This window comes from Rhizobium sp. BK275 (assembly GCF_014193555.1).
Taxonomy (GTDB): Bacteria; Pseudomonadota; Alphaproteobacteria; order Rhizobiales; family Rhizobiaceae; genus Rhizobium.
On record NZ_JACHZL010000010.1, the window covers coordinates 50,302 to 107,331 of the forward strand.

A 57,030-nucleotide genomic window follows, 5' to 3' on the forward strand; every position below is an offset into this window, starting at 1 on the left:
GCAGCGGTTCCGGCAATGGCGGCGGCAGCGGTTCCGGCAATGGCGGCGGCAGCGGTTCCGGCAATGGCGGCGGCAGCGGTTCCGGCAATGGCGGCGGCAGTGGCTCCGGCAATGGCGGCGGCAGCGATTCCGGCAATGGCGGCAGCAGCGGCTCGGACAATGGCTCCGACAAGGGCAACTCGGATAAGGGCAATTCCGACAATGGCAACTCGGACAAGGGCGGACACAACCGCGGCTGATCCGATGTCCTGATCCGGGAGAGGGGCTTCAAGAACCGAAGCCCTTCTTCAATGGCGGTATCGAAATGCGGTCCGGCGGCGGTGTCTTGTCGCCACCATCTGCCGGGCGCATTCCCTTTCCTCTCTCATTCCTGTGCCCGCGTGCTGGCGCAAAGGAAGTCACAGGAATTCAGGCGTCGGCTCTGCGGTGACGGTTCATATGTGACTGCGTAGGAGTCACCGCGGCCAAAAAGGGCGGGCGCTGAATCTCTGTGAGATAACTCGGGGCTGGGCCGGGAACACAGAGATGAGGGGGGAGAGGGATATTTGTGAGGGGCCGGGATCCGGGGAGGGGATGCCGGCTTTGGGGGGCAGAAAGGGGGTGCCGCGAGGTGCCCCTTTTTTGCGGCATCATGGAGCAAGTGCCACAAGATTTCGATGAGGGCTGATGCTACTGCATAATTCCTTAAATCGGAATCGATTTAAGGACAAAATTATGCAGAAACTCAAAGTGTTACAGCGTCCTTTGCGCGTCTTAAAAGACGCGCGGCGCTGTAGAGCCTTTCCTGGTTAGATTGAAGCATTCTGCCGGAGCAGGTTTTCGTCAGGGCAAAGGCTGATGGAGAAGGGCATACTCCAAGGTACGTCCGAGCCGATCGCCTTTGATCCTGGCGGAAAGATGCCCGGCCTAGCTGGTTTGCAAGCAAACCACCGGGGTTGGCTGAAACGGGCCGTCTGATCAGGCGATCGCACCGCCATCCGCAGTCAGTATCGCGCCGGTTATAATGCTCGCCGCGGGACTGGCCAGAAAGACAACCGCGTTCGCAACTTCGCGGGCCTCGGCGAAGCGTCCCAAGGATGTCATGCCTCGCTGGAATTCGGCGGCGGGACCGCTCGCTGGATTCGAGTCCGTGTCGGTCGAACCAGGTTGCACGAGGTTGACGGTGATTGCACTAGGCCCCAGCTCTCGCGAAAGGCCGCGCGTGAAGGAGGTAAGAGCCGCTTTGGACATCGCATAGGCCGTTACGCCTGCGAAGGGTACACGTTCACCGAGACCCGACCCGATGGAAATGATGCGTCCACCTGCCTTCAGATACGGAATTGCCGCCTTTGCAAACAGCACAGGCGCACGAACGTTGATATCCATCATCTTCTGATAGGCTTCGACATCGAGGTCTGCGATCGTGCCATTCATCCCGACCGCAGCCGAGTTGACGAGAATATCGAGCCCACCAAGCTTATCGAGCGCTTCATTCACAGACCGCTGAATGGCCTTCGGATCGGCGCTGTCGGCTTGGATCGCAAAGGCACGTCGCCCCGCGCGCTGGATGGATTCGGTGACATTTTTGGCTCTCTCCTCCGAGTTCTGATATGTGAGTGCGACATCAGCGCCGTTCTCTGCCAGAGCGAGCGCGATTGCCGCTCCGATCCCGCGCGAGCCGCCTGTGACAAAAGCGAGTTTGCCCTCAAGATTGATCATGTGTTCCTCGTTCGGTTGTTGGATTTGTCGAGCTCGGGGATGAATCCCATAGGCTCGGCAGACAATATCTGAGAGCGCTGGGTCGCCTCTCGTAGTGCCAACTAGCGGAACGCTGTGTCGCGCAAGGAGGAACAGTTGCCCGCAGGGTGAACGGTTTTTCGCCGCTCGCCTGTTCCAACACATTAGGTGCTTTACTGGTTCGATGACCGCTGTTGGCGCAAAGCTGCCATGAACGCCACAGCCTTGACCGGTGGCACCTGCTACCGAATTCCGCTCTTTTGTTGTGCGGAGTCCCCGAAGGGGTATCCTCACTGCCGCGATCTGATCTTGGAACGTGATCAGCCGGTCAGATCGGGCGCGCCGACCCTCTGTCCATACGTCAGCCTCACCCTTTCGATGCCTTCGCCAGCATCTCGCTCAGCGTTGCCGCCGAGAGCATGGCTTCGGCCAGGAGCTTCTTGAGCTTCTGGTTCTCTTCCTCCAGTGCTCTCATCCTTTTGGCATCGAAACCGACATTTCGCACCTGCAGGGATTGCCATCGATAGAAGGTCGGCTCGCTGATGCCGTACCTGTGGCAGACATCGGCCACCGTCACACCGGCTTTGTGCTCCCTAAGAATGCCCGTAATCTGGTCGTCGTCGAATTTTCTCTTGCCCATCACCGCTTCAGTCCTCGCGAAATGCTCTGTTGAAACTGTCGAGCAATGGCCTGACCGCGTAGAGCGCCACGCTGCTTTGGCCCGTTTCGATCAGTGTCTGTGCGGGCATGCCCGCGACCAGTTCGACATCCCTCATTTTCGCCAGCCGCTCGTCGGTCACACGGATCGTCGCGGCAAAATAGGGCTGGCCGGTCTGCTGATCGATGAGACGGTCGGCCGATACGTATTCGACGCGACCTTTCAGGAGCGGAACGCGCCGCTGATTGTAGGGGAGGAGGTGAACCTGCGCCTCGAGCCCCGCTCGCACGAGATTCATGTCTTCGGGTCTGACGTGGACGGACACGACGAGGCGATCGGAACGCGGCAGGAGATCGACGAGCGGTTCGCCCGCGCCGACCACCCCGCCTGCCGTGTGGATGCGCAGGTTCATGATCGTCCCATCCTCGGGGGCACGGATATCGGTCCTCAGGAGCTGGTCGTCGATCGCCCGTAGGCGCTCGCGCAGCTGCATGATCCGGCTTTCCGTATCGCGCATGCCCTGGGCGACTTCGCTCAACCGGTCGCTCTCGAGCTTTGCGAGATCGGCCTGTGTCTCGCTGATCCCCTGGTAGGCGCGCGAGATCTGCGCCTCGACCTGACCCTGCTGGCCATCAAGATCTGCTTTTTCCCGCTGGAGGTTGAGAAGCCTGCTCTTTTTTTCCAGTCCCTTGGCGTTGAGGGACTTCACCTGATCCAGTTCCTGGGTCGAGATCGCGGCTCTGTCTGCCAGTGCCGCCTTCTGCGCGCCCAGTCCGACGATTTCCTGCCGCACCTGCGCGATCTTTTCATTGGCGATCTGGATTTCGGCCTGCATCACCCGGCGACGGGCCTCGAAGATTTTCTGTTGCCCGGTCAGGATCGCGCCGACCGAAGGATATCTGTCCATCGCTGCCCGGAGATCTTGCGGATAGATGACACGGTCGCCGCCCGTCTGCTCCGCAAACAGGCGGGCGCGGCTTCCTTCGGCGTCCCAAAGCTGCCCTTGAATGCTGTCGCGCTCCGCGCGGAACTTCGTATCGTCGAGTTCGATCACGATCTGTCCGCCCATGACCCTGTCGCCGTTCTTGACGAGGATCCGCCTGATAATGCCGCCTTCCAGATGCTGGATGGTCTTGCGGCTGGTTTCCGGCTCGATGACGCCAGATGCGATCGCAGCGCTTTTCAGCGGCGCCAGAACCGACCAGCCGCCCAATCCGACGATGAAGACGAGGATCAACAGGTTACCCGTCCAGACAACGCCTCTGAGCCCCGGCATGGGGGAAGGGGGGGCGAACCCGTGCTGGCTCTGTTCGATCACTGGCGAAAGGGCCGTCCGCCGCCTGGCTGCCGCTGTCGATCGTCGCGCGAACTGCCGGCACGCCCTTGTCCAGTTTGAAATTCTCGCCGGCATTGCGTCCAGTTGAACAAGGGTCATGGCGGCGTCCCTCCCTATGTTCCGGTTCGAGACGGCGGTTGAAGATAGGTTTCATAGATCCGCTCGCTGTCGCCGAAGGCCGCCACCGTTCCGTTGCGCATGATGGCGATCTTGTTGGTGACCGGCAGGATCCCCATCCGGTGCGTTATGATAACGACGGTCATCCCACGGGATTTCATGCGCTCGATCGCATTGAACAGCATGCGTTCGCCGTCATAATCCAGGCTCGAATTCGGATCGTCGAGAACGATCAGGGACGGATTTCCATAGGCCGCCCGCGCCAGCCCCAGCTGCTGGCGCTGAGCGCGAAGGAGCAGGTTTCCGCCTTCACCGATATCGGTCTCATAGCCCCGGGGCAGGCGCATGATCGCTTCGTGCAATCCAACCAGCTTTGCGGCGTCGATCGCCTTGCCGGGATCTCCTCCGTCCAGCCGGCCGATCACGTCCTTGATTGCGCCGCCGAAGAGTTCGATGTCCTGCGGCAGGTAGCCGACATGGCGGGTCCCGCCGCAAAGGCGCAGCGCCGAGATATCGACCCCGCCGAGAAGGGCACATCCGCTCGTTGCCTCCACGACGCCTGCCATGACGCGTCCGAGTGTCGATTTCCCCGATCCTGAGGGACCGATGAGCGCGACGCAATCGCCAGGTGCCAGGCGCAAGGTGACATCGGTCAATATCGGCTGATTGGCTGATGGCCTGATATAGCTGACATTGTCGAGAACGAGGCCACCGGGTTCCGGCACCGGCACCATTCGGGGGTCGGATCCCGATGCAACTGATATCAGCATGTTGTTCAGGCGATTGAAGGCATTGCGCGCATAGGTAAAGGCGCGCCATGCCCCGATCGCGCCCTCGATCGGTGCGAGCCCGCGCCCGAGCAGCAGGCTGGCAACGAAGATGATTCCGGGGCTGCCGTTGTTTTCGAGCACCAGCCATGTCGCGGATCCCATCATGAGGATCTGCGCGAGCGTGCGGATCGATTTGGAGAAACCGAGAATGATCTCCGTGCGATGCATCGCGATGTCCTGCGACCGTCTTGCCATTTCCGCATCGCGATAGACGATCTGCGCTGCGCCATCCTGCATGCCCATTGCCCTGATCACCTCGAGGTTCTTGAGGGCGGTCGCAAATCTGAGATAGCTTCTCGAAAGGGCAAGATTGGCCTGGCCGAGCGGCTCCTGCGTCGCCAGTTCCGTCAGGAACGCAAACAGCAGAAGCGCACATGCGCTCAGAAGACCGATGGCCCCGAGCAGCGGATGAACGAGAAAGAGCAGGAGCAGGAACAGCGGCGCCCAGGGAACGTCGAAGAACAGCGAGCTGGCCGGTGAATCGAGGAACTGGCGCAGTGCGGCGAGGTCCCTGTAGCACTCCGTGGCGGCTCCCGTATCGGCGCGGGCGGCATATTCGAACGATGCCGTCAGCACCATGGGCCGCAGCCTGTGGTCCAACCAGCTGCCGATGCGCGAAAGAGCCGCCCTGCGCACGATATCGAGCACGGACCCGACCAGCACGGCGACGGCGATGATCAAGGTCAGCATCAGGAGCGTGTCGACGCTTCGGCTCGACAGGACCCTGTCATAGATCTGCAGGAGATAGATGGAAGGCGCCAGAAGAAAGAGATTGTAGCCGCAGCTGTAAAGGAAGACCAAGCCGAAGGCTCCGGCACAGGCTCGGAGCGCGACAACGAGGTGTGTCTGCGGGCGCGATAGCTTTGTAGACATCGTTGCCATTATCAGATCTCGCTGCATTTGATACTGACAAGGAGAAGCTGCCTGCCGGTTCGGCAGAAGATCAGGGTCGCCAGCCGAAACCGGCGACCCTCAGGGCTTGAAATCATGAGCCGAGATGGCTGACGTCGATATGGCCGAAGGCGTTGATGAAATGATCGAGTGAATTGTTCACCGTCGTCGTTTCGGGATCGGTGTGAACCAGAGCCGAAGCGATATCGCCGCCCAGAGCGTTGTTTCCGTTGCCGCCGTTGCCGCCGACGCCTGCGAGGATGGTGGCATGCTGGTCAGCCACGAGCTGCGTATATTGTGTCGCGGTCGTCGCCGCATTCACCGTAGCCGTGTCTCCGCCGCTCGTATTGCCTTGATCGCCGTTGGAGTGTGCTTCTCCTCCCGCGCCGCCGGCGCCGCTGGTGAGCGATGCCAGGAAGCCGTTCTGGGCCTGGCTGAAGCCGCCGGGGCCGCCGCCGCCGGCGTCCCAGTCTGCCGTCTGCCAGACGTGATCGCCGTTGTGCAGATGGGTCTCTGCCCCGTAGACCGTTTGTGAGGGGTCCACATAGGCAACCGGATTGTAGTTGATGTTGCCGTGGTTATTGCCATCACCGCCGTTGCCGGCATTGGCGTCGCCCGCATCCGGGTTGTTGAGATAAATCGTGTCAGACATTTGTGGAATAGGCATTGATCTCACTCCTTCTACTTCGTTTCGTCCGTGAATCTTTTACGGCGTCCCCCTTACGGCGTGGGTATTCGATGTCACCGCCAGCCAATACAACCGCGGGCGAATATTGCCTTCGATTTAAACTTCTAACTATCTAGATATTCGGCGACGTTCCTTTGGGTGTATACTTCGATATGACGGAGCGTTGCTTTGGATTGGTGCCGGGCGATCCGGCGTTGACCGAAAAACGTTCATGTCCCGCCGCGAGAAAGGGGATGCAGGCTGTTGGAACCTCTCGTCCGGAGGCGGATCTGGTGCTGTCGAACCCGGACAAGGGGAGGCTGCGGCCATGACGGCCAAATGGCTACGTCCTAGCCGAGGGGATGTAGACGAATTGCAGGCTCTGCTTTTCTGACGTTCGGAGGCACAATGCCCTGATAATTCGGGCTAGATGGGCTGGACGCGCGCTGGCCGCGCAACGGAGACGGTAATGACGGAAACTCGTCCCTTGTCGGAAGACGTGCCCAAAACGGGCACCGATCAAAACCCCGCCTCCAATGTGGCCGCGGGGCATCTGGCGCTGGTGCCGACCTGGCTTCCGTTGGATGTCGCTTCCGGTCCGAGTTACACGTCAGCCGGCAGCGGCGGTAACGGGATCAGCGAGGGCGTGATCAGCAGCAACGCATTGGCCGTCTTCATGCCGTCCAATGCCGCGATTGCGGGACCTCATTCAAGTGTCGACGCCGTTCAGGGCAACGATGCGCTCATCAATCAGCATGCCACCGAGATGGCCGGCATCGGCGGGAATGGTGGAAACGGCAATGTTGCCATCGGCGGCGGCGACGGCGGCAGTCATGCCGGCAGCGGCGGCAATGGGGTCTTCTACGGCGGCCTCGTCAGCACCGAAACCGCGCTGTTTGTCCCTGTCAATACTGCCGTGGCTGCAGGCCCTGGTGCGGTGGCTCACGCCGACCAATCGAACAACGCGCTGTTCCTGCAGGGCGCAACCCAGATCGGCGGCATGGGCGGCTCGGGGGGAGACCATAATGTCGCGGGCCATGACTCGCTGAGCCCGGGAACATCGCTGACATTGACCGGCGACTTTTATGCGGGCCACGGCGGCAATGGATATTTCGTCGGCAGCATGGTCGACGTGAGTATTGCCATCTTCTCGCCGATCAACATCGCCATCGGCGCCGCAGGCGGCTCGGCAACGGCGCATCAGACAAACAATGTCATTTTCGATCAGGGGACCGTGCAGATCGCCGGCATCGGCGGCAATGGCGGCAGCTTCAACCTGTCGTCGGACACGATTTTCACCGGCAGCCAGACGGGCGGCGGCGGCGGGGTCGGCTCCTCGACCGGCAGCATGGTCGACGTCAATTTCGGCTATTTCCATCCCATCAACATTGCCGTTCCCGCCGGCGGTACGGCAGACGCCCAACAGATCGATCATGTTCTCTATGATCAGGACGCGCTCCAGATGGCCGGCATCGGGGGCCACGGCGGAGTGGGCAACCTCACGGACGCCCATTCGGCTCTCGTGGACGATATCATGGGCTTCCTGCACGGCTAGCGCATTTCCGTTCTTCTTCGAATTTTGGCGTCATCCTCGGGCTTGTCCCTGATATCTGCCACATTTGCGACTATTTGACAGCCATCCAAGGCGCGCAATGCAGGAAGTGGCGGGCCGGCTTTGCTGGAATTGCCCCCTGACGCGCCGCCTTCAATCTTGCGCTATGTCGTCGCCGTAGCAGATATCAGGGACAAGCCCGAGGATGACGGTCGAGGGGCGACCCTACTGGCCGTTGCCTCCGGCCGGCATCTGTCTGTGCCAGCGCAGTGCTGCCTGCGTGAAAACGATGAGAGCCGGCATTAACACCCAATGGCCCCCAGTTATTCAGTAATCATAAAGGGTTACCAGCGATCTCAGGCTTTTGCCGCTTTTCGCGTTGGAGGTTTCGGCGTCGAGGTCTGCGGCTGCTTTGAAATGAGATATGGGAACAAAACCGAACGGATCACCAGCGCGTTCCATCCAACGTCTCATTCCCCAATGGATCTGAAGCAGATCGCCTGCCTTTTCAGTGCCTTTGAAAGCTTTGTTGAGGCGCTTTCCATACGTGAATTCTGCAAAGACTGGACAGTTTGCGGCGACAAGTCGAACCGGTAAGTCCTCGCAGATACGCTTTCCAAAGTGCTCTACAGGCCCAGTTGTCTCTCACCTGAATCTTATAGACTATAAGAATTATCATGAGAGATCAGACTATTGAGGCTGGCAATACACTCGTTTTTTCTCATGACATGAAGCGAGAACAGGAATAATGTGAATAGCTGTTGGGTTGCAAATCTTGTGGGGAGCACGCAAGTGTCCGACAGTGCTAAATCTAAGCGCCGTACGGGGCGCAATGCACCAACTGTGATCATAATTGAGCATTCTACACTGGCTCGCACTACCGTCGTGAAGCTTCTTCAGCATGAGCTCGCGGGGTGGAACTTTATCGACCTGATCTCGACCGAGAGCCTCGATCGGGCTCTTGGAGCCGAGGTGCGTTTGATCGCACTGGATCTGGCAGGCAGAGGTGTCGAGAGCCCCAGCCTGCGAGATGATCTCGCGGCAATTGCTGCACGTTTTCCTGAGGCGCCTATCACGTTGCTCTCAGGGACCGACGACGTCGACATAGCCCGTCAGGCGCTCAAGATGGGTATCCGCGGCTTTTTCTCGACGTCGGTTCCGATCGACATCGCGCTTGCCGGCCTTCGTCTCGTCCTGGCGGGAGGAACGTTCTTCCCGCAGCTGTTGGGCGCGGTGACGAACGGCCCGAACGAGCATGTTCCGGCCAGAAGCGAGGCCGAAAGAAGCCTGGATGACAGGACGCAGTACCTGGCGATGGCCGAATTCACGCCGCGGGAAGCGGATGTGCTGGCAGCGTTGCAGAGCGGCTGCTCGAACAAGGTGATTGCCGGAAAACTCAATCTGTCGGGGCATACGGTGAAGATGCATCTGCAGCACATCATGCGCAAGCTGCAGGCGCAGAACCGCACTGAAGTGGTCGCCCGGCTTGTTCAAAGAGCCGCCGGCGGGCCTGACGTCTCGCCGGGTTAGGCGAGGTCTCAGGGTAGGGCGCTGGCGCACCGTTTTCGTCGGGTTTCGGGCAGGATTTGATGCCGCCTTACTAGGGATCCTCACATGGACAAAGCGACGACCATCATTGGAATAGACTGCAGCCCACGCGCGTCCAGTAACTCAGGGCGGATGCTTGGCGAGGTTCTTCGCTCGCTCGAGAGAGAGCGGCGGGTGAAGGTCGCAGAACAGGTGCGTCTGGCCGATGAGCGTATCGACTGTCTCGGGTGCGAGCAGTGTTATCAAACGTTCGGATACCACGGCGACGGGATCGATCGTGTTCTGTCACGCATGAAAGAGGCGGACGTGGTTCTGATGGCTACTCCCACCTGCTTCGGAATACCGCCGGCCCTGGGCGTCGTCTTGCTCGACAGATCAGATCCCCTGTGGCGCGACGGACAACAGCTCAAAGGAAAACTCGGAGCGGTCATCGTCAACGGCGCCACCGATCCCGCTGATGATCCGAGTGTGCGCCAATGCGCGGACAACATGATCAATTTTTTCGAACAGCACGAGATGCCCTGTGTCCAGCCGGTCCATCTGGGGGGAACGCTCGCGTATCCCGAGCAACGGTTTCCGGACCCGCTCCCCGCCGGGACGACAGGCGTTCTCGAGCAATTGGCTGACGAGATCCGGCAGTGGGTCGGGAGCAGGTGATACCGGCACATCTCTTGCCTCCTCGCGTGGTGATGGTCTGCTCCCTGAAAAGTGGTCCTCCCTGATGTATGGCTTTCGAGCCGATGGAGGATTTAAGAATGCCGAGAAGACACAGCGCGGAAGAGATCATCACGAAGCTTCGGCAGGTTGATGTGCTGAGTGGGCAGGGCAAATCGGTCGCCGAGGCGGTGCGGTCGATAGGTGTGAGTTCTACCGATCGGCCTCGTTAAGAACGGGGGGATTACCCCGGCGCCTCTCAATCCCCGTTACCATTTCGCAGGAATTGCCACTCGATACCGGTAATCCGCGTCGGCTTGACGATGTGCATGCGCGCCTGCAGCAGCCGCAGGGTTGGAACGAGTTTTTGGGGATCGGCAATCTCCGCAGGGACGGGTCTGCCCATCTCTTGATAGTGCAGCTCCATCTCCTCCCGGAAGTCTCTGATATCGAAGGTGTCCACTCCTGCGTTGAACCAGTCTACCAGGATGACATCGCATACAATATCAAGGCTGTTGGGGTCGTCGGCATCGAGCAACGGCGGCATTGGCGGACCTGCTGAAGATGGCGTTCATCCTTAAGTGTCCCCCGAGGCAGTCTTTTCGTCAGGTGGCTGGCGAAGACATCGGGGCTCGCCACCCAGCACAAAGACGAGCCCCAGCCCCGGTGCTTGTCTCATCTGTGCCCTGCACCGCGACATCACGATTAGAACCCCGCGCCTGAAGCGCAGCAATTCGACCAGTTGGATTAGCTCGGCTGGTCGCTGCAGAAAATCCAGCTTCTGCGGGATTTTTACGCCCGGAGTCCACAAATAAACCTGTGGATAAAATCGGCGCGATGCATTGTGATTAGCCTGCTGCGGCCGCTGATCTAATCCTCTCCCGGTACTGCCGCACTACCCATAGACATCATAATCCACCGCCGCCTTCACCCCGGTCCCCGCCCGGTGATGCGGCTTCTGCGCTGATGTCAGCGCCCGCGTATCGCCCTCATTCGGCGAGGGCAGGCCGCGATCCTTCATGTCTTCCTTGCTTTCGAGCTGGATCTTGCCGGCCAGTCGCGCAGGAGCGTAATTCCAAACTTCGGCGCTGCTGCCTTCAATCGCTCGATATCGGCAGGAGTCGGCGGCCCGGCCACGTCCCCCTCCCGGAGTTCATGGCCACCCTCGGCGAGAAACTGCTCGAACATGCTCGGCGAGCCTATGAGGATGTAGCGAACGGGCCGATCGCCGGGGTTCATGAGCTGGTGCGGGACACCGCGCCGCAAGAAGATGCTTTCGCCCGACGAGAGCGTTCGGGCTTCGCCATCCACAATTGCGGTCAACTGTCCTTCGATGACGTAGACCGTCTCATCGTCATCCGCATGAACATGGATGGGTGTCTTCGTCTGTCCGCCGCTTCTGTTTTCGAAAAGACAGAACAAGCCGTCCGTCTGTTTTCCGGAAACCAGCCGTTTCATGACGACGCCGGCGAGCACGAATTCCTTCGGTTCAGAATCTGTCATGTTTGACCAGGCCTCCGGGGAAGGGTTGTTGTCGCGTCTGGGGATTCTCTGGGGGCGTGCGGACGTCTGAATCTCCTCAAGACCCCGCCCCAAACCCCTCCCCACAAGGGGGAGGGGCTTAACTTGGCGCACCCGCTTTCCAAATCCTCGACGTTTCTGGAAGAGTGAGCCGATGCCCCCGGGTTTGTCCCTCCCCCTTGTGGGGAGGGGTTGGGGAGGGGTTTTCAGCTACACACGCCGCCGCCAATCTGCCATTCTCCACGCTACCCATACACATCATAGTCCACCGCTGCCTTCACCCCAGTCCCCGCCCGGTGACGAACCTTCTTCGCCACCGGCTGCGCGAATGTCAGCGCCAGCGCATCGCCTTCATTGGGCGATGGCAGGCCGCGGTCCTTCATGTCTTCCTTGCTTTCGAGCTGGATCTTGCCGTCCAGCCGCGCCACGGTCTCCGGCCCCACCAGATCCTGATAGAGAGCCTCATTGGCGGGGTCGATCGCGCCGCCGGCTTTCAGCCAGCGTTTCATCTGCCCCCAGATATAGGCGCGCATATTGTAGTAACCAGGGTCCAGCACCCTGGTGGAGCCGAACCAGACGAGCTGCCAGGAGCGGCCCATGACCGTGCCGGCGCTGACGATGCCCGTTCCATAGCCGGCATCGACGAAGACCGCATCCGCCTCATATTCATCCTCCAGCCGGGCAATGAGATTGGCGACCTCGATATCGTTGTCGTTGCGGGCAATGGTCGCCAGCCGCTTCGAATAGAGGCCCTGGCGCAGCATGATGACAGTCGGGTCATCGCCCGTCCAAGCGGGGTCGACGCCGATAATGACCGGCGCGAAGCCATATTGCTCGGATCGAAGATGGACGCTGCGCGCCCGGTCGGCATCATCTGCGGAGATGAACTGCATGGCGGACTGGCTCGGAAACTGGCCGCGCACGCGCACCTTGACGATATCGCTATCCTCGCCGTGATCGTCCACGAGACGTTGCAGGAACTGCTTGTTGGTGCCAGGCACCGAGCGGCTGTCGATCTGCCTTCCGGTCCAACGGTGACGGAAGCGGCGGAAACACTCGCGGAAACGGCCGCTGTTCCGCGTCGGGTTGCCGAAGACGATCCAGATGATGACGGTGTCCTCATCCGTCAGCGCGCCCTCGGCCACTTCCCAGACCTTGTCGTGGATCTTCGAGGCTTCGTCGAAGAGCAACAGGATGATCCTGCCCTTGTTGTGCAGTCCGGCAAAGGCTTCCGTATTGTGCTCGCTCCAGGAGATGAAATCCTGCCGCCAGCTTTCGCTGCGCTCGGGATCGCGCGACTTGATGGACATGGCCTGCACATCGAACCAGTGCGCGGTGATGGAGAGGCGGAACCATTTGCCGATCTCGGGCGCCGTCTTGGTGCGCAGCTGGCCCTCGGTATTGGCTGTTGTGACCACCTTGCAATCGGCAAAACAGGACATCGCCCAGTTGGAGAGCATGCCCATTTCAGCCGATTTGCCGATGCCGTGGCCAGAGGCGACCGCGATCTGCAGCGGCTGATAGCGGGTGGCGGGATCGGCCAGATGGGCGCCGATCAGATCGTTGATCTCGTCCTGCCAGGGGCGGGGGCCGTCATAGCCGGCGAGTTCGCCGATACCCCAGTCCCAGGCGAGCCGGCTCCAGCGTTTCGGGCTGAAACGGCAGGACGCGGCAAGCGCGATGATCTCGTCGTTGGGATCGCGGCTTTCGCCTGAGACGGCGGGCAGGGGTTTTTGAGGCGTCATGCTTATTGGGCCTCACCATCATTGCGCTTTTGTGCCCGCTCCAGCCGCTCGGCCAGCGCGGTGAGGCCCTTGTGCTCGACGATCTCCTTGAAGGCGTTGATGCGGATATGCTTGCCGATCAGTTCCAGCCGGCGCAGCCGCTCGGCGAATTTCACCTTCTTCACATGGCCGACCTGCGTGCGTTCCTTGCCGGTGCCTTCGAAGAGGGCGGTGATTTCGACATCCGTCACCAGCCCCTGCCGCCAGATGGAGGGCCATTCCCTGATCGGCTTGAAATCGCCGTTCTCGTCATAGAGATCGCCGAGGTCGGCTTCCGCTTCGGCCGCAAGCCGCGTCAGCAGCCAGTCCGCATCGATTTTCGTACGCTCCGAGCGCTCCGCCTTCGCCGTTTCGATGGCGGCGGCGATGGCCGGTTTCTGCAGGAGCAGCCAGGCTCTCTTCTTGGCGCCGCGCGGCGAATAGCCGGCCCTGATCGCCGCGTGCGCGCCCACAGTATCGACGAGATATTCTTCCACGAAGCGCTGCTGGCGCGCCGTCAGTTCCGTCATGCGATCGGCTCCCGGTTTGCCGGAGAGAGTGCAGGCCAATGGTTGTCGAGGCGATATCGGACCAAAGTCCTATGCAGGAACTTTTTCGGACACGTGGCGTTTTGCGCTTCTGCCAGACCTCGTTCCCTGCGTTCCTGGCGCTGGAGAGGAAAGAGCCCGTGGGCATGTCCTGAACGGACGATGCCTGCACCCGGTGTGGACCGGATCGCGGCCACGGGGATTAACCACCGCTATTAACCGAAGGAAAAGCTCTTCGTTGCTGAGAAAATCAATTTGATAATACTGCGGCAGAGAGGAGAGGGAGCTTTACGATGCTTGAAAAACTGATAAAATCTCTTGGTGTTTCCAAGAAGAAGCGCCGGGAGAGAGAAATAAACTGGATCGGCTACAGCGAAAAAACTTCCCGGCTGGTGATCGAATTCACCGATGGCACCAAGCGCACCCATCTCAATGTCATGCCGGGCTACATCGTCGGCCTGCGGGTGGCGGCCGATAAGCTGGATTACTACGAATCCCAGATCGTGCCCGCAAATGTCGCCCTCGAAGTATCGGGCGCAAGGGCAATTGCCAATACGAGCACGAGAGCAAGCATCCATATCAGGCCAGGTGTAAACATGGGAGCCCAGAGCATGAGAGCCCAAAACATGGGAGCAAGAGCGGCGGCGGCGCCAAGAAAGCGCGAGGCATAGTCCTGAGATCTCGCCTCAGATCCGCTTCCGGATAGCGACGATGGAACTCTCATCACGACTGATCAAAGAGATCACCTATGATGCGGCGACGCAGACCCTCGACGTCAAGCTTCGCCTGAAAGGCCGTCGCCGCTATTTCAACGTGCCTCCCGCCGTCGTCAAAAACCTGCTCACCGCGCCGTCGCCCGGCTGGTATTACACGCAGCACATCCACCATGCCTTTGCCCGCACCGACGACGAACCTCCTCCACGTTTCTCCTTTTTCCGGCTTCGCTTGCGCCGCCATCCCGCGGCGGGCGGAATTTTGAAGGCCGAGACGCCGCGCCATCAGGGCACAATGCTGCCGGCATGGCTGCAAAAACTGTCTAAGTCCTTGAAAATGAATAAGTGACGCACCAGGGGCGAAAAAACTTTCAAATTTTTCTCGTCATCCGGCACTCTCTTCTGAATTGAATTTCTTTACGCGTATTTTCAGGGAAAGTGGATCACTTATTCAGAATCAATGACTTAGCAGGATTTTGGGGCATTTTTGCTGCACTAATCCGATTTCTTATTCATTTTCAGGTGGTTAGCGGGGATGGAAGAGGAAATGGGGCTGATATTGGTTGTTCCGGGGGTGAGGGATGGCTGGTGTTGTGCCGCGGGACACACCCCTTGCCCGGCAGGGCAGAGGGGGGTAGCCAGGGAATTCAAGGCAGCATGCGACGGCAAGCTCAATCCGGCATCTGAACAAGGTGCCTGTCCGTCAGGTAGCTTCCGCGCGCCACCGCATCCCTCACCACCAATGGACGCAGGTCGACGTTCGCGAGCGTTTCCAGCGGCAGCCAATATTGCTTCAGGTGCTTCTCGTTGCTGACAACGTCATGCCGATCGAGTGACACCAGGAAATAATGCTCGGCCTGCTGGATCAACTGACCGCGATAGCGAAAATGGTTCTCGACGCAGAAGAGATACTGCGCCTGCCTCACCCTGGCATTCGTCTCTTCCTCGAACTCTTTGCGCAGCCGGCTCTCGAACGTATCGCCGATTTCATATTCGCCGCCGATGAAGGCATAACAGGACGATGGATCGTCGGCGGGCTGCTGAACCAGCACCTTTCCATCCTCGACCACGATGCCTGCAACCCTGACCCTCGGAATCCGCCTGGTAGCTACGGCCTGAAAGAACCGGTCCTGACTGGATTCCACGATGCTTCCTCCGGGTGAATGACGAACTCCGGCACAGTTATTGGGCAATCCCCGGACAGGTCAAGACTGCGCACATGGAAGCCTGCGCCACCGCATCTTCCACCACCGACGGACGCAGGCCAAAGGTTTCAGCTTTTCCGGCCTCGGATGCTATTCATGCGCAGCTCTGGCGTAAGCCACACCCAGAACCGCACCGTAGACCAGGTGAAGAACAAGGGTGGCCACGACCGCCCGAAGGCCGAGCGACAGTGCGAACAGGCCATGGCCGGCCATGGGCATGAAGACGATCATCATCGCGAGCCAGGCTAAAGCTCCGAAAATGAGGCCCCTGACGACCGGGAGGCCCGGAAGGTCTGCGTGCATCGCCGCATAGATGGTGCCCCAGACGATTGTTCCGAGGGCAAAGTGGCCGATCCATCCGAACGACAGGGCCATGATCGTGCCTGCCGGCAGTTGGGCCAGACGCGCGATATCTGCGATTACATCGAGCTGCGGCATCAGGCCCGCCGCCTTCTGGGCTATCATCAGGATGGAAATTACGACCGTGGCTGTGAAGCCGGCGATCAGCCCGGCCCGTTCATCCAGGAGCGTCGGCATTGGGTGGTGGAGGAGTTTCATGGCGTTGCCTCATGAGCATAAGGTTGACACGCGAATTCCGAACCGGGTCGATTCGGAGCCGCGCGCCTGCCAGAGGCATGACCGCATCCTCGATTTCATGGGAACCCGGCATGTACCGCTAGCAGGCTCCAACATCATTATACACCGATTGCGCTTAAAAGATCAGCAATTTGATGTGGCAATCAGGCGCTCGGCCGACGCCTCGCGGTATCGTTCGGACGTCGCAACAGCACGTATGGCCCACCCCGGCAGCCCGGCAGGACAGAGGGGGGGCCGGGGGACGCAAGAGAGAATTCAGGCTCGATCCGGCATCCGGATAAGGCACTCGTCCGTGAGACAGCTTCTTCGCACTACTGTGCCATTCCCGCGCAGGTCAAGTTGCATACCAGTGAAACTCTCCGGCAGGATGGCCTGAATGATGGCATCCTCAAGATAAAATCTACCAAAACGGCTTAGCCCAATTCCTGCAATCATCAGGGGTGGTGCCGCCATTATTGTCGCGATAATATCGGCCTGATCTCCGGGCGGGCCTCGACTTGGAACTTGTTGCTTGGCCCAGCGTATTGTTCAGGCGTTGTTCTATCGATCGAGGAATAAAGATGTCTTCAGAATCCACGCGTCTCACATCCGAGGCAATTACACTATCGGCTGCCGCCATTCTGAACTCACTCATCTCCGTGCTCGGCAATAGGGGTCTGCTTTCCCCTGAGGAAGAGCGGGAAGTCTACCGCGCCGCCGCCGAGATGATCGATGAAGCCTCCGGCGACGACGAGGACGGAACCTACGAGCTGGCGCGTGAACTGATCGAACTCAGGCTTGCCGATATATAGAGCATTTCCAGCAAACGTGCGCAGCGGCGTCTCCGGCGTCGGATCGAGCGGGCAGCCCGAGTGTCGAGCGTTTATGCGCATTCCAAAAACTGATTGTGATTTGAAACCAGTCGAGCTATCCTGCAACTGATTGTATAGGGCAATCAGAATCTCGATGGTGCGGCGCTTACAGCATCGGTTCGAAAATCGGGATCGATTTTCGGAAAGCCTGATGCATCGATTCAAAGGACACTCTGGAGGAGGAAGAGGACATGGCCAAGCTTGTATATGGGTTGAACGTGTCACTGGACGGTTACATCGATCACGACAGATTCATGCCCGGTCCCGTCCTCTTCCGCCACTTCATCGAGAGCGTGCGCGGCGCGGCGGCCATCGTCTACGGTCGCCGCATGTACGAACTCATGCGTTATTGGGACGAAGATCATGCGGACTGGGAGCCCGCGGGAAGCGAGTTTGCGGCGGTGTGGCGGAGCCGGCAGAAGTGGGTCGTATCGCGCACGCTGAAATCGGTCGGCCCCAATGCCACCCTCGTCGAGGGTGACCTCGAAACTGCCATACGCGGACTGAAGGACCGGCTTACCGGGGAGATCGGCATTGGCGGATCGAACCTGGCGGGAAGCCTGACGGAGCTCGGCCTCATCGATGAATATCAGCTCTATTTCCATCCTGTCGTGCTCGGCCACGGCACGCCGTTCTTCACAGCACCCAGGCCGCGGCTGCGCCTTGTGGCCAGCGATCGTATCGACGAGGACGTGATCAGGCTGACTTACGTTCCGGCCTGAGGCAGGCGCGCGCCAGAGGTCACGATTGCTCGCTTCGATGCGCGTGGCGAGCACCAGCCTGTTCGAAAATATACCGCACAAGCTGTGTTTTTGCGTGCAGCCCGGGGTGACGCGCGGCACGTCAGAAGACGAAAAGGTCATCTCCAGGCCTCGAACGATCCCGAGCGCCCCACCGGCCGCGCAACGCTCCAAATTTCCTCTCAACCTCCACAGGCAAACCTGCTGCCATGCCAGTCGGGCATGCCGGGGGTCATCATATGGGCGTAGGGGGGCATCACCCTCATACCCCGGATTGCTGTCGTTCGTTCCCGCGCGAAAGCTGCCAGAATGCAGCCTTGGAATGCTGCTTCGTGGAGCCGGTTGAGGGGCAGATCCAGGAGGCTGGTGGACGGGAGAGGGGACGCCGCTTATGCGGAGAATTCGGGTTAGTAGTCTTGAGTACCTGAGTACATTTGGTGGAGCGTTGAGTATCTGTCGTGCACCCTCAGCCTGGAGCGCAGTGCTGGGAACCGCGACGGTTGTGTCTTCCACGAGTACCGAGGGTTCCCTAAGCTTTGCCAATCAGGGCAGCTTTACCGATCCGGGCGGTGGCGCCGTCCCGTCCTCCTTCGCAGGCAATATGATGCAGCCTGCCGCACCGATCTCCTTCGGCGGCGTGCAGACTGCCTCCCTATCGCCGACGGCGATGCCGGCGCCCGCGGGCGATGGCGGCGCGCTGGACGCGTCTACCACGACGGCGTCGATCCTCCCGGCGCAGCAGACGACGACCACGTCCACCGAGCGCACCGTGCTCGGCCCGGACCCGTACCAGGAGGCGGCGACGCTGCCTGCGGCGCCGACGCTGACAGGCGTCACCAGCGATGCCGGCACTGCGACCGCCACCACGTCTGCGACCGATCCTGCCGCCGGTACCGGCACGGAGTCGTTACGCCTTCAGACCTCGATCGCCTCCATCTCGCTGCAGCCGAGCGAGAGCGTTTCGGCCGAAACCCCCGTGGCCTCGGCGACGCTTGCAGCGCCCGCGGCGGCGGCTGCGGCTGTTCCCAACAAGATCGCGCTCGAGAACATGAAGCAGGGCAACCCCATCAGCGAATGGGGGCTGGAGGGCGACGGCAACGGCACCATCCAGGGCTTTGCCACCGAAATCAGCACCAATGTCGGCGGGACGGTCGATTTCAAGATCGCCACGGATTCCACCCATTACCGCATCGATATCTACCGCATGGGCTATTATGGCGGTATGGGCGCGCGCAAAGTGGACTCGATCGAGAAAACGCTGACCACGGCGCAGGTCCAGCCGCATCCGATCGTCGACATGTCGCTCGGCCTCATCGATTGCGGCAACTGGTCGGTGTCGGCCAGCTGGCAGATCCCTTCCGATTTCGTCTCGGGCGTCTATTTTGCCAAGCTGGTGCGCGAGGATGGGGTCGAGGATGCTGGTATCATCCCCTTCGTCGTGCGCGACGATGCTTCCACCAGCGATATCGTCTTCCAGACGTCCGATACGACATGGCAGGCCTATAATGCCTGGGGCGGCGCCAGCCTCTATTATGGCGAAGTGCCCGTCGATCCCGCCGACATGATCGGCTATCTGCCGCCGAACTGCAGCTGCGGGCTGACCGCGATCGGCCGCGCCTCGGCGGTCAGCTACAACAGGCCGATCATCACCAATACGAGCCCGGTCGGCGGTTCGCACGATTTCATCTTCGGCGTCGAATCCTCCGCCATCTCGTGGCTGGAGCAGAACGGCTACGACGTGTCCTATATCTCGGGCGTCGATGCGACCCGCAGCGGCAGCCTGCTGCTCAACCACGATGCCTATCTCTCCGTCGGCCATGACGAATACTGGTCTGCCGAGCAGCGCGCCAATGTCGAGGCCGCGCGCGACGCCGGCGTGAACCTCGCCTTCTGGAGCGGCAACGAGGTTTACTGGAAAGTCCGCTGGGAAAGCAGCATCGACGGCAGCGGCCAGGCCTACCGCACCATGGTCTGCTACAAGGAGACCTACGGCACGAGCACGGACCCGAGCGGTGTCGGCACCGGCACGTGGCGCGATCCGCGCTATGCCGATCCGGGGCAGGAGCCCGAGAATTCGCTGACGGGCACGATGTTTACGGTGGACAGCTACCGCCAGGATACGATCTCCATCCCCTACGACTATTCGAACCTGCGCTTCTGGCGCAACACCGCTGTCTCCGAGCTGAATGAAGGGGATACGTACAATCTGGTGCAGAACCTGCTCGGCTACGAATGGGATTCCGATGTCGAGAACGGATTCCGTCCGGCTGGACTGATCAACCTGTCGCTCTCTTCGGTCTCGGTCGAAACGTATCTGCGCGATTACGGCTCGACGATCGGCTCTGCCGTCGCCACCCACAGCCTCACCATGTACCGGGCGGCAAGCGGGGCGCTGGTCTTCGGCGCCGGCACCGTCTTCTGGTCCTGGGGCCTGAGCGACAACCACCAGGGTCCGACGACATCGACCGATCGCAACGTGCAGCAGGCGATGGTCAACATGTTCGCGGACATGGGCATCCAGCCGACGACGCTCGATGCGAGCCTGATCCTCGCCACCCAATCGACCGACCTGTTGAAGCCCACCTCGTCGATCACGTCGCCAATCATCGGCGCAAGCTTCCTCGAAGGGCAGCACGTGACGATCACGGGCACGGCGCAGGATTTCGGCGGCGGCATCATTGCCGGCGTCGAGGTCTCCACCGATGGCGGCCAGCACTGGTTCAAGGCGACCGGCCGCGAGAACTGGAGCTATAACTGGGTCGTCCAGGCGAGCGGCACCTATACGATCCTGTCGCGCGCCGTCGACGACAGCGTCAATCTGGAAGCGCCCTCGGCCGGCAAGCAGGTCACGGTCAACCTGCCGGGCACGCAGGGCCTGTGGACGCTTGCGGAAAAGCCGGCTACCGAAGTGGCCATCGACCGCGATCCCGTCGAGCTCGGCCTGCGCTTCCAGGCGACGACGGCGGGCTCGGTGCAGGGCATCCGCTTCTACAAGGGTTTCTACAATATCGGCGAGCATGTCGTCAGCCTCTGGGCGAGCGACGGAACGCTGCTGGCGACGGGCGTCTCGACAGGGGAATCGCTCTCCGGCTGGCAGACGGTGATGTTCTCCAGCCCGATCCAGATCGCGGCCGGCACGACCTATGTGGCCTCCTATCACAGCAACGGCTACTACTCGATGACCGAGAATTATTTCAGCCAGCCCTATGCAAGCGGCCAGCTGAAGGCGGTCGATGGCGGCGGCGTCTTTGCCTATAGCGGTGCCAGCACATTCCCCGGCCAGAGCCCCGGCGGCACCAACTACTGGGTGGATGTGGTCTTCGATGCCGGCCCCAACAGCCTGCCGGTCGCGACCGACGACAGCGGGCTGATCGCCAGCCATAACGGAACGCTTCTCATCTCCATTGCCGCGCTGCTCGCAAACGATACCGATGCCAATGGCGATGCGCTTACCATCACCGCCGTCGGCAATGCGCTGAACGGCACGGTTACCCTCGACAAGCAGGCCGGAACCGTCATCTTCACGCCGGCCGACAATTATTCAGGCCCGGCAAGCTTCACCTATACGGTGTCGGACGGCCGCGGCGGCACGGATCAGGGCAATGTCAGCCTCACGATCCAGTCAGGACCGGCCGGCGAGACGGTGTTTACATCGGGCGAAGGGCCGACGGGGGCCGGCTTCAACGACAATACGCCGATGGAACTCGGCATGAAGTTCGTCGCTTCGGCAAACGGCACGATATCGGGCATCCGCTTCTACAAGGCTGCGGGCGATACCGGCGTGCATACCGGCTCTCTCTGGAGGGCGGACGGCACGCTGATCGCCACGGTCAGCTTCAACAACGAGTCGCTCTCCGGCTGGCAGACGGCGACCTTCTCCACGCCGCTGCAGATCACGGCGGGTGCGACTTATGTCGCCTCCTACCACACGACCGGCAGTTATGTGGCGACGGCAAACTACTTTACCACAGCCCATACCAACGGCTCGCTGACCGCACTTGCGGGCAATAACGGCGTCTATGCGGTCGGAGGTACGGCCTTCCCGACATCGAGCTACCAGTCGAGCAATTACTGGGTCGATGTCGTCTATAACCAATCGACCGGCAACACGGTGCCGGTCGCCGCCAACGACAATGGCTATACGACCTATGCCGACACGGCACTGTCGATTGCCGCAGCCAACCTGCTCGCCAACGATACCGATGCCGATGGCGACCCGCTCTCGATCACCGGCGCCAATGGTGCGGTCAACGGAACGGTGACGTTCAACAGCCAGACCAATACCGTCACGTTCACGCCGACGGCGGGTTATACGGGTGCGGCAAGCTTCTCCTATTCGATCTCGGACGGGCATGGAGGCACTGCGTCGGCGACCGTCAGCCTCACGGTCAACTCGCAGCCCGGCGGCGGCACAACGTCCAGCCTGTTCACCGGCGCGGACACGTCTGGTGTCACCGCCGCCAACGATGCGAACGCGGTCGAGCTCGGCGTCAAGTTCATCGCTTCGGCCAACGGCCAGATCACCGGGCTCACCTATTACAAGAGCGCCCAGGATACCGGCACGCATGTCGGCTCGCTCTGGACCGCGAGCGGCCAGCTGCTGGCGCAGGCGACGTTCATCAACGAGTCGGCGAGCGGCTGGCAGACGGTTTCCTTTACGCAGCCGATCAATGTCACGGCCGGCACCACCTATGTAGCGAGCTACCATTCGAACGGCTTCTACTCAGCGACGCCGAATTATTTCACCACGGACTTTACGAATGGTTCGCTGACGGCGCCGTCAAGTGCCACGAGCGGCGGCAACGGCGTCTATGCCTACGGTTCGAGCAGCCTGTTCCCGACCGCTTCCTACAGTGCCACCAACTATTGGGTCGACGTCGTCTATCAGGTGAAGCAGAACGTCGCGCCGGTCGCGGCCAATGACAGCGGCTTCTCGACGAATACGGGCGTGCCGATCACCCTCCAGGCCTCTGTTCTCACGGCCAACGACACGGATGCCGATGGCGATCCGCTCACGATCACCGGCGCCAGCGGCGGGGTCAACGGAACGGTGACGTTCGACAGCCAGGCGCAGACCGTCACCTTCACCCCGAACGCCGGCTATTCCGGCCCGGCAAGCTTCAGCTATTCGATTGGCGACGGTCACGGCGGCACGGCATCGGCGCAGGTCTCGCTAGATATCAACGACCCGGCGACCGAGCAGACCCTGTTTGCCGCCAATGCAACGCCTGCCATCGTCAACACCAACGACAACCAGCCGGTCAATCTCGGCATGAAATTCCAGGCCGATACGGCAGGCTGGATCACCGCCATCCGCTTCTACAAGGGGGCCGACAATACAGGCCCGCACAACGGCTATCTCTGGACCGCCTCGGGCACGCTTCTCGGCAGCGTCACCTTCAACAACGAAACGGCGAGCGGCTGGCAGACCGCCGCGCTCACCCAGCAGGTGGCGATCTCGGCGGATACGACCTACGTCGTCTCCTACAGCACCAACGGCAACTATTCGGCGACCGGCAATTACTTCAGCGCCGATGTGACGAATGGCGATCTCAAGGCGCCATCAGGCAATAATGGCGTCTATGCCTACGGGGCGGGCGGGCTGTTCCCGAGCGCCAGCTATAACAGCACAAACTACTATGTGGACGTGGCGTTCAGACCGCAGCTTGCGGCGTGAAACACCGCTGACATGTGAGGCCCAAGCACCTGTAAGACAGGGCATCCGGAAAGGATGATGATATCGATGATGCGTGCAGACAACAGATTGCCGGTAACGGTTCTCGCCGGGTTTCTCGGCGCCGGCAAGACGACTGTCCTCAATCATGTTCTGAGTAATCGAGAGGGTCGCCGGGTTGCTGTCATCGTCAACGATATGAGCGAGGTCAACATCGATGCGGATCTCGTGCGCGAGGGGGGTGCAGACCTCTCGCGCACGGACGAGACGCTGGTAGAGCTCACCAATGGATGCATCTGTTGCACGCTGCGCGACGATCTCCTGAGCGAGGTGCGGCGGCTGGCCGCTACCGGCCGTTTCGACTATCTCCTGATCGAGGGCACCGGCATTGCCGAGCCGCTGCCAGTCGCAGCCACCTTCTCCTTCCGCGACGAGAACGGCGCAGCGCTCTGCGATGTGGCGCGGCTCGACACGATGGTCTGCGTCGTCGATGCGGCCAATCTGCTGGCCGATTACCGGAGCGGCGAATTCCTGGCCGATCGCGGCGAGAGGCGTGACGGCGACGACGAGCGCAAGCTCGTCGAACTGCTCGTCGAGCAGATCGAATTTTCCGATGTCGTCATCGTCAACAAGGCAGGCGAGGTGTCGCCCGCAATGCTTGCGGAGGTTCGACGGGTCGTCGCGGCGCTCAATCCGGATGCCCGCGTCATCGAGGCGGTCTTCGGCCAGGTGCCGCTTTCCGCGATCATGGATACCGGCCTCTTCAGCGAGGCGAAGGCCGCCCGCCACCCGCTCTGGCACAAGGAGCTCTACGGCTGGGGCGACCATGTGCCGGAGACCGAGGAATACGGCATATCGAGCTTCGTCTATCGCAGCCGCCGGCCCTTCGATCCCGCGCGGCTCGCCCGCGTCCTCGATCAGCCATTACCCGGCATCATCAGGGCGAAAGGGCATTTCTGGCTGGCGACCCGGCCGGACGAGATCGGCCTCCTGTCGATTGCCGGCACACAATGCCGCATCGATACCAGGGGATTCTGGTGGGCGTCGGTGCCGCGGGCGCACTGGCCGCGCCATCCGCAATTCCGCCAGTTGCTGGACCGGCACTGGGACGACGGCTGGGGCGATCGTCGCCAGGAGCTGGTTTTCATCGGTTCCGGCTTCGACGAGGCGGCGATCCGTGCCGCCCTCGACGATTGCCTGACCGGTGAGGAGACGGGTTTCGATCCGCTGACTGCGGTCGGCCTTCGAGATCCGTTTCCAGCATGGGGGCACGCACATATCCATGCGCATTCAAAGAGTTAGAGCGTCCTAATGGACGTAAGACGCCCTAAGGTGAAGGTGTTTTTGGTATCAACCAGAGGAGAAGAACAATGAGCAGCGAACTTTATGCAGACGGCATCGGCGAAATCACCATCACGGGAACGATCGTGCGCATCGACCTGATGTCGCTGTCGGCCACCGACCGCGATGCCAACAACAATCCGAAGCCGGTCTTCCGCCAGCGCATCGTCATGCCGGTCGATGCCTTCGCCAATGCGGTCGATCTCATGCAGAAGGCGCTCGGCGGGCTGGTCGAGGCAGGTGCCGTTCGCCGCATCGGCGACATGTCGGCTGCCGCGGCCGCCGATATCCAGGCGGCGCAGGGCGGTACTTCGAACGCTTCGCCGAACTTCAACTGATAGCGGTACCTCGGTCTCTTTTGTTTCGGGTGGGCCATGAGTGAATTTCTGCATACGAACCTGCATTGTCTTGCGCTCGTCGCACGTCATCACGGCGTCGATCTTTCTCCTGAGCGACTGCAGCACGATTATGCCGTCGGCAGCGATCCGGTTGCCGTGCGGCAGCTCTTGCGCATGGCCAAGGATGCCGGCCTGAGGGCCAGGCATCTCGATCTCACCTGGCGAAGCCTGTTCCAGCTCGGCGAGGCCTTTCCGGTGCTTGCGGAACTTTCGAACGGCAACTGGGTGGTCATCGCCGGTGCCGTCGGGGAGGGCGAGGAGGAGAGGATCCGCGTTCTCGACCCGCTCGCCAGCCGCGCCGAAGTCATTGATCTGAGCGAAGAGCAGTTCGCCAAGGCCTGGCTCGGATCGGTGGTGCTGCTGAAGCGCAACTATCGCATGTCCGATGAGGATCGGCCCTTCGGCTTCCGCTGGTTCATCCCCGAGATCATCAAGCAGCGCAGCTTCTTCCGCGATGTCGCGCTCGCCGCCTTCGTGCTCTACGGCCTCGGGCTGACGACGCCGATCTTCTTTCAGCTCGTCATCGACAAGGTGCTCGTGCATCAGAGCTATGCGACGCTGACGGTTCTGACGGCGGGTATCGCGATCGCGCTCGTCTTCGACGCGACCTTCACCTTCCTGCGCCGCTACCTGCTGCTCTACGCCACCAACAGGATCGACATCCGGGTGGCGACGCGCACTTTCGGCCACCTGCTCAACCTGCCGATCGCGCTTTTCGAGCAGGCCTCGGCCGGCGTTCTCGTCAAGCATATGCAGCAGACGGGCCGCATCCGCGAATTCCTGACCGGGCGGCTGTTTCTGACATTGCTGGACGGCGTGTCGCTCCTGGTCTTCGTGCCGATCCTGCTTCTCTACAGCGTCAAGCTGACGCTCGTGGTGCTCGGCTTCGCAGCCCTTGTCGGGCTCGTGGTGATGCTGCTCGTCGGGCCGTTCCAGCGCCGCCTGCAGGCGCTCTACCAGGCGGAAGGCGACCGGCAGGCGCTGCTCGTGGAAACCGTGCACGGCATGCGCACCGTCAAATCGCTGGCGCTGGAGCCGCGCCAGCGCAAGGTGTGGGACGATTATTCGGCGCAGTCGATCTCCGTGCGTTTCCGCGTCGAGAAGATCTCGACCATCGCCCAGGCGATGACCGGGCTGCTGGAGAAGCTGATGAGCGTTGCGATCATCGGGCTCGGCGCGCTCGACGTGTTCTCGGGCACGATGACGATCGGCGCGCTGGTCGCCTTCAACATGCTCGCCGGCCGCGTCTCCGGGCCGCTCGTGCAGATCGTCACCATGGTGCATGAATATCAGGAAGTGGCGCTTTCCGTGCGCATGCTCGGCGAGATCATGAACCAGCGGCCGGAACAGGCAGGCCGCGGGCGCGGGGTGCGGCCGCATCTGCATGGCCGCATCGAATTCGACCGGGTCAGCTTCCGCTATGCGCCCGATGCTGCGCCGGCGCTCGACAATGTCTCCTTCGCCATTCCGGCGGGCTCGGTCTTCGGCGTGGTCGGCAAGAGCGGTTCGGGCAAGACGACGATCACCCGGCTCATCCAGGGGCTCTACCAGAGCCAGGAGGGGCTGGTGCGCATGGACGGTTACGACAGCCGCGAGATCGACCTCGTGCATCTGCGCACCAGCATCGGCGTCGTGCTGCAGGATAATTTCCTGTTCCGCGGCTCGGTGCGCGACAATATCGCGGCCGCCAGGCCCGATGCCAGCATCGAGGAGATCATGCAGGTCGCCCGCATCGCCGGGGCGGAAGAATTCATCGAGCGGCTGCCGCGCGGCTTCGACACGATGCTGGAGGAGAATGCCGCCAACCTCTCCGGCGGCCAGAAGCAGCGGTTGGCAATCGCGCGGGCGCTGATCACCGATCCGAAGCTTCTGATCTTCGATGAGGCCACAAGCGCGCTCGATCCCGACAGCGAGGCGATCATCCGCGAGAACCTGAGCCGCATCGCCGCCGGGCGCACCGTCATCATCGTCTCGCACCGGCTTTCGACGCTCGTCGATGCCGATGCCATTCTCGTCATCGATCGCGGCAAGGTCGCCGATATCGGCCGGCACGACCAGCTCGTGTCGCGCTGCATGACCTACCGCCATCTCTGGGCACAGCAGATGAGGCAGGTCGCATGAACGCGCATGTCAGAAAATCCGACGAAAACATGCCGGTTCCCTCAGGCAAGGGGCCATCGGACAAGGGGCCGGGGAAAGGCCAGGAAAAGGGAAAGCAGCTCGTCGCCCGCCCGCCGCTGCCGCCGGCGATTGCCGAATTCCAGTCCGACGCCGTCGAGCTGGAGGAACGCGCGCCGCCGCGCGTGGCGCGCATGACGCTCTATTGCGTGACGGCGCTGCTTGCCGCCACCATCACCTGGGCCTCCGTCTCCGAGATCGACGAGGTGGTGATTGCGCCCGGCAAGCTCGTCACCACCCAGCCGACCATCGTCGTCCAGCCGCTCGAAACCTCGATCATCCGCACGATCGACGTGAAGGCCGGCGAGGTGGTGCATGCCGGCCAGACGCTGGCGACCCTCGACGCCACCTTCAGCCAGGCCGATGTCGACCAGCAGCAGGCGAAATTCTCGGCGCTCGACGCGCAGGTGAAGCGCATCGAGGCGGAGCTTGCCGGCGACGATTATACCGCCATGGCCGGCAAGACGCCTGACGAGATGCTGCAGGTGCAGCTTTTCGGCCAGCGGCATGCCTTCTACACGGCGCAGCTGCAGAATTTCGACCAGCAGATCGCCGGCCAGTCGGCAGCCCTTGCCGCGGCCAAGAACCAGGAGGCCGTGCTCGTCGACCGGCGCGACACGCTCTCGCAGATCGAGGGCGCACGCACGCGGCTCTACGACAAGCAGAGCGGTTCGCTGATCACCATGCTCGGCTCGCGCGACGCCCGCCTCGACGTGGAATCCGATCTGACCGCCGTTCGCGGCAAGGCCGACGAGGCGGCACACGCCTATGCCAAGCTGCGCGCCGACCGCCAGGCCTTCATCGAGGATTTCCGCCGCGCCGCGATGGAGCAGTTGGTGGAGCTGCGCGGCCAGCGCGACATGGCGGATGAAGAGCTGAAGAAGATGGAGTTGCGCCGCAACATGGTGTCGCTGACCGCACCCGCCGATGCCGTCGTGCTCGATCTCGCCCAGCGTTCCATCGGCTCGGTCGTGCGCGAGGCCGAACCGATCGTCACGCTGGTGCCGATCAACGTGCCGCTCGAAGCGGAAGTCTCGATCAACACCCGCGACATCGGCCGCATCGCCGTCGGCAAGGAAGCCCGCATCAAGCTCGACGCCTATCCCTTCCAGAAATACGGCACCGCATCTGGCGAGGTACGCACCATCAGCCAGGACACGTTCATGACCGGCCAGCAGCCGGAACAAACCGCCACGCCCAGCCAGCCGGCCGCACCCTTCTTCAAGGCTCGCATCCTGCTTGCGGATACAAGGCTGAACGCCTCGGACGTGCCGGTTCGGCTGCTGCCGGGCATGACCGTGTCGACGGAAATCAAGGTGGGGCAACGGACGGTGATCTCGTATTTCCTCTATCCGCTCATACGCGGGCTGGATGATGCGATCCGCGAACCGAACTGAGGGGTCCGCCGGCGAGGTGTAGGCGAGGGGCCTCCTGCACGCGCCATGGGATGGGGGCGGTGCTGCGGTTTGCGGCGCTGCCCCCAGACCTGTTTTTTTGGGCACCCAAAGTGAACTCGCCGGCACGTAAAGCCAGTTTCGAACGCAAGCGGGCTTTTGGGCCTCGTTTTTGCACTACGATTGCTAAAGGAATCTGGTTAGGTACAGCTCCGTTATTCACTTATACGCGGTTGAGGTCGTCGGCGCGATGAATATCGAAGACTATGAGAAGACGTACTATTCCACGTACGCCGACTTCGCACAAACAGTTCGGTTCATCTTAGAAAACGCGCTGCGCGCCGACAAAGGCCAGCCACGTCCTCAATCGGTTCAGTGCCGCGCAAAAGAGGTGAGTAGCTTGCGTCGGCGTCTAGTCGAGGCGGACAAACTGGATACTCAGACGCTTGAGCTTGACCGGCGCGATCTCGCTGGCGTGCGGCTCATCTTCTATACCAACAACGATGTTGATCGCTTCTTGGCGTCATCGCTGATCCACGAGAACTTTGAAATAGAGGAGGACTCAACCAAAATTCATCATCCCGTGCCTGAAAATAAGGAAGCCCAATACCGCGCCGTTCACTACACGGTGAGGCTTCGCGAGGAACGTGTACGCCTTCCGGAATACGCGAGGTTCGCCGGGCTGCGTTGTGAGATTCAGGTACAGACCATTCTAAACCACGCCTGGTCCGAAACGTCACACGACATTCTCTATAAGGACAAGCTAGGGGACGGCTACGGCGAGAAAGGGATGAAAGCAATTGCTCGCCGATTTGAGCGGATCATGGACAAGTACCTGATCCCGGCTGGCTTTGAGATTCAAAAGGCGCAGCAGGAGTATGAGCGGCTTCTTCAAGGCAAAAGCCTCTTCGATAAGGACATCGCAACGCTGCTGGACGGCGCACAGAATAATAACGAGCGCTACGAGGTTCTTTCCGGCCTGAAGGATTACTCGATTCCAAATTATGACGACCTCTCGGCCGCCTACGAAGGGCTGAGGGGGCCTCTCCTTCGGGCAGTGAAAGCTGCACGTGCAACCGAGCCCGTTCCGATAGACACGACCTATGGCAAAATGGAGGGGTTCAAAGCCGACGCGGTGACAACGCTTGTCCTGGAGATAATAGAGCGCCTGCGTTACGCAGACGTGGTCGGAACACTACAGCTGCTTATCGATATTTACCGGGATGAGGCAGAGGAAGACATTCGGCAGACGATTGTAAACGCGGTCAAGCACCTGTCCGAATACAACGTCGATGCCTATCGGCAGGTAGGACCGATGCTCCAGATGGCGCTGGTAGATTATCTTGCCGGGATGAGTAGCATCGAGTTGGATAGCATTCGGCCCATCGTGCTCGCTGTATGGACCGAGGCAATCCAATCCGACATTACAGGTGCCGAGTGGAAGGCAGATTCCGTCGTCCTAAGCACCGGGGCTGTGCCAGTGTCGGATCAGTTGCAGCAGGTTCGCGAGAAGGCAATGACGGCTCTCTTTGCGGCCTACGAGCGATCCAATGACGATACGCAGAAGAGAGCAGTTCTCGCAGCGCTGGACGCTGCCACACGAACTCCCAACCAGGTGCAGTACTCGAATGAGTTCCTGAGCATCACTCTTCGGGACGCAACACGTATTGTCGAATTCGTGACAGCACAGGCCAAATCCGAAAGCTACGAGCTGCTCCAACACCTCGAGCATCAATTTCTTTATGACTACCGGCGCACGAGAACGTTGGCAGATGACCCAGATAATCGATTTAATTGTCAGACGGAAGCTGCCGCACTCATTGCCGCTATCTTGAAGTTCCGCGACGCGATTAATACAGACGAACGCTTTCGCCAATATAAAGTTTTGGTTGGATTCGAATCCGTCTATTCCGAACATTGGACCGATGAGGAATTCGACTATCAGAGGGCTGACGAGTATCGGAAGAAGGAAGCGGACAGCTATCTCGCCACTATCAACGACGCAAACGAGAGCCAGTGGTACGACCTGATAGCGCGCTGTGCGGAAACCAAGTCAAGCGATCTGGCGACCTTTGCTGTTTTCGTGAATTTCCTCAGCAATCTTGCAGAGCGCAGGCCCGAGGTGGCGGAGAGGTTTTTGGCGAGGGCCTCCGATGATCTCTGCCGGTTTCTTCCCGGCTTCCTCAATGGGCTATCTCGGAGTGGCCGGAACGACATCTATGAAGCAATTTTGGAACGCGAACTGGTGTCCGCTAAGCATTTGTCAGGCATAGCGCGCCATCTTCGATATTCGGACGTTAAGCAACCGGATTTCGCGCACCGCCTGTTGAAGCGCGCCATTGACATTGCGGACTCAGCAGCGGTCAGCGAATGCCTATTATTTGCCTTGGAGCACTTTGACGCGGAGCAGATCACAGACCCCGACAGCTTCTTGCGCGACGCGCTGGCATTTTTGAACGACCGCAAAGATGTGCGGTGGGTCTCAGAAGCATGGTTCCTGGAGAAGGGCGGAAAGCTCTATGAGGAACTGACTCCTGAAAGGACGGCACAAATCCTAGAGAACTTGGGCCATGTCCGCCAGGTGAACTACCAGGTAGAGGGCATTCTGGGTCGGCTGGCCGAACGCCAGCCTGAAGCGATCTGGGACTATTTCGGTGCTCGCCTAGCCAAGAATTTTGACGAAGACAGGGATGAAGGTCGGTTCGAGGCAGTGCCATTCCGTCTCCGCAGTCTGGGAAAAGTGCTCGCAAAGGACCCTCAGCTTGCAATTAGCAAGGGGCTGTCCTGGTTCTCAGGCGATCGGAGACTTTTTCAATTCCGCGGAGGTCGCCTCCTAAGCAACGTATTCCCTCATTGCACGCCGGAGTTCGCTGCTGCGCTCGCAGGGCTGGTAAAGGCGGGCGGCGATACGGAGGCGGATTTCGCCCTTGCGATCCTGCGAAATTATCACGGCGAGATCTCGACCCATGCCGTCTTGAAGGAGATAGTGTCGCGCTTCCCAGGGGACGCTCGAAAACTAAGCGAGGTTCGAGCCGCGATCGATAGCACCGGTGTGGTGCGGGGCGAGTTGGGCTTCGCCGAAGCGTGGCGAACCAGGAGAGACTCGCTGACGGAGTGGCTGTCGGATGAACGCCCTTTGGTTAAGGCGTTTGCGGAGAAACACATCGCAGAACTCAACCTTCGGATCGCATCGGAGCACCGCAGCGCCGAGACCGAAAAGGAGATGCGCAACAGGGACTATGAACATGAAGACGTGGACGAAGACGACGATGGGGCCGGCGGCGAAGACGACGGTGCGAGCGGAATATCCAGAAATCAGACCGCATCCGCCGATTCATCTGGAGCGACCGCGCGATCGACAAAACCGGGAGAAACGTCAGACAAGTACAAATCCTATTCGGCCCTTGCCGCCGGCGAGACGGAAGGCGTCGACTACAGAAAATTCTTCACCGAGAAGCCGTCACCCGTCCTTATAGCCGCCCCTCATGGTGGAACGATCGAACCTGGCACCTCCGAGATCGCCGTAGCGATCGCAGGCAATGACCTTTCGCTCTACTGCTTCGAAGGGTTGAAACCAGACCGTCCTCACTCCGATCTCCACATTGAATCGCATCTGTTCGATGAGCCGGAAGGTCTGCGCCTAGCAGCGGCAGCCGACGTCGTGGTCACCGTGCACGGTCGAAAGGACGAGGGAGATACAGAGACCGTCTGGCTCGGTGGTCTCGATCACCAGTTGCGCGATGCTGTCGCCAAGAATCTGCAGGGTGCGGGGTTTCGCGTTCGCACCACGGGACATCGCCTTCCAGGCGAAGAGCCAGACAACATTTGTAACCGGGGCAAGCGCGGAGCTGGGGGGCAACTTGAAATTCCAAGGACACTTCGGGATGCGTTGATTGCCGACACTCAGAAGCTAGTGAATTTTGCCGGTGCAGTTCAGTCTGCCATAGTGCAGACTAAGTAACCCGAGCAGGGTAATTGTCTGCAAACCGGCTCCTTATCCTCCGGCCTCCGGCAGGCCGGCCTTCCTAAAACCGTCCACAAAGTGGTCTCGCACAGATGCATCGCGCAGCGGCTGGGAGCCGAGCCAATGGGCGATCGTGAAATGAGGGTGGGCGATCAGGAAGAGTTCTGCTTCTCGCCGCGCCTCCTCCTGGTGGCCCATCTGCGCAAGCGTGGCAGCCAGGAATTTGCGGGAGTTGGTACGATACGTGTCTTCCCTGCGCAGTGTGGCGGCTGCGGCCTCATAGTCGCGCGCGGCGTATTGCGCCTGCCCGAGATGACAAAGATACCAGCAGGCTGGACGGGGATTGAGTCGCAGGGCTTTTTTGATCTGCGCCAGTCCGTCGGCAACCCTGCCGTCCAGCACGGAAATATCCGACATGGCGGCCCAGGTGTCGGCGTGGTTGGGGTCCAGCTCCAGGGCCTTGGCGAAGGCGGCCTCGGATTCCTCCCATCGCCGCTCGTAAGCCAGGATGGTCCCCAGAACGTAACGGCAGCCGGCATCGTTGGGATCGAGGTCGACCGCCTTCTGCGCTGATGTCACCGCCATCTGGCGGTTGGGATCTTCGGGCTCTCCGAAATGGGTCCAGGCCAGCCAGCGGTTATAGGCGAGCAGGCCAAGCGCCTCGGCATAGGATGGCTCGAGCTTGACCGCGCGCTGGAGCAGCATATAGGCCTCACGCTCGGTTTGCGGCGACTCTTCCGTCAGCAGACGGGCGCGCACACACAGGTCGTAGGCCTCAAAGTTCTTCGGCCGATTGCGCGGCGGCGGGATGGTCAGCCGGCCGACGAGGGCTTCGACAATCTTGGCGTTGACCTCGTCCTGCAATTCGAAAACATCTTCCACCGTCCGGTCGAACCTCTCGGCCCACAAGTGCCCGCCGCCAAGCGCATCGACCAATTGGGCATTGATGCGGACACGGCCCATTGCGCGTCTGGCGCTCCCTTCGAGTACGTAGCGGACGCCGAGCTCCTGGGCGACGAGGCGTACATCGACCGGCTTGCCCTTGTAGCCGTAGACGGAATTGCGCGCGATGACGAACAGGCCAGCCGTGCGGGAAAGGTCGGTGATCAGGTCTTCAGTCAAGCCGTCGACGAAAGGCTCGTCCGCTTCATTCCCACCCATATTCGTGAACGGCAAGACAGCGATCGAGGGATTTTCCGGCAGCGGCAATATGCTCGGCAGCGCATCCGGCCAATGCCACACGTGGACCGGGCGGGTCAGGTTCTTCAGGTAGCGTTCGCCTGCATCGAAGAACCGGTCGTCGATCTTGTCGAGGATCTCGCCGTGAACGCCGCCTGAAATGCAGATGCCTCCCGGCGCGGCCTGTCTCTCGAGGCGCGCCGCGACATTGACCCCGTCGCCGAGGACGTCTGAACCCTCGTCAATGACATCTCCCAGATTGACGCCTATACGCAAAAGCAGGCGCTGGTCTGCGGAAGCCTCGACAGCAGCGGTGGCCCGTTGCATTTCCAACGCTGCCGCGACCGCTTCCACCGCGCTGCCGAATTCGATCAGGAATCCGTCGCCCATGACCTTGAAGATGCGGCCTTTGTGACGCCTCACAGCCGGCTCGATGATGCCGGAACGGAGCTCCCTGAGGTTCTCCAGCGTTGCGACTTCATCTGCCTCCATCAGGCGCGAATATCCCACCACATCGGCAACGACGATGGCGGCAAGGCGACGCTGAAGAGATTGATCCGTCATGTGAGGACGAGCCTGATGACCAAATTAGCAAGTTATTGTTCAACCACGGGTGAGTCAACAAGTGGTAGGAGATAGTCGAGGCGATCTCCGCCTCCATCGAGCCCAGGACAGGGATGAATTCGGGGGTGGGCGCGGCTGCCCAAAGCGAAGCCTGCCGGCAGCCATCCGACTCCATCATAGGGAAAAGCGCTCTATCTTGCTTGCACAATCGCGGAGCAGGAGCATTCTCGGAGCGTTTCGTTTCAGCACCACTCCAGACTGCCGGTTCAGCGGCACAGATCCAAGAGGAGATGAGCGATGGACGCATTGACACCTGACAACATCATGAAGATCGGCATGGGTTTCTGGGCCTCCAAGACAATGCTGAGCGCTATCGAACTCGGTGTCTTCACCGAGCTCGCCGCACGCCCGGCCGATCTGCCGGCATTGCAGGCGAGGCTCGGACTGCATCCCCGCTCGGCCCGCGATTTCCTCGATGCCCTGGTTGCCCTGAAGCTGCTCGAACGCGAGGACGGCATCTATCGCAATTGCCCGGATACCGACCGTTTCCTCGACCGGGCCAAGCCGTCCTATGTCGGCGGCATCCTGGAAATGGCCAATGCCCGGCTCTACGGCTTCTGGGGGTCGCTCACCGAAGCCCTGCGGACGGGGGAAATGCAGAATGAAAGCAAGCATAAGAGGGACTTCTTCGCCGCACTCTATGCGGAACCGGAACGGTTGCGAAGCTTCCTCGAGGCCATGAGCGGCCTCAGCGCCGGGGCGGCGCAGGTCATCGCAGCCAGGTTCGATTGGTCGAAATACGCGACATTCGCCGATATCGGCGCGGCACAGGGCATGGTGCCGGTGGTGATCGCGCGGGCGCATCCTCACCTCAAGGCGATCGGCTTCGATCTGCCCGCCGCCCAGCCGATATTCGAGGCGTTCGTTGCAGAGCAGGGCCTTGCCGACCGTATCCGCTTTCAGGGCGGCAACTTCTTCGAGGATCCGTTGCCTGACGTGGATGTGATCGTGATGGGACATATCCTGCACGACTGGAATCTCGCCGAGAAGAAGCTGCTGCTGGAAAAAGCCTTCGCCGCGCTGCCGAAAGGCGGGGCCGTGATCGCCTATGACGCCATCATCGATGATGAGCGCCGCGAGAACGCCTTCGGGCTGCTGATGAGCCTGAACATGCTGATCGAAACCCCCGGCGGATTCGATTATTCCGGTGCCGACTGTCAGGCATGGATGCGCGAGGCAGGCTTCGTGTCCACACGCGTCGAGCCTTTGGTGGGGCCGGATTCGATGGTGATCGGGTACAAGCCGTGATGGCTGGCCCCGGGCGGTGATGGCGAGCCTTGCCGCGGGGGAGCGCCCTTAACGGCTCATCCAAGGCATCTCAATCGTCCCGAGCGATACAAGGATCCCGAGACCTATCAGCGCAATGCCCAAAGCACCTTCGAAGCGGCGGCCACGCGGCAGCAGCTTCTCGACGAAAATGACCAGCGTCAGAAGCAGCATCCAGGCGACGCTCATGACGCCGGCCGCGACCAGCACGGCAAACAGCGCCCAGCAGCACCCGAAACAATAGACGCCGTGGCGCAGCCCCATCTCAAGGGCGCCAACCCGGCCATCGCGCCAGTGCTGCGCAACGAAAGCGAGCGGCGAACGGCAATGGCTCAGGCAAATGTGCTTGAGGCTCGTGAACTGGTAGAGCCCGGCTACGCCGAGAGTGGCACCGAGCGCGAGCGGTGCCCATGTCGACCGCTGAGGCGGATCGAGGCTCGCTGCAAACTCGCTGCCGAACTGAACCAGGAGATAGACGAGAAGGCCTGCCGCCGCCCAGACGAGCATGTAGCCAGCGACGAAGATCCATGTCGGGATGGCCACGTGCTGTTCGCGTCTCGCCTGTGCCGCCGCGAACATGAAGATCATGGGTGCGGCGGCCGGCAGCATCATAGCCGCCATCATCACAGTCCACACCGCCACAAAGGTGACGGCGCCGGCAACTGACCAGCCGGCGGTAGCAATTCCGGCCATAGCCATGCCGGCCATGCCTTCCATACCCTCCATCCCGCCGCGCACGGTGATGCCCATGGGCATGTCCATGCTGAAGGTCTGGTAGAGGGTGAGCGCCCATGCCGCCGCTGTCAGCACAGCGAGCGATGCAAGGAGATACAGCGGCATGCCACGAAGATTCCGGGTGAAACGCCACGATTTCCTTGGGAACGCGCCAGGCAACGGAACGCCGCCCTAGTTCGGGCCGGTCCAGTCGAACGGGATGTGCTTGCTCGAGCGGGCCGTGCCCGTCCAGTCGAACCCGAAGCCTTTGGTGCTCACTTCTACGGAGCGCCCCCAGGTGGCAACCTGGCCCGGGCCAACCTCCGAGCCCGGCGGGTTGATCGTCTGCACCCGCTTTCCGGGTGGTGTCGTTGGGCCGGAAAGCGCTTCTGCGCGCCCGACGACGCGGCCGGGAATTTCGACCCGCCAGGTGGCGAGGTCTCCCGCTACCTCAAAAGTGATCGGCACGAATTCCATGCCACGCATCTCGCCGATATTGGCCGCAAACCCCGCCGGCCAGCCGCCGGCCTGGCCGCCGAAGATCGCCTGCAGGGCTTCGCGCTGCCGCTCGTCCGCCTTCTCGTCGATGTACATGCCCATCACGGCCTTGGCCTCTCCAGCCCAGAGGTTGCCTTCGAACTCGCCGAGCGCCACGAGCGTCAGACCGTCCAGCTTCACGCCGCCATATTGACCCTCGCGCACATGCCAGGCGAGCACGCCCTGGCAATGATTGCCTGTTGGCCGTTGTGCGAACTCGCAAGGACAGGGAATGTCGCAGCTGCAGATGTCGAACCAGTCGCCTGCGAGCCGCCATTGAGGTACTGCATTCATGGCTGTCCCTCCCGGAAATTCAACACCGGATTATACGTCGATGCCGGGTCACAATCCAGTAGTACGTCTGTCGTTCGCTGATAGACCGGCCGCCCGGCCACATATCTCTCCCGTGATGCTGCCGCCCGTTCCGTATGAGTAAAACGATCCGGTTGACTGGATCGCTTTGTCCGCTTCACCGTCGCGCCCGTCTTCAATCGGGATCTCGGAGCCGTACTTTTCCAGGCATTCAGCGATCGTCGGCGGATGGCGCTCTGGACGCTCCATGGACATCATCTCTGGCGACGCTCTGCATCGGCCAGTCCCTTAAGCCTCGTCCGCGATCCATGCGAGCGAAGCTCCATGCGGGTCGGTCCAGGCGACAGGAGAGCGGTTCACGGACAGGAGGAAGCGCCCGGGTGGCCAGCTCGTTCCTGCGCGCGCGGCGATGGATGGGAATGCGCGGGGGAACTCGTTCGATACCCAATAGGGCGCGAGCCGCATCGCCTGCTCGGCGAAAGCCTCCCTGTCTGCGGGGTCGGAGATGTAGTCGAGGACAGCCGTGTGAAAGACGACAAGGGTGGCGTCCTTAGGCGCTTGCCAGCAGAGCCGGGCGAACTCGCTCCCGCGCAGGTCACCCTTCACGATCCGTGGTTTGACCGTGGCGGCGATCTTGACGGCCGCCTGCAGATTGGCAAGCCGTTCCGTCTGCTCCGGCCAGACCAGTGTCTCAAGCCATGCGACCTGCGCAGGATCCGAAGCATCGATTGGACTGAGGTCCAACCCCGCTCGCCAGACGACGCGTGGTGCGGCCGTCGGCAATGGGGTCGTCTTACTGGCGGAGCAACGCAAGACTGGCGGCTCTGAGCCCATCACGGGGGCGCGGATCGCCTTGTCGCCGTAATCGTAACCATAGAGATCGGGCAGGAGGCAGAGCCCTGCGGAGGTGCCGACCTCGAGGAGCGCCAGCGGCTGCGGCAATCGCGCGAGGACAGGGAGCAGCGAGGCGCACCGTCCCGGTTCGTTGGTTTGTGTCGAACGCTCGAGCATCAGCGAACGGACAGCGTCGGGATGGGCCAGCAGTGCCTGGCGGAACTCGGCCCAGCCCGTCGGCGTGCCGAACAGGTGACGCACCGCCGCAAGCAGAAGGTTCGGTTGCCTTTTCATATCGGGGAGGGTCGACAGGAAGCCGAGTGTCTCCCGGTCCCCGGCAACCGCGCGCGCCAACGCCTCGTAGAGCGGCGAACGGCCGTGGGCTTCCGTATCGGCGAAGTGAACATACCGGGCCGAGATCTCAGCCAAGCCTTCCTCGTCCATATCAGCTGATCCCCGATTTCGACGTCTGGCCACAATACAGGATATCAGGATCGGATGGCAGTCAATGGACTACCGATACGCGGTGGTCGAATGACCAAGGACCAATCGGATGCCGACCTGACAGCCTGGCTATTCGACAGCCTGATATGGGTCACGTGACGATGTTCGCGCCGACCTGAAAATCTGCTGATGAAAACCCGAGGCCTCGAGTTGCCCATCCGGTGGGAAGACAAAATCTGCCGCAGTCGCTTTCCAGATCTCCGAAGCTGAGGGGAGGAACGAGGCGCCACCTCAACCTCCCTCATTCCTGTGCTTGTCACAGGAATCCAGCCACCGCGCGTCCGCGCGGTGAATGACTCTCACACGTCACAAGCGAAAAAGTCTCTCCTGCCCAAGGACTTGGGCAGGCTGGATCCCTGTGACAAGCACAGGGATGAGGGTGGGGAGGAGGGCCGAACCGCCTAAAGTAAGCCTTCGCGGCTTCCGAAAAGCGGCAATACCCCCACAGGTTTAACCGTTACCCACCCTGACACCGCGCATCCGATTAAGCCAGATCTCGATTGCGGCGTTGATATTTACTCCAATGCCGATGAAATTAGGTTGAAGCATGAATATTCTGTTGGCCCTCTCTAAGAGCGTTGCCACGTCGCTCTCCTCTCTGCCGACATCTCTTAGAAAATCCGGATTTCGACCTTGGGCAAACCTCACCAAGGCACTGAAGAAAGCGGCGAGATCTCCGTATTTCTGCTCCGCGCGACGGAGAGATATGATGATTTTAAAACTCTCCAAATGTAGATGATCAGGATGGGTGTCTGTCAGAACCAGCGCCGGAAACAAGTCCTCGAGACCCTCTTGGTTCTCACCAAAATACCTTGATATTACTTCTTTAGAAAATAGATTTTCGTCAAATCCATCGACGATAACGGCGTCTTGACCAATTTCTCGCGCAATGTTGAGAAAATTTCCTCGAAGTTCCTCCTGTTGCCTGGAACGAATTCCGTTTCCTACTATGAATATATAAAGATCAACGTCATCATCGATAGGCAGTGATGCCAGAGAACTCAAATGATATCCCATTTCATCCTCCCTCAATAGGACACGTTTTCCCTGAAATACTACACGCAATTTTAAATTTTGTCGATCATTTGAGTATCCTCTCGGTGGTGTATGCCGAGTTGATAACTTTCAGCCGCCCCCCCCCCCGCCTCCCTTCAAACATACCCCAACAACGTCTCAACCCTCAGGTCCGCCGTGCCGGACAGGGGGGTGCCCCACGGCACACCATCACCTCACCCCCGCAGTTCCCCCTTCAAATGGTCCGCCAGCCGCAGCGCCAGCGCCACGGCCGGAAGCGTCGGGTTGGCCTGGCCGGACACCGGGAACACCGAGCTGCCGGCGACATAGAGGTTGGTGAGGTCGTGGCAGCGGCAGTTGCCGTCGACGACGCTCGTGCGGGGCGAGGCGCCCATTCTCGTCAGGCCGATCTGGTGGTAGCCGTCGAGCGCCTGGCGGCGGACGGCGGCGGAGAGCGTTTCCTCGGGGTGGAGCCATTCGACGGTGCCGATCCGCCGTCTGGTGATCCATTTGGCCAGCGCATGGTGGCTCCTGATCAGCGAGGCGAGGTCTTCCTCGGCGAAGTCGAAGCTGACGGCCAGCCGTTTCAGGCCGGTTTCGTCGACCTCGGAGCTCAGCCGCACGCGGTTTGCGGCGGCCGGCAGCTGCTCGCCGTGATAGGCGAGCCAATAGAGATGTTCGTCGTTCTTCACGAAGAAATTCGGCTGGCGCTCGGATTTCAGCGCCGCCGTCGTCAGCTGCAGGGCGGCGTTGAAGCTCTCCACGGGGTTTGCGACCAGATCGGACAGCGAGGCGGTATCCGGCGCCTTCGCCTTGAAGGACATGCGGCGCATCCTGCGCCTGCCTGATATCGCCCTGATCATGTTCAGCGTCGCGCGGGCGCCCGCCGTCGAATAGACTTCCTCGAGCGGCGGGCTGCGCAGCCAGAAGACGCTGTTCAGCAGCTCATGCTCCTTCTGCAGTCTGCAGCTCGGGATCAGCCGCGAGCGGAACCAGGCGCCGGTGCCGTTGCGCCGGAAGAACAGCTTTTCCATGAAGGAGCGGTCGGCAAAGCGGATGCGGGCGATCTCGCCGGCCAGATGCCCCATGTAATAGCGCCCGAGCGGGCCTTCCGGGCCGCCGAAGAGCCGCGGCGCGATCTCCTGCGCCGCCAGCAGCAGCCGGGCATTTTCCCGCCCGCCGCAGGCCAGCACGAAGATCGTGGCGCCCAGCGAATGCAGCTTGCCGCGATGCCACACGAGCGCCCGTTTCATGCGGGCGCCTTCGCGGTCGAGATCGAGGCCGATCACGGTGGCCTGGGTGACGAGATGCAGGTTCGGCAAGCTCTCGATCAGCGTCCCGTGGGCCTTCGCCATATCCGGCTGGCTGGCCCAGCTTTCGACCGAGGGTTCGAAATCGCCGCCCGGATCATCTCGCAGATTATCTCGTAGATCCGGCCTCCCGGCGGCGGGCAGCTCGGCGCCGAGAAAGGCGCGGGCATCGTCGTAATAGGCCCTGAAGGCGCTGTGTTCGATCGGCCAGCGCGCATCGCCGCGCACCGGCCTGCCATCGAAATCGCTGTCGTCGAATTCCACGCACCGGCCGCCCCAGGCTTTCGAGGTGCCGCCGACCGCCCGCCTTATGGTCAGGCTCGCTTCGGCATGATGGGCGGTGCTGATGGAGGCCGCCGCCGCCAGCCGGTTCGTCTTTGCCGAGATCGTCCTGCCGCCGGACTCCAAGAGCGCGACCGAAAGCCCCGACCGGGCAAGTGCCGTGCCCAGCGCCAGACCGACAGGCCCGGAGCCGACGACGCACACGTCGACGCGCCCCGCAAGCAGGCTTTGAAGCGACGAAATCATTTCACCACCCCCCGGCTATGATGGCGGGATCATAGCCGTATTTTGCGGTGTCGTGTAATGTAATTTTAGCGTTATTCAGCCGTCGGTTGTTGTGATGTCGTGAAGGCTTGCGGAGCTGGCACAGAAGTGATGACCTCTCGACTCCAATCCCTCGTTTTGTCAGCGACTTGGCCCGCGGCAAATGCTAGAGCTCTGGTCAGAGCCCTTTGGGCGCGGAAAAGGACCAGGGAACCATGACGAGTGCACTCCTCATCATCGATATGCAGATGGTCATGCAGGAGCGGCTTGATGCCGGGCGCGCGCATGTGAACGGCGAGGCGGGGAATAATATCGCAGCCCTTGCCGCCGCCTTCCGCGCCGCCCGCAAGCCGGTCATCCATATCCGCCATCGCGAGGCCGACGAGAGCTCGGCGCTCAACGAACATGCGCCGGGATACCGGCCGATGCCCTGCGCCGTGGCGCGGGAGAACGAGCCGGTCTTCATCAAATCCACCTCGTCGGCCTTTGCCTCCACCGAGCTCGAAGGCTATCTGCGCGAGGTCGGGATCACGCATCTGGTCGTGACGGGAGCGGTCGCCGGCTTCTGCGTCAATACCACCGTGCGCGCCGGTTCCGACCTCGGCTTCAAGATGAGCGTCGTCAAGGACGCCGTGCTCGGCTTCGACCTGCCGGATGCCGATCTGTCGGCACGGGAGATCTTCGACGTGACGATGGCGCATCTGGCCTCCGATTTCGCCGAGATGGTCGAGACGCGGCAGCTGACGGCCATGCAGCCTGCTTGACTTCGACGTCTAATCCCGCTTCTCGCCCACCAGAGCGAAGATCGGTCCGTAGCCGCCGTGCCAGGATGTGTCGTTGCGGCTGAGCGCCGGATTGTAGAGCCCGGTGCCGTTTCCGCCGTCGAGGAAAAGTGCGTCGGGGCATTTCAGCCCGTCGCGGAAGAAGCTTGCGAAATCGTGGAAGTTCACGTCGCCTTCGCTGATGACGAAGCGCAGCGTGCCGTCGGCTGAGAGCCCGACGCCGTTGCGGCGCGTGCGGTCGCTCGAGCCTGGTATGAAGATCGGGTTGATCTTGCCTGACATGACCAGCATCGGGCCGGATTGCGTGGCGAGCTGCACGTTCGGTTTCTGCTTCAGGAAGTCTTCGGTCGGGACGATATGGGCGCCGGCCTTATCGAGATAGAAGATGCCGTTCGGCTGCTTGAAGAAGTTCGGCACCGGGCCGGAAACCTTCGGCGGCGCCTCCACGTTGACCGGTATCAGCGCCTTGCCATCCTCGACATAAAGCCCCATCGGCGTAAAATCCTCGCGGTACATGCCAGCATTCATGGCAAAGAGGAGCCGATGTCCTTCACCGGTGACAGCATCGGCGACGCCCGAAAACCTGCGATAGGGCTTGCCGCCGGCATCCTTCCAGAACAGGAGCAGATCCGCCTTGGCGGGATCGACGCCGCAGACGATATAGTCGGCGCCTTCGAAGTTTTGGCGCGCGCAGGGGTCTGCCGGCGCCGGCGTGGCGTCTGCATCCGGAGCCTGTGCTTTGGCGGTGAGGGCACCGGCAAGGAGCAGGGCAAAGGCGAACATGGTGCGAAGCATGGCATCTCCTGACTCGTAACCCGTCACTCGTAGCTGATGACGGGGAAAGAAGGCGAGAGCGAGGAGCAAATTAACGTCTACCTGCGAAGCTTGCCGTATGCACACGCTGACCGACCTGCTGCCCTGGATATTGGCCCTACCGCCCGCCCTTTGGGAGATCTGGCGCGTGCGAAAAGCCTATGGCTGGGCGCTCGGCAGCATCGCAAGTATCATCGTTTTTGGAGGCATCGTCCTGTGGGTCGAAGTGGTGATAGGAACCGCGCCGCAGCTCGATATGCGGTTCGGCCCTGCGGGCGCTGCGCAGGCGCTTTGCCTGCTGATCGGGCCGCCGGCGGTCACCGTCTGGATCGCACCGAAATCGAGCCTTGCCGCCGGCATCTTCGCCGGTACCATCGCCGGCTTCTGCCTCTTGTTGCTCACGGCGGTCATCGGGCTTGCCGTGTATGGAGCCTGATCAGAAGCGAGGTCATTGAATCAGTCGTCGCGATGTCGCAGAAATCAGGAAAGCAGGTGTCGCTTCGCCGGTTTTTTGCGACGGCGGTTTCACGAGACTGATAGACAGAGGAGGAGTTATGTCGCTTACGGAGCAGCAGTTCTTCGAATTCGTCCGCCGTAACCCTGTAAACGCTGAATTATTGAGCCGGCTGCGCGCCCTCCAGATCCCCCAAGGCATTCTAACCGCCGGCTGCCTCGTCCAGACGGTTTGGAATTTAAAGTCCGGTCATGATCCTCAGTATGGGATAAAAGACTACGACATCTTTTATTTCGATGACTCCGACCTGTCATGGGAGGCGGAAGACGTCGTCATTCGCCGAGTGCAGCAGGCGGTCGCCGATCTATCCGCGAAGGTGGAGATCAAGAACCAGGCGCGGGTCCACCTCTGGTACAAGGACAAGTTCGGAGCGGAATATCCAGCACTACAAAAGGCGGAGGATGGCATCGACCGTTATCTTACCCTTTGCACAAGGGTTGGTATTCGCCTTTGCGACGACAGCCTTTATGCTCCCGATGGCTTGGATGACATGTGGAATGGCATCCTGCGCCTGAACTCTCTCAATCCTCAGCTTGAATTATACCTGATCAAATGCACCCAGTATCTACAGCGGTGGCCGTGGCTGACGATTGTTGATGGCCAAACAGGGGCGGCAGCGCACCACGACGCTGACGTTCGCACATAATCCACGCCGGCTGTCTATCGCGAAGATCCCGCTTGGCTCTAACTCTCAGTGAGACGGGCGCCATAGTACGCCGCCTCTGTGCTCGTCGGGCTGGCTAAGGAAACGGAAATTTCTCAAGAAAATCGTTACAATCCCGCCGGATATCACCCGATTGGGGGTAGCGATTTCCCTGATGACGGCTAGGCTGAAGTCGGCCTTGTGGAGCTGGGCCAAATTGACGCAATTTCGAGGCCGTCTCTCCCGACGAGCCTCTTTTTTTGAGCGCCGGGGGGCATGGTTCAGCCTGCGCAGAAACTACCGGGCGTGAACGCCCAGCAGGTCGAATTCGTCGATCAGCCCGACCACCTTCTTGCCATCGAATGTCTCGGCGCCGATGATGCTTTTCCCATCGTATTTCTCGGCCTGCAGGATGATGACGTATTTGTCTTCCTGGCGGAAATAGCCGTATTGCGGGATTTCGATATCGATCGGCTTTCCGTAGCTTTGGTCATCCTGCCCGGTGGCAAAGATCGCCGTTCCGTTATCGACATCCTCTGGGGCTGCGGCCCGGCCGGTTAAAAAGCCCGAGTTCGGCAGGGCCGGCCACTTGGCGGCGCCGCTGAAAAGCAGGGCGGCGCAAAGTGCTACGGCAAGCGCCCTTATTGTCTTGAACTCAGTCGTCTTTGCCATGGTCCACTCCTGCCGTGCGAGGAAGGGGCGAGAGGTGCGTCATCCTATGAATTCTCCCTGCAGCCGGAAGTTCCCAAAAACCGCCAACCGAAGGCAAGGGCAAGATGGGATGGCGGCACTGCACAATTTTATTCGCGATGGCGCATATAGGGCAAAGGGCATCCGGTAGCCGGATACCGGTGGGGCAGGGCGCACAAGCCGGTCTAGCCGTCTGCCTGATCCGCTTCACGCGTCATCTCGATCATCGTCGGGCGGAAGCCCATGGCGGCAAAGAGGCTGCGGGCGGTCTCGTTGCGGTAGGCGGTCGAGAGCACGAAGCGTTCGGCGCCGAGGGATTTCAATCCGGCCATCGCCGCTTCCAGGAGCAGTCTCCCGACGCCTTCGCGGCGGCGTGCCGGATCGACGAAGAGGTCGTGGATGACGCCCGCCGGCCCGCGCAGCGACATGTAGTCGAAGCCCTGCAGCTCCGCATAGGCATAGCCGACCAGCGCGCCGTCCTCTTCGGCGACGATGACGATGACTTCGGGCCGAGTGACTTGGCTCTTGAGGAACTGCCCGTATCGCAACGGCGTGCTTTTCGCCGCTTCGATGAAGCGCCTGGCATCCAGTTCATGATGCATCGCGACGAGCAGGGCGCCGAAGCCGCCGAGGATTTCCATGTCGCCGGGATTGGCAGGGCGGATCTTGACTGCATGTTCAACCGGCTTCGTCGGCATAGGTGTGATTCCAGGTGGGCTTTCGATCGGGGATCCTGACGACATTGCGGCCGGTTGCAAGGCTATATCTTCGCGAGTGGCGGCCGAACGCCGGTTATCCGGGATCCACCAGCACCGGACTGCCACTGGCCCCTTCGTCATCCTCGGGCTTGTCCCGAGGATCTGCCGCCGCCCGCAGTAGATCCTCGGGACAAGCCCGAGGATGACGTTGCGTTAGTCGGCCCGAATAAAAAATCCATCACCAAATCAGCCGCTTGCAGCAAAAACTTGCAGGTGATTCGAAGTTTTTCCGGCTGTGTCTGTTGCCAAATTTAAAATTGACCGTATATTACGCAAATCGACCATTGCTTGTGACGTCGTTGAAGAGCCATTGCGCTCTCGCCAGATTTCCTTCCAAATAATCGACCCAAGCCCGCAGGGTATCGCGGGAATTTCAACGGTTGCTTTGAAAGGAGATCGTTATGAATACAGGTACAGTCAAGTGGTTCAACGCCACCAAGGGTTTCGGTTTTATCCAGCCGGATAACGGCGGCGCCGACGTTTTCGTCCATATTTCTGCAGTTGAACGCGCAGGCCTGCGCTCGCTCGCAGACGGACAGAAGGTCAGCTACGACATCGTGCAGGACCGCCGCTCGGGCAAGAGCTCTGCCGATAACCTCCGGGCTGCCTAAGAACTTGTCACGACTTCGCGCGACCACGGATGTACTGGCGCGCGGAGACGATGACTGAGGCCAGGCACTGGCCAGGGAAGGTCGGGAGCAGTCCCGGCCTTTAATTTTTGTTTCATGAGGGTAGAACGACATGGCATATCGTCGTTACCGGCCGGGTGACACCATTGTGCTGAAGAATGGCGTTCTCGGCAACGCGCAGCCCTCGGGTTCCGGCAACATTCTATCCGTCCTGCCGGCTGCGCAGGGTTTCGTTCATTACCGCGTGCGGTTTCAGAACGAAAATTTCGAGCGCAGCGTCCGCCAGGATGATATAGACGTGCTCGCATCGCCCTCGTCGCCCTTGCCTTCCGAGGCGCGGGCGGTTACCGAGAGTCCGAAATCGAGCTGGATCAATTCGAATTCGATCCGCATCAGGAAATAACAGCAGCAACGCTGATTAAGGAGAAAACTTGCAGGTACTCGTCCGAGACAACAATGTCGACCAAGCCCTCCGCGTGCTCAAGAAGAAGCTGCAGCGCGAAGGTGTGTTCCGCGAAATGAAGGAACGCAGCGCCTATGAAAAGCCGTCGGAAAAGCGCGCCCGCGAAAAGGGCGAAGCCATCCGCCGCGCCCGCAAGCTCGCCCGCAAGCAGGCGCAGCGCGAAGGCCTGCTGCCGGCACCGAAGAAGAAGGTGATCGCTCGCGGCGCCCGCTGACGCTTTCCCGGTCTCAGGATCCAACGAGGAGGAGGAGACATGACCGAGTCGAAGGATACGTTCTTCAAGCCCGAAAAGCTTTCGCCGCAGGCGAAGGCTGAGCAGACGACGTCTGTCGCCAAGGGCATCCTCGAAAGCGAAGCTGCCGCCCGGCAGAAGAAAACGGAAAAGCTGCGTGCGCTGAGGCTCGCCCAGCCGGTGCCCGAGGCACCGGCGAAGAAGGGCAAGGCGAAGAAGGGGTAGGGGCTTTTAGGTCTCGCCTTGATTTGGCTTTGGTATGATTGATATTTTGAGGCGGTGTTCCTTAGGGTGCCGCCTTTTTTGCGTTGTGCCGTGGGCACCCCCGCTCGGGGGGAGCGGGTAGCTGATCTGCCCGGCTCAGGGGGTAGCGATCGTCGTGCAGGCCACATTTCCAAAGCGGTCACGAAAAGGCCGGGGTTTCAAAGCTCCGGCCTTCTAAACGATGGCGGTCCGTTGCGGATTTCAATGGAACGTAACTGCCCGTTCCGGCACGGAGATCTCTTCTTCTGCAAGGCCGCTGAGTGCGACGACCACCTCGTCAATGGACCAGCCGACGCTCAGAGCATGGTCGATCAGCTGGTGAAAATCGGTTTCGAGGTAGTCCTTGCAATCGTCAAGACGATCTGCCGCAATAATAATTGCGCGTGAATTCAGGACCTTGGTCATGGCCTTATCCTTTTCTGCGAACATAACCGGCGTGCCCGGTTATAGTTCCAATTCCGCAGCATGTTCTTGCATGAATACTTAACAGCTTGCGACTGAGGCTCGCCCAGCCTGCGCCTGAAGCGCCGGCGAAGAAGCCCAGGGCGCCGAAGAAGGGGTAGGGGCTTTTGGGTCTCGCCTTGATTTGGTTTTGGTGTGATTGATATTTTGAGGCGGTGCTCCTTGGGGCCGCCTTTTTGCGTTGTGCCACACGGAACGCCCGCTTGTGAGGAGGGGTTTTCGCAGCAAAGCCTCGCCACTTACCATTTCACGCGCAGGCCCGCCGTTCCGCTGAGCGCATAGCTGTCGGCAAAATCCTTCAGCGATGATTTCGCCGCCACTTCGCCATAGAGCTGATAGCGGTCCCCGCTCCAACGATACGAACCGCCGAAGGCGAGGCCGGCCCAGACGGGGTCGTTCCTGTTTTCGAAGCCGAGGCCGGAGACGGTGACGGCGGTGCCGTCCAGGAACTCGCCATAGAGATTGGCGATGCCGTAGAATTTCGTCAGTGCCGTCTCACCGTCTGCCCGCTGAACCTGCTCTTCGCGGTCGAGCGCCAGGCCGAGCCGGCCGACGAGGCTGTCGCCGTCATCGAGCGAAACCCGCGCGCCGAAGCGGTCATTGAACGTGTCGAAGTCGACGGAGGAATAGACGAGTTGCGCCTGCGGCGTGATCGACCACGGTCCGGAGGCTGAAAAACGCCGGCCCGTCTCGATGCCCAGCGCGTAACCGAAGCCATTGTTGCCGCTCTCCATCGCGCCGTCGACGAGATCGGATGTCAGGTCGCTGTCGAACCAGGTGACCTGGCTCTGCGCGTCGGCATAGAAGCCGTTATCGCCATACCAGGTGAGCGTGGCGCCAAGTCCCACGCCCGTCGTGTCGATATCGCCATTGCCGTAGAGGGAGTCGATATTGCCCGAGACCGTGCCGTAATGGACGGTGAGGCCGCCGATCAGCCGGCCGCCCTGATCCTGATAGAGCTCGCCATCCAGACCGCCTTCCAGCTTGAACATGTCATAGTCGTAGCTCCCGACGGTCGTGGCGCTATCGGGCTCGATTTCGGCGTGCGTGCCCTCGGTGCGCAGCCAGACATTGTCGAGTCCTTTGGCTGATGTTGCCTTGCCGTCGTCTCTCCAGTAGTGGTCGCCGATGCGCTGTTGGAGCGTGGAAAGCCCGTTCAGGGCGAGCAGGAGCTGCGGATAGGCTTCGTAGAGGGGAACGCCCGGCTGATAAAGCGGCCCGCTGGCAGCACCGGGAAAGGCGAGATCGGAGCGCAGATACCAGTCGCCATCACCAGGCGTCGACACGCCATTCTGATAGAGCCGGTAGGCATAGGCGCCGCCGACCACGGCCTGATCGCCCTGAAAGACATAGTCACCGAGCAGTGAGAAGCTGCCGGCCGAGGTGCCGCCGACATCGACGATCTTGATGCCCTCGACGGTCTGCGCGCCGGTGCCGCCGAGATTGGTGACACGCACATTCGTGGTGCCCGACGTATTGCCGGTCACCACCAGCCGGTCGGTCGGGGAGGCATCGCCGCCGAGCACGGATTCGATGGCGAGCGTGCCGCCGTTGCCGATGTAGTTGCCTGAAATCGTCAGCGTGCCGATCGAATTGCCGGGCGCAACCGTGCCGGAATTGCTCACGTCGCCAAAGATCGTACCGCTGCCGCCGAGCGTGCCGAAATTGGTGATATCGCCGATGACGCTGGCGGGCGCGCTGTGATCGCCGATCAGCAGCGTGCCGTCGTAGATCGTCCAGTCCGTCGTGGCGGTGCCGACGCCCGTCAGCAGCCAGGTGCTCGTGCCGGTTTTCTCAAAGGTGTCGAAGTTCCGGTATTGCTGGGCAGCACCGATTGCCGAAACATCGAAGCTGTCGCTGTCGCTGCCGGTGCCGCCGAGGCGCAGCACGTCTGTCGTCGGCGTGACGCCCGCAATGATGTTGCCTTCTATGATCGAGCCCGGCTGCAGTTCGAGCGTAACCTTGCCCGTCGTCGCGGCCGACCGGTCGATCGCGTTCGCCTGGCCGGTGCCGGCGCGGATCGTGCCGCTATTGACGATGTCGAGGCTCAATGTTCCGCTAGACGCGCCGATGGCAGCAGCACCCGTTCCGCCCTCGATCGTGCCGGAATTGACGATCTGGCCCGCAGTTCCTCCTTGCGCGAGAATGCCGACACCTGCAGTAATTCCGTTGGTTGGCCCGTTTCCTCCGCGGATCGTCCCTATGTTGAGGATCGTATTAGGGCCTCCAATCGCATTGCCGTAAGAGACGCCCGCTCCACCGCCAGCCGACGTGCTGTCGCCACCCACAATAATGCCGTTGTTGGTGAGCGACGAACCAGTCAGCACGCGCACGCCGGCACCGCCTGACGCACCGGCACCGCCGGCGCCGCCGCCATTGCCGCCACGGATCGATCCTTGATTGGTGAATGTGGTGGCAGAAACGACAGCGCCGATTTGCCCTGCCGTCGTGGCGGCGGCGCCGGCATTTGCTCCCACCAGAGTGCCGGAGAACGTGACCGGGACGAGAGCTCCAGTCGATTGCTGGATTGTGAGAGCGCCTCTGGTCGTGAGGGCTGTCGCATCGTAGGTATTTGAGAGGACAAAGCCGTTGGTGTCGATCGTGATCGGCTTCGTCGGGATCGGCAGTGTCGCCGTTGAAATAGAAAAACTGCCGGTCATGTAGATCGTCGCATTGGCGTCGCCATCGGCATTGGCCGACTGGATGGCGGCGCGCAGGGCGGCGTCGCTGCCTGCGGGATAGGTTCCGGCCCATGCCGGGGACGAGATGCAACAGGCCAGCGCCAACGCTGCGAGGCTGACGCCCGTGAGAAACTTGGCTTTTTCAGAATTCAGGATGCCAATCGCACCACTCACGCTCGCCCCCGTATAAATTGATAGGAATATTGCGTCATGCTTTTGAAAATGTGTGTTTGCCCTGTCTGCTTGCATCGCAGCGGGTGAGGGGATCACAAGGCAAGGTTGCTGCGCTTCCCACCTTCCGATACCGCGCCGGACGAAATTGATAAAGGCCAATTTATGCCGGGTTGGAAATGAGAATCTGTTGGTCAAAGCCGTAGAGGCTGTTTGTGACACTTATTTAAATCAATATGTTAAACTGTTCATCCTAGCCGCGATCGAGTGTGACCCGGCCTGAGACAACAGCACGAGAAAGAGCAGAGCATCTGCTCAGTCAGATCGAAAACATCTACTCAGGCGAGAAAAACGATTGGGCAGGAGATCTCCTGCCAGCCGTTCGGTCTTGCCTGACTGGCGGGCAACGAAGCGCCGGGATGCCCACCGGTCGGGCTGACGCCCGGACCCTGGTCCTTCCTCCGATGGCCTCAGTTACGCGCCTCGAAGATCATGTTGAACGGCGTTTCGCTCGCGCGGCGGAAGTGATGATAGCCGGCATCGAGTGCCACCTTGCGCAGCTTCCTCTCGCCTGCCTGCGCGCCACTGGAAGGCTTGGAAACGGCCATCGCGGTCGTTCATGCCGAAGACGAGGCCGATAGCCCTTCGGTTAAACCGCGCCCCAGATCACGCGCCGCCAATCGCGGCTCTCTTCCCGCTCACCTTCCTCGTGTCGAGGAATAATCGAGCCGGAAAGCCTGATCTGCCCGAAGGCCTGAGGCGGACAAATGAACTCTATCGGATCGAGGCAGAGCTGCGCGGCTCAACGCGGTCGATTTGCTTGCCTATTTGACCGCAACCCTTACCGCCATCGTCAATGGTCACACAAGCAGAGCCGGATAGAAGAACTCCTCCCGTGGAATTACCCGGCGAATGGTGACGCCTAAAGAAGAGACGGCGACCGTCAAAGTAATGCAACTTTGACAGGCATCAGAGCGCCATGTTAGCGATAGATCATGTTCCGCAGCCTGCGGCATCAGCGCGACTATATGAGGTGACGATCATGCGCCTGCCATTTCTTGCTCTCGCTCTTGTTACAACAGCCTTTGCCCAAATCGCCGCCGCCGAGCAACTTGTTGGTCAAGTCAACGGCGGCGGAGCACCCATCGCAAAGTCAACAGTGACGCTGTGGGCTGCCGGCGAGGGAGAACCCACCAAGCTATCTGAAACAAGCACGGGCGATGACGGCGCTTTTCAGTTCCAGTTCGACACCGAGAAAGCTGGCAATGCTGTGCTGTACCTGACCGCCAAGGGCGGTGAGCCCACTGTCGGCGGGCCGAAGGGAGAGAACCCGGCCGTCGCATTGATGGCAACCCTGGGCACGGCGGCCCCGAGAGAAGTGACCATCAACGAGCTCACGACGGTGGCGTCGGTATGGACGGGCGCGCAGTTCCTGAAAGGCGAATCGCTTAGCGGGCATGCGCTCGGATTGAAGATCGCCTCGGGCAACGTGCCGAACCTGGTGAATCTCACGACGGGCGGATTAGGCCCGGCCATCCAAGACCCTCTAAACAGCACGCAGACGACTTCCCTGGCCACCTTGAACACCATAGGTGACCTGCTGGCGGGCTGCATCACCCGCGTGCAACCGGACGCCTGCGAAAGGTTGTTCGAGGCTTCCACGCCGCCCGGAGGACGTGCTCCGACCGACACGCTGACTGCGGCGCAAGCGATCGCACTGCATCCGTGGAATGAGCCTGCAAAGTTGTTTGCACTGCTGGACCACTTCTATCCGGCCCGACAGGGGCCAGGCTCGCGTGCCGTGCCATACCGACCCTACCTTCTGTTCGCTCCCAGCACCTGGACCATTGCGCTGCGTTACGCCGGTGGCGGTCTCAGCGGCCTTGGCGGTATCGGTATCGACAGCGAGGGCGACGCCTGGGCGGCAAACAACCAGATGGCAGGGTCGCAATCGACCATGTTCGGCGGGATCGGCGGCACGCTCTCGGAGCTTGCATCGAATGGTCGGCCCATCTCGCCGATGACCACTGGCTATACCGGCGGTGGCGTGGACTTTCCCGGCTGGGGCCTCACCATTGCGGCCGATGGCAAGGTGTGGGTGACCAGCATCGAAGGCAAGACGATCTCGGTGTTCGATGCGACTGGGAAACCGCTGTCCCCAGACACTGGTTATGACTTGAACGGACAGCTCGGTGGAATGCAGGGCATCAATACGACCCCCGACGGGGATGTATGGGCGCTGGATTCGAGCAAGAGCCAGATCGTCCATTTGCCGAAAGGCGATCCGGCGCAGGCGCGAATTCTCTGCCGTACCGTTGACGACAAGCCCGTCGACGGTACGTGCCAGGTAAACGGGCCATTCCATGTCGCGTTCGACCTGCAAGGCCGGGTGCTCGTTTCCAACGCCAACTCCAACACCGTCACCCGTTTCCCGGCAAACGATCCGGGCAAAGCCGAACAGTTGACGGTCGGCTACAGCCCCCATGCCATCGCGATCGACAGCCAGGGCAATGCGTGGGTGGCCAATACATTGGGAGAACCGAGTCTCCGCGAAAAGCTCGGCTTGCTCCGGACCAAGATGCGGAGCGAATTGGAAAGCAAACTGGAGCCGGCGGGCGGCGCTGACGAGACGGTGGAAAAGTTCATCGCCCTGGTCCGCATCATAGAGGAATTCCCCGGCGGCAGCGTCAGCCTGATACGCCCGGACGACAAACAAGCGCCTGCACCGCAGTTTGACGGCGGAGGAAGCATCAGCGGTCCATGGGGCATTACTGTCGATGGCAACGATCACGTATGGGTCGCCAACGGCTTTGGCAAAACATTGACCGAGCTTTGCGGCGTACGCACCGAGACATGCCCTCCGGGCTTCAAGACCGGCGATCCGATCTCACCTCCCAAGACCGGCTACGCGGGCAAAGGAATGCAGTTTCTGACTGGCGTTGCTGTCGATCCGGCGGGGAACGTGTGGGCCGCCAACAACATCGACCTCATGGACGAGGTCTGCCTGACAAAGATACCCGACGAGACGCTCTCAACGCGCTGTGGCGGCAACGGCTTCGTCGTCTTCTTCGGCCTGGCGAAACCCGTCAGGACCCCGGTAGTCGGCAGCCAAGTCCAACGCTGGTAGGCATACAGTGCCGGGCGTGACCGCCTCTATCGCATAGTTGCTTCGCTCATCACGAGGGTGTGAGCGGCACACCGCTTTCGTTCGTTTCCGGCGAGCCCTTCGCGACCGGGAGCTTGTCGCAACAGCAGCAAACGCTGCGGCGGCTCTCAAGAAGGCGGCCCGCGTCGAGGAACATGAAGGCTGGGCGAACGCTTTCGTCGTCCTCGATCAGCACGATGTTGGGATCATCTAGTTTTCCGAGGCAAGGCGTGTTGGGCGAGCGGCTGATCTATCGCTCTGCGCCATACCTGTACCTGTTCACAGGGAGCCAGCGAGGCCGCGCTTCCGCTCTCCCCTTGCTTGATCAAAAATCAGCGAGGTAGCGCCGTGGCCCACTCAATTCCGCACCTCGAAGATCATGTTGAACGGCGTCTCGCTCGCCCGGCGGAAGTGGTGATAGCCGGCATCCATCGCCACCTTGCGCAGCTTCATCTCGCCTGCCTGCGCGCCGAGCCCGAGGCCGACTTCCTGGGCCATCGAAGCCGGTGTGCAGATCATCGCCGAGGCGCCGTAATAGACGCGGCCGACGGGGTTGAGATTGTCCTTCAGCCCGTCATGGGCGAAGGGCTCGACGATCATCCAGGTGCCGTCCTTGGCCATGGTCTCGCGGATGTGCCGGCCGGCGCCGACAGGGTCGCCCATGTCGTGCAAGCAGTCGAACATGGCGACGAGATCGTAGTTGCCGGCCGGGAATTCCTTGGCTGTGGCCTTCTGGAAGCTCACCCGGTCGTCGACGCCGGCCTCCTTTGCGGCCCGCTTGGCGCGCTCGATCGAGGGGCCGTGATAGTCGAAGCCGTGGAAATGCGATTTCGGGAAGGCCTTGGCCATGAGAATGGTCGAGGCGCCGTGGCCACAGCCGACATCGGCGACTTCCGCCCCGCGCTCCAGCTTTTCCTTGACACCCTTCAGCGAGGGAATCCATTCCTCGACGAGATGGCTGTTATAGCCGGGCCGGAAGAAGCGCTCTGTGCCGCGGAAGAGGCAGGTGCTGTGTTCGTGCCAGCCGAGGCCCTTGCCGCTACGGAAGGCCTCTTCCACCTTCGGCTCGTCCATCCACATGGACTGCACGATTTCGAACGCGCCGCCGAAGAAGGCGGGGCTGTCCTCATTGGCGAAAACCAGCGCCTGTTCGGGCGTCATGGCAAACTTGTTCGAGGCTTCGTGATAGGTGATGTAATCGGCAGCCGCCATGGCGGCCAGCCATTCGCGCACGTTGCGTTCCGTGAGACTGGTCGTTTCCGCCAGCTCCATCGAGGAGCGCGGCCGCCCGTCCATCATCGCCCTGAACAGGCCGAGATGATCGCCGAGCACGACGAGAACGCCCGAGACGCCGGCCCCGAGATCGCCGACCAGGCGACCGACGAGTGCATCGACTTTCTGCATGTCAGGTTGGCTCATATCGGATTTCTGCTTGTCGGATTTCTGCATGGCACCCTCCTCAAGATGCGCCCGCCCCAGCCCGAAACATCGACCCACTTGCGATTCTAGGCCGGGACAGCGGACAGTCAATGCTGCGTTCGGGTGAGGGGAGCGGGTGAGGAGCCTTGAGCGCCGCGCGTCCATTCGGACGCACCGTCGCCGGGCTGGAAATTAAGTGCCACGCCGTCCTTTCCGCGGTATAATGACCGGCTGCAATATGGACGGAAGGTGAAGCCAATGAAGAGGCTCGCAATCATTGCCCTGTCGCTGGCAACGGCGCTGACGAGCGCTCCGCCGGCCGTGGCGTTTCCCACCATTGCCGCCCCTGCAGTCGAGGCGCTGCAGGCGCAGCCGGTGCGTTACCGTGGCGGCTATTACGGCGGCTATCGCGGCGGATACTATCGCCATAATGGTGGCGACGACTGGGGTTGGGCGCTCGGCGGCCTGGCCGCAGGCGCGATCATCGGCGGACTGCTGGCGCAGCCCAGATATTATGGCCCCGGCTATTACGATCAGGGCTATTACGGCTCGACCTATTACGGTCCGTACTACTACGGCTCGACGCGATATTACGCGCCACGCTATTATGCGCCACGCTATTACCGCCGAGCCTACTATGGCGGCGATGCACATACGCGCTGGTGCTATGCGCGTTACCGGTCCTACAGAGCTTACGACGACACGTTCCAGCCCTATAACGGTCCACGACGCGTGTGCGTCTCGCCTTACTATTGATGGCCCGCATGGAGTCGCTGGCGCCACCCCATCGCCTTGGCTTGTCGCGCCTTACGGAAGTTCGATTTCGCCGTCCACCACATGGTTGAGGGCAGCGCCTTCCGCCGTCAGCGTCATGCGGACCTTCAGCCTCTTGCCGGCGATCTGCCCGTCGCGCACCGTCTCCTCGATCTTGCGCTGCGAGGTCACGCCGACTTCCTTCAGGAACTTGCGGATAGACATATTGAAGGCGTCTTCACTCATGATGGAATCCTCCGTATCCGGAAGGAATTGTAAGGGAAGGCGAGCGGTCAGGAAAGCTGGATGGGAGGTGCGGCGGCAACAATCGACCCGAGCCGGGAGATCGACTGGTTTCGTGGGCATGCTAAAGCATGTTGCGCAAAAGTGTGCAGCGGATTTGCGGAATTATGTAGCAAATGCCACAAGCGAGCTCGCTATCCGGCGTCGTTGAGAAAACTCTTCGGAGTTCGATTGAAGGCTCTGTGATAGAAAGGTCGTGGGTCTTGACCGTCTCACGGAAATTCTGCATTTTGAAGATAGCGCTACGTAGGGTGCACCGGCCGTTGAGCCGACTGGGCAACGCCCGCCTACAATTTCAAAGGTAGCGCCTATGCCGAATCTCGAAAACCTCAAGAAGCAAGCCAAGCAGTATTTGCGGTGGCATCGCGAGCGGTATTATCCAGTCGCGGCCCATATCCGCGCTGCTTTGCCACGATTTCAACACCTCGACGATAATCAGATATTGGAATCCAGTTTCAAGCTCAAAGACGCGCAAGAACTTGTCGCGCGTCAGTTGGGATTCGAGGGGTGGTTGGCGCTCAGGTCAGGAGCCTATATGAACAATCAAAGCAAACAGACCGCATCCCACCCGGTTCTCAGTTCTGTCTCCGCGCAACTCTTCGTCTCCGACAT

At 61.0% G+C, this 57,030-nt stretch carries 51 protein-coding genes and 2 pseudogenes (1 of these 53 only partly in view); 26 read left to right on the plus strand and 27 right to left on the minus strand.

Going from position 1 to position 57,030, the window contains the following annotated elements:
* The coding region (locus tag FHT82_RS27275) for a hypothetical protein (RefSeq protein ID WP_183735833.1) at nt 1-239 on the plus strand (239 nt) is incomplete at its 5' end.
* 718 nt (nt 240-957) lie between these two features.
* On the opposite strand, the gene FHT82_RS27280 is transcribed toward FHT82_RS27275, so the two are convergent.
* The 5 genes from FHT82_RS27280 to FHT82_RS27300 all read right to left on the minus strand — a co-directional run bounded on the left by FHT82_RS27280 (nt 958) and on the right by FHT82_RS27300 (nt 6,215).
* Nucleotides 958-1,698, minus strand: a complete 741-nt coding sequence (locus tag FHT82_RS27280; protein WP_183735834.1) for an SDR family oxidoreductase — start codon at nt 1,696-1,698, stop codon at nt 958-960.
* Between the two features lie 385 nt (nt 1,699-2,083).
* Complete coding sequence (locus FHT82_RS27285; RefSeq protein WP_183735835.1) at nt 2,084-2,356, minus strand: transposase; 273 nt, start codon at nt 2,354-2,356, stop codon at nt 2,084-2,086.
* 7 nt (nt 2,357-2,363) lie between these two features.
* Nucleotides 2,364-3,809, minus strand: a complete 1,446-nt coding sequence (locus FHT82_RS27290) for an HlyD family type I secretion periplasmic adaptor subunit (protein WP_183735836.1) — start codon at nt 3,807-3,809, stop codon at nt 2,364-2,366.
* Nucleotides 3,810-3,823: 14 nt separating this feature from the next.
* Entirely contained in the window at nt 3,824-5,539 is a 1,716-nt protein-coding gene (locus tag FHT82_RS27295; protein WP_183735837.1) for a type I secretion system permease/ATPase, read from the minus strand.
* A 103-nt stretch (nt 5,540-5,642) separates the two neighbouring features.
* On the minus strand, nt 5,643-6,215 hold the full coding sequence (locus FHT82_RS27300; RefSeq protein WP_183735838.1) for a PE-PGRS family protein: 573 nt from the start codon (nt 6,213-6,215) through the stop codon (nt 5,643-5,645).
* Nucleotides 6,216-6,684: 469 nt separating this feature from the next.
* Between FHT82_RS27300 and FHT82_RS27305 the strand changes: the two genes are divergently transcribed.
* Complete coding sequence (locus FHT82_RS27305; RefSeq protein WP_183735839.1) at nt 6,685-7,770, plus strand: hypothetical protein; 1,086 nt, start codon at nt 6,685-6,687, stop codon at nt 7,768-7,770.
* Nucleotides 7,771-8,094: 324 nt separating this feature from the next.
* Here FHT82_RS27305 and FHT82_RS30595 read toward each other — a convergent pair whose 3' ends face one another.
* Complete coding sequence (locus tag FHT82_RS30595) at nt 8,095-8,229, minus strand: hypothetical protein (RefSeq protein ID WP_281412309.1); 135 nt, start codon at nt 8,227-8,229, stop codon at nt 8,095-8,097.
* 330 nt (nt 8,230-8,559) lie between these two features.
* Here FHT82_RS30595 and FHT82_RS27310 point away from each other — a divergent pair, with 330 nt between their 5' ends.
* The gene (locus FHT82_RS27310; protein ID WP_183735840.1) at nt 8,560-9,297 is read left to right on the plus strand and encodes a response regulator transcription factor; all 738 of its coding nucleotides are present in this window, start codon (nt 8,560-8,562) and stop codon (nt 9,295-9,297) included.
* An 84-nt stretch (nt 9,298-9,381) separates the two neighbouring features.
* Nucleotides 9,382-9,972: a flavodoxin family protein gene (locus FHT82_RS27315; RefSeq protein ID WP_183735841.1), complete on the plus strand. Its 591-nt coding sequence runs from the start codon at nt 9,382-9,384 to the stop codon at nt 9,970-9,972.
* A gap of 256 nt (nt 9,973-10,228) precedes the next feature.
* On the opposite strand, the gene FHT82_RS27320 is transcribed toward FHT82_RS27315, so the two are convergent.
* The 5 genes from FHT82_RS27320 to FHT82_RS27340 all read right to left on the minus strand — a co-directional run bounded on the left by FHT82_RS27320 (nt 10,229) and on the right by FHT82_RS27340 (nt 13,783).
* The gene (locus FHT82_RS27320) at nt 10,229-10,516 is read right to left on the minus strand and encodes a hypothetical protein (protein ID WP_183735842.1); all 288 of its coding nucleotides are present in this window, start codon (nt 10,514-10,516) and stop codon (nt 10,229-10,231) included.
* Between the two features lie 348 nt (nt 10,517-10,864).
* Nucleotides 10,865-10,990, minus strand: a complete 126-nt coding sequence (locus FHT82_RS30600; protein ID WP_281412310.1) for a hypothetical protein — start codon at nt 10,988-10,990, stop codon at nt 10,865-10,867.
* Nucleotides 10,987-11,472, minus strand: a complete 486-nt coding sequence (locus FHT82_RS27330) for a cupin domain-containing protein (RefSeq protein ID WP_183735843.1) — start codon at nt 11,470-11,472, stop codon at nt 10,987-10,989. Before FHT82_RS27330 ends, FHT82_RS30600 begins: the two co-directional genes overlap by 4 nt.
* A 263-nt stretch (nt 11,473-11,735) precedes the next feature.
* Nucleotides 11,736-13,235 (minus strand): terminase, encoded by a 1,500-nt coding sequence (locus FHT82_RS27335; RefSeq protein ID WP_183735844.1) that lies wholly within the window; start codon nt 13,233-13,235, stop codon nt 11,736-11,738.
* Nucleotides 13,236-13,237: 2 nt separating this feature from the next.
* Nucleotides 13,238-13,783 carry a terminase small subunit gene (locus FHT82_RS27340; RefSeq protein ID WP_183735845.1) on the minus strand — a complete coding sequence of 182 codons (546 nt, stop codon included), beginning with the start codon at nt 13,781-13,783 and terminating at the stop codon, nt 13,238-13,240.
* Nucleotides 13,784-14,094: 311 nt separating this feature from the next.
* On the opposite strand from FHT82_RS27340, the gene FHT82_RS27345 reads away from it, so the two are divergent.
* Nucleotides 14,095-14,472, plus strand: coding sequence for a KTSC domain-containing protein (locus FHT82_RS27345; RefSeq protein ID WP_183735846.1), 378 nt, complete (start codon nt 14,095-14,097; stop codon nt 14,470-14,472).
* A 40-nt stretch (nt 14,473-14,512) separates the two neighbouring features.
* Nucleotides 14,513-14,863, plus strand: coding sequence for a KTSC domain-containing protein (locus FHT82_RS27350; RefSeq protein WP_183735847.1), 351 nt, complete (start codon nt 14,513-14,515; stop codon nt 14,861-14,863).
* 322 nt (nt 14,864-15,185) lie between these two features.
* Here FHT82_RS27350 and FHT82_RS27355 read toward each other — a convergent pair whose 3' ends face one another.
* Both FHT82_RS27355 and FHT82_RS27360 read right to left on the minus strand, forming a co-directional pair.
* Nucleotides 15,186-15,659: an NUDIX domain-containing protein gene (locus FHT82_RS27355; RefSeq protein WP_183735848.1), complete on the minus strand. Its 474-nt coding sequence runs from the start codon at nt 15,657-15,659 to the stop codon at nt 15,186-15,188.
* Nucleotides 15,660-15,809: 150 nt separating this feature from the next.
* Complete coding sequence (locus FHT82_RS27360; protein WP_246698235.1) at nt 15,810-16,277, minus strand: DUF1440 domain-containing protein; 468 nt, start codon at nt 16,275-16,277, stop codon at nt 15,810-15,812.
* Between the two features lie 599 nt (nt 16,278-16,876).
* Between FHT82_RS27360 and FHT82_RS27365 the strand changes: the two genes are divergently transcribed.
* From FHT82_RS27365 to FHT82_RS27400, 8 genes are all read left to right on the plus strand, one after another.
* The gene (locus FHT82_RS27365) at nt 16,877-17,107 is read left to right on the plus strand and encodes a hypothetical protein (protein ID WP_183735849.1); all 231 of its coding nucleotides are present in this window, start codon (nt 16,877-16,879) and stop codon (nt 17,105-17,107) included.
* Nucleotides 17,108-17,358: 251 nt separating this feature from the next.
* Nucleotides 17,359-17,889: a dihydrofolate reductase family protein gene (locus tag FHT82_RS27370; protein ID WP_183735850.1), complete on the plus strand. Its 531-nt coding sequence runs from the start codon at nt 17,359-17,361 to the stop codon at nt 17,887-17,889.
* 409 nt (nt 17,890-18,298) lie between these two features.
* On the plus strand, nt 18,299-23,584 hold the full coding sequence (locus FHT82_RS27375) for a DUF4082 domain-containing protein (RefSeq protein ID WP_183735851.1): 5,286 nt from the start codon (nt 18,299-18,301) through the stop codon (nt 23,582-23,584).
* A gap of 66 nt (nt 23,585-23,650) precedes the next feature.
* The gene (locus tag FHT82_RS27380; RefSeq protein WP_183735852.1) at nt 23,651-24,883 is read left to right on the plus strand and encodes a GTP-binding protein; all 1,233 of its coding nucleotides are present in this window, start codon (nt 23,651-23,653) and stop codon (nt 24,881-24,883) included.
* A 68-nt stretch (nt 24,884-24,951) separates the two neighbouring features.
* Entirely contained in the window at nt 24,952-25,260 is a 309-nt protein-coding gene (locus FHT82_RS27385; RefSeq protein ID WP_183735853.1) for a hypothetical protein, read from the plus strand.
* Nucleotides 25,261-25,296: 36 nt separating this feature from the next.
* The gene (locus tag FHT82_RS27390; RefSeq protein ID WP_183735854.1) at nt 25,297-27,441 is read left to right on the plus strand and encodes a peptidase domain-containing ABC transporter; all 2,145 of its coding nucleotides are present in this window, start codon (nt 25,297-25,299) and stop codon (nt 27,439-27,441) included.
* Nucleotides 27,438-28,895, plus strand: a complete 1,458-nt coding sequence (locus FHT82_RS27395) for an HlyD family type I secretion periplasmic adaptor subunit (protein ID WP_183735855.1) — start codon at nt 27,438-27,440, stop codon at nt 28,893-28,895. Before FHT82_RS27390 ends, FHT82_RS27395 begins: the two co-directional genes overlap by 4 nt.
* 247 nt (nt 28,896-29,142) lie before the next feature.
* Entirely contained in the window at nt 29,143-32,853 is a 3,711-nt protein-coding gene (locus tag FHT82_RS27400) for a poly-gamma-glutamate hydrolase family protein (protein WP_183735856.1), read from the plus strand.
* A 33-nt stretch (nt 32,854-32,886) separates the two neighbouring features.
* Here FHT82_RS27400 and FHT82_RS27405 read toward each other — a convergent pair whose 3' ends face one another.
* The gene (locus tag FHT82_RS27405) at nt 32,887-34,599 is read right to left on the minus strand and encodes an adenylate/guanylate cyclase domain-containing protein (protein ID WP_183735857.1); all 1,713 of its coding nucleotides are present in this window, start codon (nt 34,597-34,599) and stop codon (nt 32,887-32,889) included.
* Nucleotides 34,600-34,896: 297 nt separating this feature from the next.
* On the opposite strand from FHT82_RS27405, the gene FHT82_RS27410 reads away from it, so the two are divergent.
* On the plus strand, nt 34,897-35,907 hold the full coding sequence (locus FHT82_RS27410) for a methyltransferase (protein WP_183735858.1): 1,011 nt from the start codon (nt 34,897-34,899) through the stop codon (nt 35,905-35,907).
* Nucleotides 35,908-35,955: 48 nt separating this feature from the next.
* Here FHT82_RS27410 and FHT82_RS27415 read toward each other — a convergent pair whose 3' ends face one another.
* From FHT82_RS27415 to FHT82_RS27435, 5 genes are all read right to left on the minus strand, one after another.
* Complete coding sequence (locus FHT82_RS27415; RefSeq protein ID WP_183735859.1) at nt 35,956-36,765, minus strand: DUF2182 domain-containing protein; 810 nt, start codon at nt 36,763-36,765, stop codon at nt 35,956-35,958.
* A gap of 66 nt (nt 36,766-36,831) precedes the next feature.
* A complete protein-coding gene (locus FHT82_RS27420) occupies nt 36,832-37,470 on the minus strand; it encodes a DUF1326 domain-containing protein (protein WP_183735860.1) in 639 nt (212 codons plus the stop codon).
* Nucleotides 37,471-37,776: 306 nt separating this feature from the next.
* Nucleotides 37,777-38,766: a DUF2332 domain-containing protein gene (locus FHT82_RS27425; protein ID WP_183735861.1), complete on the minus strand. Its 990-nt coding sequence runs from the start codon at nt 38,764-38,766 to the stop codon at nt 37,777-37,779.
* A 510-nt stretch (nt 38,767-39,276) separates the two neighbouring features.
* On the minus strand, nt 39,277-39,843 hold the full coding sequence (locus FHT82_RS27430; RefSeq protein WP_183735862.1) for a hypothetical protein: 567 nt from the start codon (nt 39,841-39,843) through the stop codon (nt 39,277-39,279).
* A gap of 212 nt (nt 39,844-40,055) precedes the next feature.
* A complete protein-coding gene (locus FHT82_RS27435) occupies nt 40,056-41,678 on the minus strand; it encodes a GMC oxidoreductase (RefSeq protein ID WP_183735863.1) in 1,623 nt (540 codons plus the stop codon).
* 233 nt (nt 41,679-41,911) lie between these two features.
* Here FHT82_RS27435 and FHT82_RS27440 point away from each other — a divergent pair, with 233 nt between their 5' ends.
* Nucleotides 41,912-42,460 (plus strand): isochorismatase family protein, encoded by a 549-nt coding sequence (locus FHT82_RS27440; protein WP_183735864.1) that lies wholly within the window; start codon nt 41,912-41,914, stop codon nt 42,458-42,460.
* A gap of 9 nt (nt 42,461-42,469) precedes the next feature.
* Here FHT82_RS27440 and FHT82_RS27445 read toward each other — a convergent pair whose 3' ends face one another.
* A complete protein-coding gene (locus tag FHT82_RS27445) occupies nt 42,470-43,273 on the minus strand; it encodes a phosphodiester glycosidase family protein (RefSeq protein WP_183735865.1) in 804 nt (267 codons plus the stop codon).
* 97 nt (nt 43,274-43,370) lie between these two features.
* On the opposite strand from FHT82_RS27445, the gene FHT82_RS27450 reads away from it, so the two are divergent.
* Nucleotides 43,371-43,727, plus strand: a complete 357-nt coding sequence (locus tag FHT82_RS27450; protein ID WP_183735866.1) for a hypothetical protein — start codon at nt 43,371-43,373, stop codon at nt 43,725-43,727.
* 118 nt (nt 43,728-43,845) lie between these two features.
* A complete protein-coding gene (locus FHT82_RS27455; RefSeq protein ID WP_183735867.1) occupies nt 43,846-44,451 on the plus strand; it encodes a nucleotidyltransferase family protein in 606 nt (201 codons plus the stop codon).
* Nucleotides 44,452-44,745: 294 nt separating this feature from the next.
* Here FHT82_RS27455 and FHT82_RS27460 read toward each other — a convergent pair whose 3' ends face one another.
* Both FHT82_RS27460 and FHT82_RS27465 read right to left on the minus strand, forming a co-directional pair.
* Nucleotides 44,746-45,120 carry a hypothetical protein gene (locus FHT82_RS27460; protein WP_183735868.1) on the minus strand — a complete coding sequence of 125 codons (375 nt, stop codon included), beginning with the start codon at nt 45,118-45,120 and terminating at the stop codon, nt 44,746-44,748.
* Nucleotides 45,121-45,323: 203 nt separating this feature from the next.
* Nucleotides 45,324-45,836, minus strand: coding sequence for a GNAT family N-acetyltransferase (locus FHT82_RS27465; protein WP_183735869.1), 513 nt, complete (start codon nt 45,834-45,836; stop codon nt 45,324-45,326).
* Between the two features lie 461 nt (nt 45,837-46,297).
* On the opposite strand from FHT82_RS27465, the gene FHT82_RS27470 reads away from it, so the two are divergent.
* The 4 genes from FHT82_RS27470 to FHT82_RS27485 all read left to right on the plus strand — a co-directional run bounded on the left by FHT82_RS27470 (nt 46,298) and on the right by FHT82_RS27485 (nt 47,445).
* Nucleotides 46,298-46,507 (plus strand): cold-shock protein, encoded by a 210-nt coding sequence (locus tag FHT82_RS27470; RefSeq protein ID WP_183735870.1) that lies wholly within the window; start codon nt 46,298-46,300, stop codon nt 46,505-46,507.
* 130 nt (nt 46,508-46,637) lie between these two features.
* On the plus strand, nt 46,638-46,928 hold the full coding sequence (locus tag FHT82_RS27475) for a cold-shock protein (protein ID WP_183735871.1): 291 nt from the start codon (nt 46,638-46,640) through the stop codon (nt 46,926-46,928).
* Nucleotides 46,929-46,956: 28 nt separating this feature from the next.
* Nucleotides 46,957-47,202, plus strand: coding sequence for a 30S ribosomal protein S21 (gene rpsU / locus FHT82_RS27480; RefSeq protein WP_183735872.1), 246 nt, complete (start codon nt 46,957-46,959; stop codon nt 47,200-47,202).
* A 39-nt stretch (nt 47,203-47,241) separates the two neighbouring features.
* Nucleotides 47,242-47,445, plus strand: a complete 204-nt coding sequence (locus tag FHT82_RS27485; protein ID WP_183735873.1) for a hypothetical protein — start codon at nt 47,242-47,244, stop codon at nt 47,443-47,445.
* A gap of 240 nt (nt 47,446-47,685) precedes the next feature.
* Here the strand turns inward: FHT82_RS27485 and FHT82_RS27490 are convergent, their stop codons facing one another.
* The 3 genes and pseudogenes from FHT82_RS27490 to FHT82_RS27500 all read right to left on the minus strand — a co-directional run.
* Nucleotides 47,686-47,889: a hypothetical protein gene (locus FHT82_RS27490; protein WP_183735874.1), complete on the minus strand. Its 204-nt coding sequence runs from the start codon at nt 47,887-47,889 to the stop codon at nt 47,686-47,688.
* A 296-nt stretch (nt 47,890-48,185) separates the two neighbouring features.
* Nucleotides 48,186-50,801 carry an autotransporter outer membrane beta-barrel domain-containing protein gene (locus tag FHT82_RS30605; protein WP_348647666.1) on the minus strand — a complete coding sequence of 872 codons (2,616 nt, stop codon included), beginning with the start codon at nt 50,799-50,801 and terminating at the stop codon, nt 48,186-48,188.
* A 467-nt stretch (nt 50,802-51,268) separates the two neighbouring features.
* Nucleotides 51,269-51,382, minus strand: a pseudogene (locus FHT82_RS27500) (SAM-dependent methyltransferase); the annotation flags it as partial.
* A gap of 1 nt (nt 51,383) precedes the next feature.
* Here FHT82_RS27500 and FHT82_RS27505 point away from each other — a divergent pair.
* Together FHT82_RS27505 and FHT82_RS27510 are read left to right on the plus strand one after the other, a co-directional pair.
* Nucleotides 51,384-51,553, plus strand: a pseudogene (locus FHT82_RS27505) (IS66 family transposase); the annotation flags it as partial.
* A 287-nt stretch (nt 51,554-51,840) separates the two neighbouring features.
* Nucleotides 51,841-53,925 carry a hypothetical protein gene (locus FHT82_RS27510; protein ID WP_183735876.1) on the plus strand — a complete coding sequence of 695 codons (2,085 nt, stop codon included), beginning with the start codon at nt 51,841-51,843 and terminating at the stop codon, nt 53,923-53,925.
* Nucleotides 53,926-54,300: 375 nt separating this feature from the next.
* Here the strand turns inward: FHT82_RS27510 and FHT82_RS27515 are convergent, their stop codons facing one another.
* A complete protein-coding gene (locus FHT82_RS27515) occupies nt 54,301-55,362 on the minus strand; it encodes a class I SAM-dependent methyltransferase (RefSeq protein ID WP_183735969.1) in 1,062 nt (353 codons plus the stop codon).
* 258 nt (nt 55,363-55,620) lie between these two features.
* On the opposite strand from FHT82_RS27515, the gene FHT82_RS27520 reads away from it, so the two are divergent.
* The gene (locus tag FHT82_RS27520) at nt 55,621-56,118 is read left to right on the plus strand and encodes a BA14K family protein (protein WP_183735877.1); all 498 of its coding nucleotides are present in this window, start codon (nt 55,621-55,623) and stop codon (nt 56,116-56,118) included.
* 51 nt (nt 56,119-56,169) lie between these two features.
* On the opposite strand, the gene FHT82_RS27525 is transcribed toward FHT82_RS27520, so the two are convergent.
* Nucleotides 56,170-56,361, minus strand: a complete 192-nt coding sequence (locus FHT82_RS27525; RefSeq protein WP_183735878.1) for a DUF6494 family protein — start codon at nt 56,359-56,361, stop codon at nt 56,170-56,172.
* A gap of 367 nt (nt 56,362-56,728) precedes the next feature.
* On the opposite strand from FHT82_RS27525, the gene FHT82_RS27530 reads away from it, so the two are divergent.
* Nucleotides 56,729-57,030, plus strand: partial view of a VOC family protein gene (locus FHT82_RS27530; RefSeq protein WP_183735879.1) — the 5' end (the start) only. The gene runs 343 nt beyond the window's last position; only the first 302 of its 645 coding nucleotides appear in the window; its start codon is at nt 56,729-56,731; the stop codon falls past the right edge of the window.

Bases quoted from the DNA above. Each gene is read 5' to 3' on its own strand.
- FHT82_RS27280 (WP_183735834.1), bottom strand. From the start codon at position 1,698: ATGATCAATCTTGAGGGCAAACTCGCTTTTGTCACAGGCGGCTCGCGC.
- FHT82_RS27285 (WP_183735835.1), bottom strand. From the start codon at position 2,356: ATGGGCAAGAGAAAATTCGACGACGACCAGATTACGGGCATTCTTAGG.
- FHT82_RS27290 (WP_183735836.1), bottom strand. From the start codon at position 3,809: ATGACCCTTGTTCAACTGGACGCAATGCCGGCGAGAATTTCAAACTGG.
- FHT82_RS27295 (WP_183735837.1), bottom strand. From the start codon at position 5,539: ATGGCAACGATGTCTACAAAGCTATCGCGCCCGCAGACACACCTCGTT.
- FHT82_RS27300 (WP_183735838.1), bottom strand. From the start codon at position 6,215: ATGCCTATTCCACAAATGTCTGACACGATTTATCTCAACAACCCGGAT.
- FHT82_RS27305 (WP_183735839.1), top strand. From the start codon at position 6,685: ATGACGGAAACTCGTCCCTTGTCGGAAGACGTGCCCAAAACGGGCACC.
- FHT82_RS30595 (WP_281412309.1), bottom strand. From the start codon at position 8,229: ATGGAACGCGCTGGTGATCCGTTCGGTTTTGTTCCCATATCTCATTTC.
- FHT82_RS27315 (WP_183735841.1), top strand. From the start codon at position 9,382: ATGGACAAAGCGACGACCATCATTGGAATAGACTGCAGCCCACGCGCG.
- FHT82_RS27320 (WP_183735842.1), bottom strand. From the start codon at position 10,516: ATGCCGCCGTTGCTCGATGCCGACGACCCCAACAGCCTTGATATTGTA.
- FHT82_RS30600 (WP_281412310.1), bottom strand. From the start codon at position 10,990: ATGAAGGATCGCGGCCTGCCCTCGCCGAATGAGGGCGATACGCGGGCG.
- FHT82_RS27330 (WP_183735843.1), bottom strand. From the start codon at position 11,472: ATGACAGATTCTGAACCGAAGGAATTCGTGCTCGCCGGCGTCGTCATG.
- FHT82_RS27335 (WP_183735844.1), bottom strand. From the start codon at position 13,235: ATGACGCCTCAAAAACCCCTGCCCGCCGTCTCAGGCGAAAGCCGCGAT.
- FHT82_RS27340 (WP_183735845.1), bottom strand. From the start codon at position 13,783: ATGACGGAACTGACGGCGCGCCAGCAGCGCTTCGTGGAAGAATATCTC.
- FHT82_RS27345 (WP_183735846.1), top strand. From the start codon at position 14,095: ATGCTTGAAAAACTGATAAAATCTCTTGGTGTTTCCAAGAAGAAGCGC.
- FHT82_RS27350 (WP_183735847.1), top strand. From the start codon at position 14,513: ATGGAACTCTCATCACGACTGATCAAAGAGATCACCTATGATGCGGCG.
- FHT82_RS27360 (WP_246698235.1), bottom strand. From the start codon at position 16,277: ATGAAACTCCTCCACCACCCAATGCCGACGCTCCTGGATGAACGGGCC.
- FHT82_RS27365 (WP_183735849.1), top strand. From the start codon at position 16,877: ATGTCTTCAGAATCCACGCGTCTCACATCCGAGGCAATTACACTATCG.
- FHT82_RS27370 (WP_183735850.1), top strand. From the start codon at position 17,359: ATGGCCAAGCTTGTATATGGGTTGAACGTGTCACTGGACGGTTACATC.
- FHT82_RS27375 (WP_183735851.1), top strand. From the start codon at position 18,299: ATGCGGAGAATTCGGGTTAGTAGTCTTGAGTACCTGAGTACATTTGGT.
- FHT82_RS27380 (WP_183735852.1), top strand. From the start codon at position 23,651: ATGATGCGTGCAGACAACAGATTGCCGGTAACGGTTCTCGCCGGGTTT.
- FHT82_RS27385 (WP_183735853.1), top strand. From the start codon at position 24,952: ATGAGCAGCGAACTTTATGCAGACGGCATCGGCGAAATCACCATCACG.
- FHT82_RS27390 (WP_183735854.1), top strand. From the start codon at position 25,297: ATGAGTGAATTTCTGCATACGAACCTGCATTGTCTTGCGCTCGTCGCA.
- FHT82_RS27395 (WP_183735855.1), top strand. From the start codon at position 27,438: ATGAACGCGCATGTCAGAAAATCCGACGAAAACATGCCGGTTCCCTCA.
- FHT82_RS27400 (WP_183735856.1), top strand. From the start codon at position 29,143: ATGAATATCGAAGACTATGAGAAGACGTACTATTCCACGTACGCCGAC.
- FHT82_RS27405 (WP_183735857.1), bottom strand. From the start codon at position 34,599: ATGACGGATCAATCTCTTCAGCGTCGCCTTGCCGCCATCGTCGTTGCC.
- FHT82_RS27410 (WP_183735858.1), top strand. From the start codon at position 34,897: ATGGACGCATTGACACCTGACAACATCATGAAGATCGGCATGGGTTTC.
- FHT82_RS27415 (WP_183735859.1), bottom strand. From the start codon at position 36,765: ATGCCGCTGTATCTCCTTGCATCGCTCGCTGTGCTGACAGCGGCGGCA.
- FHT82_RS27420 (WP_183735860.1), bottom strand. From the start codon at position 37,470: ATGAATGCAGTACCTCAATGGCGGCTCGCAGGCGACTGGTTCGACATC.
- FHT82_RS27425 (WP_183735861.1), bottom strand. From the start codon at position 38,766: ATGGACGAGGAAGGCTTGGCTGAGATCTCGGCCCGGTATGTTCACTTC.
- FHT82_RS27430 (WP_183735862.1), bottom strand. From the start codon at position 39,843: ATGGGATATCATTTGAGTTCTCTGGCATCACTGCCTATCGATGATGAC.
- FHT82_RS27435 (WP_183735863.1), bottom strand. From the start codon at position 41,678: ATGATTTCGTCGCTTCAAAGCCTGCTTGCGGGGCGCGTCGACGTGTGC.
- FHT82_RS27440 (WP_183735864.1), top strand. From the start codon at position 41,912: ATGACGAGTGCACTCCTCATCATCGATATGCAGATGGTCATGCAGGAG.
- FHT82_RS27445 (WP_183735865.1), bottom strand. From the start codon at position 43,273: ATGCTTCGCACCATGTTCGCCTTTGCCCTGCTCCTTGCCGGTGCCCTC.
- FHT82_RS27450 (WP_183735866.1), top strand. From the start codon at position 43,371: ATGCACACGCTGACCGACCTGCTGCCCTGGATATTGGCCCTACCGCCC.
- FHT82_RS27455 (WP_183735867.1), top strand. From the start codon at position 43,846: ATGTCGCTTACGGAGCAGCAGTTCTTCGAATTCGTCCGCCGTAACCCT.
- FHT82_RS27460 (WP_183735868.1), bottom strand. From the start codon at position 45,120: ATGGCAAAGACGACTGAGTTCAAGACAATAAGGGCGCTTGCCGTAGCA.
- FHT82_RS27465 (WP_183735869.1), bottom strand. From the start codon at position 45,836: ATGCCGACGAAGCCGGTTGAACATGCAGTCAAGATCCGCCCTGCCAAT.
- FHT82_RS27470 (WP_183735870.1), top strand. From the start codon at position 46,298: ATGAATACAGGTACAGTCAAGTGGTTCAACGCCACCAAGGGTTTCGGT.
- FHT82_RS27475 (WP_183735871.1), top strand. From the start codon at position 46,638: ATGGCATATCGTCGTTACCGGCCGGGTGACACCATTGTGCTGAAGAAT.
- FHT82_RS27485 (WP_183735873.1), top strand. From the start codon at position 47,242: ATGACCGAGTCGAAGGATACGTTCTTCAAGCCCGAAAAGCTTTCGCCG.
- FHT82_RS27490 (WP_183735874.1), bottom strand. From the start codon at position 47,889: ATGACCAAGGTCCTGAATTCACGCGCAATTATTATTGCGGCAGATCGT.
- FHT82_RS27510 (WP_183735876.1), top strand. From the start codon at position 51,841: ATGCGCCTGCCATTTCTTGCTCTCGCTCTTGTTACAACAGCCTTTGCC.
- FHT82_RS27515 (WP_183735969.1), bottom strand. From the start codon at position 55,362: ATGAGCCAACCTGACATGCAGAAAGTCGATGCACTCGTCGGTCGCCTG.
- FHT82_RS27520 (WP_183735877.1), top strand. From the start codon at position 55,621: ATGAAGAGGCTCGCAATCATTGCCCTGTCGCTGGCAACGGCGCTGACG.
- FHT82_RS27525 (WP_183735878.1), bottom strand. From the start codon at position 56,361: ATGAGTGAAGACGCCTTCAATATGTCTATCCGCAAGTTCCTGAAGGAA.